Origin of the sequence: Streptomyces sulfonofaciens (assembly GCF_014656295.1) — a bacterium.
GTDB lineage: Bacteria > Actinomycetota > Actinomycetes > Streptomycetales > Streptomycetaceae > Streptomyces > Streptomyces sulfonofaciens.
Genome location: NZ_BNCD01000030.1, coordinates 1 through 57,671, shown reverse-complemented (window position 1 = coordinate 57,671; position 57,671 = coordinate 1). Strand labels below are relative to the sequence as shown.

Sequence of the window (57,671 nt, the reverse complement as noted above, 5' to 3'; positions counted from 1 at the left end):
CGCGCTTCTCGACCCGCAGCAGTCGCTGGAGGGTGAGCGGGTCCGCGGCGTCCGCCTTGTTGATCACCACGATCTCGGGGACGCCGGTCGCCCCGACGTCGCGGATCACCGAGCGCACGGCCGCAAGCTGCTCGTCCGGCATGGGGTGGGCGCCGTCGACCACGTGCAGGATGAGATCGGCCTCGCCGACCTCCTCCATGGTGGAGCGGAATGCCTCCACGAGGTCGTGCGGCAGATGGCGGACGAACCCGACGGTGTCGGCCAGCGTGTACAGACGCCCGCTCGGGGTCTCCGCGCGGCGGACGGTCGGATCCAGGGTGGCGAACAGCGCGTTCTCCACCAGGACGCCGGCGCCCGTGAGACGGTTGAGCAGCGACGACTTCCCTGCGTTGGTGTAACCGGCGATGGCGACCGACGGGACCTTGTGCCTGCGCCGCTCCTGGCGCTTGATCTGGCGGCCGGTCTTCATCTCCGCGATCTCCCGGCGCATCTTCGCCATCTTCTCGCGGATCCGCCGCCGGTCCGTCTCGATCTTGGTCTCACCGGGACCACGGGTGGCGAGGCCACCGCCCTTGCCGCCGCCCATCTGCCGGGACATCGACTGGCCCCAGCCGCGCAGCCTCGGCAGCATGTACTGCATCTGCGCCAGCGCCACCTGCGACTTGCCCTCACGGGACTTCGCGTGCTGGGCGAAGATGTCGAGGATCAGGGCCGTCCGGTCGATCACCTTGACCTTGACCACGTCCTCCAGGTGGATCAGCTGGCCGGGAGAGAGCTCACCGTCGCAGATGACCGTGTCGGCACCGGTCTCCAGAACCAGCTCCTGCAGCTCCTGTGCCTTTCCCGAGCCGATGTACGTGGCGGCGTCGGGCTTGTCGCGGCGCTGGATAACGCCGTCGAGCACCAGGGCGCCCGCCGTCTCCGCGAGGGCGGCCAGCTCGGCGAGGGAGTTCTCCGCGTCGAGCAGGGTGCCGGAGGTCCACACGCCGACGAGCACCACCCGCTCCAGGCGGAGCTGCCGGTACTCGACCTCGGTGACGTCCTCCAGCTCCGTCGAGAGGCCGGCGACGCGACGGAGGGCTGCCCGGTCGGAACGGTCGAGCTGATCGCCGTCCCTCAGGCTGTCGATCTCATGGCTCCAGGCGACGTCCTCTTCCATCAGGGCATCGGCCCGAAGTCCTTCGGGGTGGTTCTGCGCGAGGCGCTGCGCGGCCTGGGAAGGGGAAGAAGAGGAGGTCATTGGATCCTTACGTCGAAGGGAGGGGATCGTCGGCGGGACGCGTGGCTTCCCACCACCGCTGACAACGCTCCGGGCGGCCGGAAGATTCCCGCGCCCACCCGGGCCGAGGGGCCGGGGAGGCTGAGGTCCGGTGGACCGCGGCGACGGGCTCCATCCCCGCCCGCTCACCGTCCGCGACCGTCGGCCGCGTCCTCGACTCCCTGATGGTCGCACGAAACGGCGCGTCTCGTCACCAGGTTTCCACCGCGGCTTCCGCGGCCCGTGAGCACCGCGCTTCGGCGGCCGAGGGCCTTGCGGTGCACGGTGCGGGCCGGCCGCTGCCGGGCCGGCCGGCCCGGCAGCGGCCGGCCGACAGCCCAGGCCGTCACTTGCCGTAGTCACCGCTCGGGATGTCCGGCATTCGGTCTCACCCGTGTTCCCCTCCGGCGCCCCGCCGCTGCCTCTGCGCAGGACCGTCCGCCTGCTGAGCCGGCCCCCGCCCCGGCCGTGCGGCGGCGGCCTTCAGCGACGAGCCCTTCGAGGACCCCGTCTTCCCGGGCGCCGCCGAGCGCCACTGCGGATGGCCCGGCATGGCGGGCGTCCTGCTGCCGTAGAGCCACGGCCGGAGGAAGCCGTTCAGGTCCCGCCCCGCGATCCCGGAGGCCAGGCGTACGAAGTCGCCGGTGGTCGCCGTGCCGTCGCGGTTGACGCCCACCCAGGCGCGCTCCAGGCGCTCGAAGGCGGCTGTGCCGATGTGCTGCCGCAGCGCGTAGAGCACCAGGGCACTGCCGTCGTACACGATCGGCCGGAAGATGCCGATCTTCCTGCCCGGTTCCGCTGGCCTGGGGGCGGCGGGCGGACCGCCCTCGGCACGCCACTGGTCCGACTGGAGGTAGGCCGTGCGCATGCGGTCCGCCATGGACTGCCGCGCCGTCTCCTGGGCGTACAGGGCCTCGTACCAGGTCGCGTGCCCCTCGTTCAGCCAGAGGTCGGACCACGTGCGGGGGCTGACGCTGTCGCCGAACCACTGGTGCGCCAGCTCGTGCACCATGAGCGACTCGACGTACCAGACCGGGTACGCGGCGGGGCCGGTGCCGGCGAAGAGCCTGCGTTCGAAGAGGGACAGGGTCTGGGTCTCCAGCTCGAAACCGGTCCGTGCGTCGGCGACGAGCAGGCCGTACGTCTCGAAGGGGTAGCGGCCGACCTTGCCCTCCAGCCAGGCCAGTTGACCGGGTGTCTTGCGCAGCCAGGGGCTGAGCAGGGCGCGGTCCCGGGCGGGCAGCACGTCGCGGACGGGCAGACCGTGCGGGCCCTTGCGGCGCAGGACGGTCGAGCGGCCGATGCTCACCTGGGCGAGTTCGGTCGCCATGGGGTGCGCGGTGCGGAACACCCGTGTCGTGGTCGCGCCGTGCCGCGTGGTGCTGAGGGGCAGGCCGCCCGCGACCACGGTGAGGGCGCGGGGCGCGGTGATGCGGAGGGTGAAGCGTGCCTTGTCGGACGGGTGGTCGTTGCACGGGAACACCCGGTGCGCGGCGTCCGCCTGGTTGGCCATGGCCAGGCCGTCCGAGGTGCGCACCCAGCCGCCTTCGACGCCCTTCCACTGGACGGGGTCGCTGGTGTGCCGCACGGTGATGCGCAGCGGCCCGCCCCGGCGCACGGCCGTGACGGGTGTGACGACCAGGTCCTCTTTGGCGGTCGCGAACCGGGCGGGTTCGCCGTTGACCTCCACCGAGCGCACCCGGCCGTGCGAGAAGTCCAGGTTGATGCGCTCCAGTGGCGTGGTGGCACGGGCTTCGATGCTGGTCACGGCCGTGAGCGGCGTCGTGTTGGAGCCGTGGTACGTCAGCGAGACATCGTAGGCGCGCACGTCGTAGCCCGGGTTGCCGAGCTGCGGGTAGAGCCGGTCGCCCAGGCCGAGCGCACCACCCGGCGACGGCGCGTCCGCGGCGACGAGGCAGACGCTCGCGACGACGGCGAGCAGGGCGGCGCCGGTGTGGCGGCCGCGAGGTCGGAGCGCGGGGGGACGGGGCGTGAGCGGCGGCATGCCTCACCGTTATCAGCGCACCACCCCGCCGTGACGGCGGCGCGCGCCGGGCCCACCCGAACGGCTCCGCCCGCGGGGGAACGCGCCGAGGAGCGGGTAGGGAAGCCAGGCTGGGGGCGGGGGTGGGCCGGGAGCAGGCCGGGAGCCGGTGCTCCTGGAGGTACGCCCACGGCGACCTCCTGGGGAGCACGCTCCGCGAGGAGCACCTCCCAGGGAGCACGCCCGCAGACACCGCTCCAGGGAGCACGCCCGCGAAGAGCGTTTGGGGTGCACGGTCGCGCCCCGCCCCAGCAGGCGTCCGGAGGGAGGCCGATGCCCGGGCTACCGTGCCGCCGCGGCCGGGCGTCGGGCCCTGCTCACGTCGTACACCCCCGGCACCTTGCGCATCGCCCGCATCAGGGACGGCAGGCAGGAGGCATGGGGCAGTTGCAGTGTGTAGGTGTGCCGCACGCGCTGCTCGCTGGGCGGCTCCACTTTTGCCGAGAGGATCGCGACGCCCTCGATGGCGATCGCCTCCGTGAGATCGGCCAGCAACTGGGGCCGGCCGAACGATTCGGCGAACAACGTGACGCGGCACTCGGCGCTCTCTCCCCAGCGCACGCCCACCTCCGCACGCCCCGCACTCTTCATACGCGCAACGGCCGGGCACTCCTCGCGGTGCACGGTGACCACACCGCCGCGCACGGCGAACGCGGTGACGGTGTCGGGCGGCACCGGGGTGCAGCATCCGGCCAGGCGCACGGTCGCACCGGGCATGTCCACGACGGCGTTGGCCGGGACGGGGCGCACTCCGGGTGTGCTGACCGGCGTGCGGGGCGTGTCCTGCGGGGTTCGTGCGTCTTCGGGGTGGCCGGCGAGCCAGCGCTGGATCGCGATGCGCGCGGCGGGCGTGTGCGCATGGTCCAGCCACTCCCTGGAGGGCCCTGAGGCGGGGTCCTGGCCCATCAGGAGCTGCACGGTGTCCCCGTCCAGCAGGACGGTGCTCAGCGTCGCAAGGCGGCCGTTGACACGTGCGCCGATACAGGCGTGGGCGTCCTCGCCGTACTGGGCGTAGGCGGCGTCGACGCAACTGGCACCCGCGGGCAGGCCGAGGCTGCGGCCGTCGGGCCTGAAGACGGTGATCTCGCGGTCCTGGGCGAGGTCCTCGCGCAGCGTGGACCAGAAGGTGTCCGGGTCGGGCGCCGACTGCTGCCACTGCAGGAGCCTGGAGAGCCACCCGGGCCTGGTGGGATCGGCACGCTCGCCGTCCACGGGCTCCTCGCCCTGGGGAGCCGCGGCCGACGCGGAGGGCGCCTCTGCCACCGGGCCCGGCGCGGGGACCGCCGCGGCCGGCGCGAGCACCGCGGCGCTCGCCTGCCGCGCGGCCGGCGGCACGGACGCCACCGGGGGCGGTGCGGACTGCGCGTAGGGGTTGCCGAGCGCGACGACACCGGCCTCTGCGGTCCGGTGCATCCGGTGGGTGCGGATCAGGACCTCGGCGACCTCCCCGCCGGGACAGGCGACGGCCGTGTGCAGCGACTGGTAGAGGTTGAACTTGGGTACCGCGATGAAGTCCTTGAACTCCGAGATGACCGGTGTGAAGCAGGTGTGCAGTTCGCCCAGGACGCCGTAGCAGTCGGCGTCCTCGTTCACCAGCACGAGCAGCCGCCCGAAGTCGGCGCCGCGCAGTTCGCCGCGTTTGCGGCGGGTGCGGTGCACGGAGACGAAGTGCCGGGGGCGGATCAGGACTTCGGCGCTGATCCCGGCGTCACGCAGCACGGCACGCACGTCCTGGGCCATGTCGGCGAGCGGGTTGTGCCCCCCGGCGGCCTGGGCGGCGATCAGCTCGCGGGTCTCCGCGTACTCCTCCGGGTGCAGGATGGCGAAGACGAGGTCCTCCAGCTCCGTCTTAAGGGCCTGGACCCCGAGGCGCTCGGCGAGCGGGATGAGCACGTCACGCGTGACCTTGGCGATGCGGGCCTGCTTCTCGGGCCGCATGACCCCGAGCGTGCGCATGTTGTGCAGCCGGTCGGCGAGCTTGATCGACATCACCCGGACGTCGTTGCCCGTGGCGACGAGCATCTTGCGAAACGTCTCCGGCTCGGCGGCGGCGCCGTAGTCGACCTTCTCCAGCTTGGTGACCCCGTCGACGAGGTAGCGCACCTCGGCACCGAACTCGGCACCGACCTGGTCGAGCGTCACCTCCGTGTCCTCGACGGTGTCGTGGAGCAGGGACGCCGTCAAGGTCGTGGTCTCCGCGCCGAGTTCGGCGAGGATGAGGGTGACCGCCAGCGGATGGGTGATGTACGGCTCGCCGCTCTTGCGGAGTTGGCCGCGGTGCGAGGACTCGGCGAGGAGATAGGCCCGGCGCAGCGGTTCGAGGTCGGCGTGCGGGAAGTGGGCGCGGTGGACCTCGGCGACATGGGCGATGGCATCGGGCAGCCGGTCGCGGTCGGCCGAGCCGAGCAGCGCGACCCGGCCGAGTCTGCGCAGGTCGAGACGGGCGCGACCGCGCCTTCGCTGGGTTTCCGGCAACGGGAACTCAGCGGGTCGAGTGGCCTCCGCACTCATGGGCACCTCCGGCTGCATCGTCCGGCGGAGCGGCGGGGAGCCCAGGCATGCCCCTGGGGGAGGGAGCGGTTCCCCGTCCGGGCCGGTGCTTGATGCTACCGAGCCGGCCGCGCATGGCCGACCGCCGCCCCCCGACCATGAGACGGATCACTCCAAAGAGTTACACATCAGGGGTTTACGATTACGAAGCGTGCTCAAACCACTCCGGATCGATCTCACCCTCAGCGACGATCACCGCCGGGCCCGTCAGTTCGACCTCACCATCGGGCCGCTCGGTGACCACCAGCCGCCCACCGGGGACATCGACGGTGTACCTGGCCGGTGCGCCGGTCAGTGCCGGGTCGACGCCGTCCCTGCGGGCCGCGGCGACGGCGACCGCGCAGGCTCCCGTGCCGCACGAGCGGGTCTCGCCGGAGCCGCGCTCATGCACGCGCATGGCCACGTGCCCTTCCCCGCGGGCCACGACGAACTCCACGTTGACGCCCTCGGGGTAGAGGGAGTCCGGGCTGACGGGCGGAGGCGCAAGGAGGGCGCCGGCGTGCGCCAGGTCCTCGACGAAGGCCACGGCATGGGGATTTCCCATGTTCACGTGCAGGGCGGGCCAGCTTCGCTCACCGACACGCACGGTGACGTCCCCGCCGGGCAGCAGGGCCTTGCCCATACCGACCGTGATGCTCCCGTCCTTGTCGATGTGCACGCTCTTGACGCCGCCGCGGGTGGCCACCGCGAGGTCGCCCTCGTCGGCCAGTCCGGCGCGCTGGAGGTAGTGGGCGAAGACCCGCACGCCGTTGCCGCACATCTCGGCGACCGAGCCGTCCGAGTTGCGGTAGTCCATGAACCACTCGGCCTCGGGGGCCATGTGCAGGGCGTCGGGGTGGGCCGAGGACCGCACGGCGTGCAGCACGCCGTCGCCTCCGATGCCCGCGCGGCGGTCGCAGAGCGCGGCGACGGCGGCGGGGGACAGCTCGACGGCGTTCCCAGGGTCGGGAATGATCACGAAGTCGTTCTCGGTTCCGTGTCCCTTGAGGAAGGCGGTGCGTGTGCTCATGCCCCGATCGTACGGGGTGGGTAGGACAACGCGCCTGGCCCCGGGCCTGGTGCAGGTCGCCCCTCGACCGTCTGGGCCGGCCCCGCGCGCGCCGCTGGGGCGGTCCTGGCGCCCGGTCTCCGGTCCTGGCGTCCGGTCTCCGGTCCTGGCGTCCGCGGCCTCCGGCCCTGGCGCCTCGGCCGGGTCTGCGGCTACCGGGGACTCGGCCTGGGCCCGCGGGGTTCGGTCCGGGCCTCCGGTCCGGTCAGCGCAGCCGGGCCACCCGCCACACGGCGAGCACCGCTGCGGCGGCCACCACCACGGCGTAGACGGCGACGACCCGCCAGTCGGGGCGGCGTCCCGAACCGCGGGGCGGCAGGCCCGGCCAGGTGGAGCCGGCCTTCCTGGCGGCCATCACGCCCCAGCCCGCGGCACACGAGCAGATCAGCAGGCCGAGCATGGCCACCACGGCACCGCCGTCGCCGAACTCGAAGGCGAGCGGGAAGGCGAACATCAGGGAGCCGATCGCGGCCAGCGCCACGATGGGGGCGAGCTGCCATATGCGAAGCCGGCGCTGGGGCCGCAGCTCGACCTCGACCTCGGGCTCGGGGCCCAGCTCATCGGGCGCGGGGCCATCGTCCGCGACGCCGCCGGGTGCGCCGACGGGACCGTCCGGGCTCAGACCGTCGTCGGACGCCGGGCCGTCTCCCACGGTGAGTTCGCCACCGTCCTGAGCTGGTCCTTCGGCATCCCGCGCCGTGTCGTAGTCTCCGCTGTGCGCCGCGGTGTTGCGAGGGCCGGCCTCCATCGCCACGCGCCCTCCCACTCGGACTTCACCGGTCGATCGATGGTCGATGATGGCACGCCGCCGGGGACCGGGATGACGGCCGGGGCGTCCCGATGCCATCACGTGATCAGGCTGTGACCGGTCGTTCGACCAACGTCAGCGCCCGTCCGGGGAGTTCCCCCCGGTCGGCTGCCGCACCGCTCAGCCAGTGCACCCGCGGGTCGCGCCGGAACCAGGAGTCCTGACGGCGTGCGAAGCGCTTGGTGGCGCGGATGGTCTCGATGCGCGCCTCCTCCTCCGTGCACTCCCCGGCGAGCGCCGCGAGCACCTGCTGATACCCGAGCGCGCGCGATGCGGTGCGCCCGTGCCGCAGCCCCTCCGCCTTCAGTCCGCGCACCTCGTCGACGAGGCCGCCCGCCCACATCCTGTCGACGCGCGCCGCGATGCGCTCGTCCAGTTCGGGACGGGACACGTCCACACCGACCTGGACCGTGTCGTAGACCGACTGGTTGGACGGGAGATTGGCGGTGAACGGCCTTCCGGTGATCGCGATGACCTCCAGCGCGCGGACGATCCTGCGCCCGTTGCTGGGCAGGATGGCGCGTGCCGCCTCGGGATCGGTGGCCGCCAGGCGCGCGTGCAGGGCGCCAGAGCCGCGCAGTGCGAGCTCGTCCTCCAGGTGGGAGCGGAGCACCGGGTCGGTGCCGGGGAACTCCAGCTCGTCGATGGCCGCTTTGATGTACAGCCCGGAACCGCCGACCAGGACCGGTGTGCGCCCCAGCGCGAGGAGTCTGTCGATCTCCGTGCGTGCCAGCCGTTGGTACTCGGCGACGCTCGCCGTCTCGGTGACGTCCCAGACGTCCAGCAGATGGTGCGGCACACCGGCGCGCTCCTCGCGCGTCAGCTTGGCGGTACCGATGTCCATCCCCCGGTAGAGCTGCATCGAGTCGGCGTTGATGACCTCGCCGCCGAGATGCTGGGCGAGGAAGACACCCAGGTCGGACTTTCCCGCCGCGGTCGGCCCTACGACGGCGATGACCCGCGATGCGGTGGCTGCGCTACTCACCGTCCCAGTCTCCCAAACCGGCCGACCCTGCTCGAACGAGTTACGTGACGTCACGCTCGCGGGTTCGTTGCCTGTTGCGAGGTCCCGACCGTCGGTTTCGAGGGTCCGCGCCCGGGCGCCATGCGAGGTGCCGGGGCATGGATTCCGCCTGCACGAAGACAATATGGAGTGGATATGGGTGTTTTTGCGCGAATCTTTCGCAGGTCCAAGGGCACGGAGGGGGCGTCCACCGCAGAGGCGCAGGCGGGCGCCCCGACGGCCGCGGCTGAGGGGCAGGAGGCCGAGGGTTCGGCCGGGGCCGGCACGGACACCGCAGCCGGCGCGAGCTCCCCGGCCGCGGCGGAGACCGAAGTCCCGACCTCGGCGGGCGCGGGCAGCGGCAGCGAGGCGGCGGGCGAGAGCGCACCGTCCCCTGCGGCGGCGAAGACCGGCGAAGCGAAGGCCGAAGGCACGAAGGCCGCCGCCACGAAGGCCGAGGGGAGCGGGAGCGAGCCGCGGGAGGCCGACGAGGCCGGGGACGGTGTGGGGATCCCCAAGCAGCAGTCCGCGGACAAGGCCGCGGACAGCGAGACGGGCGAGGGCGCGCGCCAGTAACCGCCCCCGCTCCTCTCCCCCGGCTCGTCCCCGCCTGCGCGCGGGGGCACGTGCCTGCCGGACGATGGCCGCGAAGCGGAGCCAGCGCTTTGCGGCCGTCGCACGTGTCCGGGACCGGCGCCTCGCACGGCCGCCGGGGACAGGCTTGCGCCGCCTTGGGAAAGGCTCACTCCGCCTGCGAAAACGGCTTGTTCTGCCTGCGGAAACGGCTTGTTTCGCCTCCGGCAACGGCTTGCTTCGCCTCCACGACACGGCCCACGGCCTCCGGAGGTCGCGCATGGGGCGCCGCGCGCGTGCCGGGCGATCGGCTCCGGCCCCGTGGGGCCTCGTCAGTCTTGAGCCGCCGCCGCGCGCGCCGGGCGATCGGTGCTCGGGCCGCCGTGGCGCGCGCGCCGAGTGATCCGTGCTCGGACCGCCGTCGCGCGCGTGCCGGGCATCGGCGTTCGAGCCGCCGTCGCGCGTCGCCCGGGACCGGTGTCTCGCGGTGCGGGCTCCGGTGCCGCCGATCGCGCCGACCGCGCCGGAGTCGTCTCACACGCCGCTCTTCTTCCGCCACCGCGCGCCGCGCGCCGGCAGGGTCAGATGCCCCACGCCGCTGGCACGACGGCGCCCGCCGTGCGGGCCGGGTCGGCTACGCCCAGGTCGCGACCAGGTAACCGACGCCGTACGGTGCGTCGTCGTACAGGAGTGCGCCCTTGAGGGCGGGGTTCTCCGCGCTGCCCTCCGCCGCGCCTGCGAGGACCTGCCAGGGGGCGCGGCCCGCCGCCTGCACCTGCCTGGCCAGTTCCTCGTCCACCGCCCTGAGTGCCTGGGCGTCGGCCGCCGCCAGCGCACGCGCGGCCGCCGCGTCGAAGCCGGCGGCCCGTGCGTCTAGGTAGCCGGGCGCCTTCAGGGAGCGGCACGCGCTGCCGTCCCCCATCGCCAGCAGTGCGACCCGCTCGGGACCCGCCGTGATCTCGGCTCCCGTGCTGACGCACCGCTCGGTGCCCAGCAGGTCACCCACGCCGAGCCCCGACACCGGAACGGACGGCCACTGCGCGTGTCCGAGCAGCCACGCGGCCACCGCGAGCGATGCCGGAAGGACACGGTCCGCGCGGGCGCCGTCCGGCTCCGGCGCTCCGAGCCGTACGCCGAGGTCCACTCCGAAGCCCTGGAACGAGCCGGGGGTGCCGGTGGGGAAGGGCGTGCGGTCAGCTCCGGCCACGGGGCCGACGACGACGAGGCGGTCCGGGCGGGATGCGGCCAGCACCGCGACGGCCTCGGCGCAGGCGTCTCGCGCGGCGTCCAGTTCGGGTGCGGCGCCCGCGGCGACCTCGGGGACGAGCAACGGCGGGCAGGGGCAGACTGCGGCGGCGACAAGCACGGTCCACAGCGTAGCCCGGTGCATCCACGGGGCGACCGCCGTCCCGTACCGGGCCGCAGGGCCCTCCTCGGGCCGCCCCTCGGCCCGGACGGCAGTCGCTGGACCTCAGCTCCGGGCGGTCGGCGGGCGGTCCCCGACGGAAGCCGCATCCGGGCGGTCGACAGCCCCGCGGCCTCACACGCCGTGCCTGCCTGCCCTCCCCGAGGCCGTCACGGGCGCCGCGGGCCTCTCACTCACCGCACCCGCACGCGCCGGCCGGTGCGGCGGGCAGAGGCTCGGGAACTCCGACCTTCGGCAGCCCCAGCATCACACCGCCGGGCTTCCCGGCCGAGGACGCGCCGGCGTCGTTCCCGGTGCGCCGGCGCTCCCAGGCGTCTCCCGCGCGGGTGCGGCGCACGTCCAGCACGGGCCCCTCGGCGAGCAGGTGATGGGGGGCGGCGTAGGTGATCTCCACTGTCACCACATCGCCCGGTCGCACCTCCTCGGCCGGTTTGGTGAAGTGCACCAGGCGGTTGTCGGGGGCGCGGCCGGAGAGGCGGTGCGTAAAACCGTCCTTGCGGCCCTCGCCCTCGGCCACCATCAGCTCCAGGGTGCGGCCGAGCTGCTTCTTGTTCTCCTCCCAGGAGATCTCCTCCTGGAGGGCCACCAGGCGCTCGTAACGGGCCTGCACGACGCTCTTGGGAAGCTGGTCGGGCATCTCGGCGGCGGGGGTGCCGGGGCGCTTGGAGTACTGGAAGGTGAACGCCTGGGCGAAGCGGGCCTCGCGCACCACATGGAGGGTCTGCTCGAAGTCCTCCTCTGTCTCGCCGGGGAAGCCCACGATGATGTCGGTGGTGATCGCCGCGTCCGGGATGGCGGCCCGCACCTTCTGGATGATGCCCAGGTAGCGCTCCTGCCGGTAGGAGCGTCGCATCGCCTTCAGCACGCGGTCGGAACCCGACTGCAGGGGCATGTGGAGCTGCGGCATCACGTTGGGCGTCTGCGCCATCGCCGCGATCACGTCGTCCGTGAAGTCGCGCGGGTGCGGCGAGGTGAAGCGCACCCGCTCCAGGCCGTCCAGCGTCCCGCAGGCCCGCAGCAGCTTGCTGAAGGCCTCGCGGTCACCGATGTCGGAACCGTAGGCGTTGACGTTCTGCCCGAGCAGGGTGATCTCCGAGACACCCTCGGCGACCAGGGCCTCCACCTCGGCGAGGATGTCTCCGGGGCGGCGGTCCTTCTCCTTGCCGCGCAGCGCGGGGACGATGCAGAAGGTGCAGGTGTTGTTGCACCCGACGGAGACGGAGACCCAGGCCGCGTAGGCGCTCTCGCGGCGGGTGGGGAGCGTGGAGGGGAACGCCTCAAGCGACTCGGCGATCTCCACCTGCGCCTCGTCCGCGATGCGGGCGCGCTCCAGGAGGACGGGGAGCTTGCCGATGTTGTGCGTGCCGAACACGACGTCGACCCAGGGCGCGCGCCGCACGATGGTGTCGCGGTCCTTCTGCGCCAGGCAGCCGCCGACGGCGATCTGCATGCCCGGCCGCCTGGACTTCACCGGAGCCAACTGGCCAAGGTTGCCGTAGAGGCGGTTGTCGGCGTTCTCCCGTACCGCGCAGGTGTTGAAGACGACGACGTCGGCTTCATCGGCGGCGCCCTCGGGCGCACGCACGTACCCGGCGTCCTCCAGAAGTCCGGACAGCCGTTCTGAGTCGTGGACGTTCATCTGGCACCCGTAGGTGCGCACCTCGTAGGTCTTCGCGCTCATCTCGCCACCAGGGTACGGGGTCGGTACACGCGCGTGCCGGACAGCCCGGCCCGGTGGCGGTCCGTGCCCGGCCGCCACCGGCGCCCGGGCCGCCTCGCCCGGCCGGCGCAGCAGCCACTGCACGCGCGCGTCGCTCCCGTTGACGCGCCGGGGCCCTGGTCCCTGCGGGGCACCGGCTGGCAGGATCGCGCCCATGCGTCTGGCACTTCCGCGTATCGGCAGGGCCCGGGCCCTGCAGGGCTCGGCCGCGGCCCTCGTGGTCCTCGGGCTGCTGTCGTGGTGGCTGCGGCCGTGGGGCGAGGACCCGCCGCACGGCACGGTGGCGATCAGCACAGGGGCCCGCAACGGCGTGTACGAGCGGTACGGCGAGTTGCTGAAGGGCGAACTCGACGAGGACATGCCGGACCTGGACGTACGGCTGCTGAGCAGCGCGGGCTCCCAGCAGAACGTCCAGCGGGTCGCGACGGGCCATGCGGACTTCACCATCGCGGCGGCCGACGCGGTGGAGCAGTACCGCCAGGCGCACGGGCCGGGCGCCGACCGGTTGCGCGGCTGCGCACGGCTCTACGACGACTACGTACAGCTCGTCGTCCCCCGGCTGTCCCCGGTCCGGTCGATCACGGACCTGCGGCACCGGAGGGTGGCCATCGGGCAGACCGGGTCCGGCGTGCGGCTGATAGCGGAGCGCGTCCTCAGGGCGGCGGGGCTCGATCCCGCGAAGGACATCCGGGCGCGGTCGACCGGCATCGACACCGTGCCCGAGGCGCTGCGGCACGGCGACATCGACGCGTTCTTCTGGTCGGGCGGCCTGCCGACCCGGGCGGTGACCGACCTGTCCGAGCAGGCCGACATCCGCTTCATACCGCTGGGCGGGCTGGTGGACGCGCTGCACCGGCAGGGCGGGGCGTCGGCCTACTACCGGGCCTCCGACATGCCCGCGGACGCGTATCCGCCGGCCGAGCGCGGCGTCCCCGTGTCCACTCTCGCGGTGGCCAACCTGCTGGTCACCACGGCCGAGGTGGACGACGAGCTGGCCGAGCGGGTGACCCGCGCGGTGATCGACAGCCGCGACCGGATCGGCAGGGCGGTGCACGCGGCACAGCGGGTGGACCTGCGGACGGCCCTCTATACGGACCCCCTGCCGCTGCACGCCGGGGCCAGCCGCTACTACCGCTCGGTCAAGCCGTGAGCTGCGCACCTCGGACCAGCCGTGAGGGACACTCCTCGAACCAGCCGTGAGGAGCGCACCTCGGACCATCCCCGGGGGGTGCACGCGGCCGACGCGGCACACTGCACAGCGCGTGTGCGCCACCCCGGGCGCCGCGTGACAGCACGTGTGCGCTGTCCGGCACACCCAGTACGCCGGCGGTCCGCCTTCACACCCGACGTCCACAACCGACACGCACACCCGACACGCACACCCGACGCCCACGCCTGGCGGCCACGCCCGACGCCCGCATCTGGCACCCGCTCCCGCAAGGCCCACCCGGTTGCGTCTCCGGTGTTCATGCGTGCGGCGCACTCCGTGGCAGCCGTACGCTCACCCGCAGTCCCCGCGGCTCGTGGTGGGCGTACTCGATGCTGCCGCCACCCGCCGTCAGCAGCGCGCGCGAGATGGACAGCCCGAGCCCCGAGCCGTGGACGTTCTGGTGGCGGCTGCTGCGCCAGAAGCGGTCGCCGATCCTGGCCAACTCGTCCTCGGTGAGGCCGGGCCCGCCGTCGGCCACCACGATCGTCGAGGTCTCGCCGTTCGAGGACACCGTGACGGTCACCTCCTCGTCCGACGGCGTGAACTTCAGGGCGTTGTCGATCACCGCGTCCAGCGCGCTGGACAGGGCGACCGGGTCGGCCCACGCGGTGACGGCCGGGCACCGCCCGGTCAGTCGTACGCCCTTGTCCTGGGCGACGGGGCGCCAGGCGTCGACGCGCTCGGCGGTCAGCTCGCCGATGTCCGTGAGGGTCAGATCGGCCGAGGCGTGCTCGGCGAGCGCCAGGTCGAGCAGGTCGTCGAGCACCTGCGCGAGCCGTTTGCCCTCGGTGCGCACGGAGGCGACCTCCGCGTTGCCCTCCGGCAGTTCCAGGCCGAGCAGCTCGATGCGCAGGAGGAGGGCGGACAGCGGATTGCGCAGTTGGTGCGAGGCGTCGGCGACGAAGGCGCGTTGCTGTTCGAGTACGGCTTCCACGTTGTCGGCCATCTCGTTGAACGACCGGGCCAGTCTTCTGAGTTCGGGTGGCCCGCCGGCCGCTGCCACCCGGGACTTCAGACGGCCGGTGGCGATGTCGTGGGTGGTGGCGTCGAGCACCCGGACCGGACGCAGCACCCAGCCCGTCAGGCGCAGCGCGGCCCCCACCGCGACCAGCATCGCGGCTGCCTCCCCCGCGGCGATCAGCAGCCAGCCGTGCAGGGTCCTGGCGCGCATCTGGCCGGTGGGCGAGTCGGTGACGACGACGGCGACCACGTCGCCGTCCCGGATGACGGGCGCGGCGACGACGAGACGGCCCCGTTGCCAGGGCCATACCTGCGCCGGGTCGTGTCCGGGCCGGGACGCGAGGGCCACGTCGAAGGTCCTGCGCAGCTCGCCCCGGGCCGGCAGGAACCAGTCCTCCGGCGCATGCGCCAGCGGTACGCCGCTCCGGTCGAAGACGCCCGCCCTGATCCCGTACACCTGGTAGTAGCGGGCCAGCTCCTTCTGCAGGGTGGCCTGGCGTTCGTCGACGGCCGCCGACGGGCTTCGCCGCGGTGCGCCCGGGGGGCGTATCGCCGTCACCCCGGCCGTGCCGATGGGTTCGGTGACGAACTGCGCCAGGGACGCGAAGCGTGCCGTGTCGTCGATGCGGTCGACGACCACCTTCTGCTGCTGTGCCGCGGCCAGGCTGACGGCGAGCGGGACACCCAGCGCGAGCAGGACGGCGGCCATCAGGACGATGAGCAGCGGGAGAAGTCGAGTGCGCACGCCTACCCGCTAGGCCGGAGCGACCAGGCGGTAGCCCACACCGCGCACGGTCTCGATGAGTGCCGGCATACGGAGCTTGGCGCGCAGGGAGGCCACGTGCACCTCCAGGGTGCGGCCCGTCCCCTCCCAACTGGTCCGCCACACCTCGCTGATGATCTGCTCGCGCCGGAAGACCACCCCGGGCCGCTGTGCCAGCAGTGCCAGCAGATCGAACTCCTTGCGGGTCAGCGAGACGGCCGTGCCGTCCACACTGACCGTGCGGGTGGGCAGGTCGATGTGCACGGCGCCCAGGTGCAGGTCGGTCTCGGCGGGTGCCGCACCGCCGGTGGCGGCGCCCGGGCGGCGGATGACCGCGTGGATGCGGGCGATCAGCTCGCCGGTGTCGTAGGGCTTCACGATGTAGTCGTCGGCGCCCAGGTTGAGGCCGTGGATGCGCGAGCGCACGTCGGAGCGGGCGGTCACCATGATCACGGGTGTGGTGGTGCGCTTGCGGATCTTGCCGCAGACCTCGTAGCCGTCCTGGTCGGGCAGGCCGAGGTCGAGCAGCACCACACCGAACGGGTCCTGCTCCTTCTCGGGGCTCGGCAGCAGTGCCCGCAGTGCCTCGTCGCCACTGCGGGCGTGCACGACCGTGAAGCCGTGCCGCGTCAGGATCGCCGACACGGCAGCGGCGACGTGGTTGTCGTCCTCGACGAGCAGCAGTCTCACCCGGCCCCCTTCCATCGGCCGACCGCCCATGCCCCGGCGTGCGGGGCGTGCGACCCCGGCGCGCAGGTGCGCGGCTACAGGGGCCGGACACGGTGGTCGACCGCCTCCACGCGCGTGGAGGCACGTCCGTACCAAAGGCATCCACGCCGATGGGTGAGGACCCCGTCAAGAGGGCATGAGCAGGCCGGTACTTCCGTTACGCAGCCGGTACGGTGCACAGGACGGCGATCACGCACGGTGGCAGGTTGCGGCCGGATCGTTATCCTCAATTCTCCCTCAGATGTACTGACGCTGGTTCTGAGGGGTTACTACTGTCCTCCCAACCGAGGAGGACGGAGCAAGAAGCCGATGACCGAAGTATCGGTGGCCAAGGACGACGCCGTATCCGTGGCCGACCTGGTCGTGCTGAAGAACGTCAACAAGCACTTCGGCGCGCTGCATGTGCTCCAGGACATCGACCTGACCATCGCCCGCGGCGAAGTGGTCGTCGTCATCGGGCCCTCCGGCTCGGGGAAGTCCACCCTGTGCCGGACGATCAACCGCCTGGAGTCGATAGATTCCGGCGCCATCACCATCGACGGCAGGCCGCTGCCGGCGGAGGGCAGGGAACTGGCCCGGCTCCGTGCCGATGTGGGCATGGTCTTCCAGTCCTTCAACCTCTTCGCGCACAAGACGGTGCTCGAGAACGTGACGCTGGGTCAGGTCAAGGTGCGCAGGGCCGACAGGAAGGCCGCCGAGGAGAAGGCCCGCACCCTGCTGGACCGCGTCGGTGTCGGCTCGCAGGCGGACAAGTACCCCGCACAGCTGTCCGGTGGGCAGCAGCAGCGTGTGGCGATCGCACGGGCCCTTGCGATGGACCCCAAGGTCATGCTCTTCGACGAGCCGACCTCCGCACTCGACCCCGAGATGATCAACGAGGTCCTTGAGGTCATGCAGCAGCTCGCCCGAGACGGTATGACGATGATCGTCGTCACCCATGAGATGGGCTTCGCCCGATCGGCTGCCAACCGCGTCGTCTTCATGGCGGACGGCCGGATCGTCGAGGAGGCTGTGCCGGACCAGTTCTTCAGCAACCCGCGCAGCGACCGTGCCAAGGACTTCCTGTCGAAGATCCTCCACCACTGAGACGGAAGCAGCCCCGCGCGCGGCCCCGGTTCTCCCGGGCGGCGCGCCACCGACCGCACGGCACCCGCCGGACCCGGCAGGACCGGGTCCGGCGGCAGACTCCGATCACGCCGACTCCCGCTGATTGCGCCACGCAAAGGATGTTCACCATGAAGCTTCGCAAGGTCACCGCGGCGGCCGCCGTCGTGCTGTCGTTCGCCGTCACCGCCACCGCCTGCGGGTCGAGCAAGGACGACAACAGCGGTTCCGGCGGCGGTAAGAAGATCACCATCGGCATCAAGTTCGACCAGCCGGGCCTCGGTCTGAAGAAGCCGGACGGCTCCTACTCCGGCTTCGACGTCGACATCGCCTCCTACGTCGCCAAGCAACTGGGCTACACCGCCAAGGACATCGAGTGGAAGGAGACTCCCAGCGCCGACCGTGAGAACGCGCTGTCGCGCGGGGACGTCGACTTCATCGTCGCCTCCTACTCGATCACCCCCGAGCGCGAGCAGAAGGTCTCCTTCGCCGGCCCCTACCTCCTGGCGCACCAGGACCTGCTGGTCCGCTCCGACGAGAAGGTCACCAAGGGCACCGACCTCAACGGCAAGAAGCTCTGCTCGGTGACCGGCTCGACCTCCGCGCAGAACGTCAAGGAACAGATCGCGCCGAAGGCTCAGCTACGCGAGTACGGCACGTACTCCGAGTGCCTCGACGGGCTCATCGGCGGTGCCGTGGACGCCCTGACCACCGACGACTCGATCCTCGCCGGCTACGCCGCGCAGGACCAGTACCAGGGCAAGGTCAAGCTGGCCGGGCTGAAGCTCAGCAACGAGAACTACGGCATCGGCATCAAGAAGGGCGACACCAAGCTCAAGGGCCAGATCGACGACGCCCTGAAGAAGATGGTCTCGGACGGTGCCTGGGAGAAGGCCGTGAAGGACAACTTCGGCCCCGCCAACTACAAGAACGAGCCCGCCCCGAAGATCGGCGACATCGTCAAGTAACAGCATCAGGCACCGGTGGTGTGCCGAGCCGGGGGCAGACACCGGCGGCAGGCACACCACCGCCTCGACACACGCGGAAGCGCGGGAGATCGTGTTCGACTTTCTTGAAGGCTACGACGTGCTGGGGGCGTTCTGGACGACCGTCCAGCTTACGTTCTTCGCCGCCATCGGCTCGCTCATCTGGGGCACGATCCTCGCGGGGATGCGGGTCAGCCCCGTTCCGCTGATGCGCGCCTTCGGCACCGTGTACGTGAACGTGTTCCGGAACATCCCCCTCACCGTCATCATCGTGTTCACCTCGCTCGGCCTCGCCGATGTCTTCGGGGTCACCATGGGGGTGCCCAGCGACTTCAAGGCGCTCGCCTTCCGGCTCGCCGTGCTGGGTCTGATCGTGTACACATCGGCGTTCGTCTGCGAGTCGTTGCGCGCCGGCATCAACACCGTGCCGGTCGGACAGGCGGAGGCGGCTCGGGCCATCGGGCTGAGCTTCACGCAGGTGCTCACGCTGATCGTGCTCCCCCAGGCGTTCCGCACGGTGATCGGCCCGCTCGCCAACGTCCTGATCGCGCTCACGAAGAACACCACGGTCGCGGCGGCCATCGGGGTCGGGGAAGCGGCTCTGCTGATGAAGGAGATGATCGAGAACGAGGCGCAGCTACTGCTGATCTCGTTGGTCTTCGCACTCGGCTTCGTGGTGCTGACCCTGCCCACCGGCCTGATCCTCGGCTGGCTCGGCAAGCGGCTGGCGGTGAAGCGATGAGCTCCGTCCTCTACGACACGCCGGGTCCGCGCGCCAAGCGGCGCAATCTCCTGTACTCGGTCGTCTTCCTCCTCCTGCTGGCGCTGCTCCTGTGGTGGGTCTGGGGAGTGCTGTCCGACAAGGGGCAGCTCGACTGGGTGAAGTGGAGCCCGTTCTTCACCCAGTCCCTGTCCTGGACGACCTATCTGCTTCCCGGCCTCGGCAACACCCTGAAGGCTGCCGCCCTCTCCATGGTGATCGCGCTGCCCCTGGGTGCCTTCTTCGGCATAGCCCGGCTCTCGGACCACCGATGGGTCCGGGTGCCCGCCGCAGTGGTCGTCGAGTTCTTCCGGGCCATCCCGGTGCTGCTGCTGATGGTCTTCGCCAACCAGCTCTACTCGGAGTCCACCGACATCAGCAGCGACTCCCGCCCGCTGTACGCGGTGGTGACCGGGCTGGTGCTCTACAACGCCTCCGTCCTCGCCGAGGTCGTGCGGGCGGGCATCCTGGCGCTGCCCAAGGGGCAGACCGAGGCGGCCCAGGCGATCGGGCTCCGCAAGGGCCAGACGATGGTGTCCATCCTGCTGCCGCAGGCCGTGACGACGATGCTGCCGGCGATCGTCAGCCAGCTCGTCGTCATCGTGAAGGACACCGCACTCGGCGGAGCCATACTCGGCTTCCCCGAACTGCTGGACGCCCGCAAGACCCTGGCAGCCAACTACGCCAACGTCATCCCCAGCTTCATCATCGTCGCCCTCGTCTTCATCGTGCTGAACCTGCTGCTGACCACGCTGGCCTCCTGGCTGGAGGGCCGGCTGCGGCGCAGCAAGCGCAGCACCGGCGCGGTCCTCGGTGCCGACGCCGTCACGGAGCTCAACGCCGTCGGTGAGGCCCAGGACGCCCTGCCCCGACCGCCCCGCACCGGCAAAGTGCCCTGATCGGCCCGATAGCGGCTACCGCACACCGCGGGGGATCCACACAGACGGAGGCACCGGTGATCGCGCCGGTGCCTCCGTCGCTTGACGAGGGCATCCCCAGTCGGTTGCATACGTTCTGTGATCGCGCACCCTGCACCTCTCCGTCCGGCAGCACATCTCCTCACGAGGCTCAGGACTCCCCACCAGGCAGGGGGCGCCACGCCGTGGACCCGGTGATCATCGTGGGCGCGGGGCCCGTGGGGCTCGCGCTCGCCCTTTCTCTGGCCCGGCACGGGGTGCCGTCCGTGGTTCTCGACGAGGGCAGCGGAAAGCCCGAGCCGAGGCCCGCGCGCACGCTGGTACTGCGCGAGGACACGGCCGCGCTCGCCGCGCGGCTGGCCGGCACGCCGCTCGCCGACCAGGGGATCCACTGGGCCGGATGGCGGTCTTTACGGCGCCGCCAGGTGATGCGCCAGGTCGCCTTCGGGCCCGACCGGCCGGCACCACTGCACATCGCCCAGCACACCCTGACCACGGTCCTGCGCGAAGCAGTCGACCGGGCGCGCCTGGTGAAGCTCTCCCTGGAGAGCCGGCTCGACTCGATCGAGCAGGAGGCTACCGGGATCACCGCGCACACCCGGGGGCCACGCGGCACCTGGTGGCGCGGCAGCCATCTGGTGGGTTGCGACGGAGCCCGCTCGACCGTCCGCAAGCTCCTGGACATCCGCTTCCCGGGGCGCACCGGCGTGGAGCGCTATGCGGTCGCCGCGCTGCGCGCGGAACTGCCCTGGCCCGGTGAGGCGGTGCTGCACCGCATGCCGCCCTGGCGGCTCGGGGGCAGCGAGGTCATGGCACGGCCCCTTCCCGAGGGTGTCTGGCGCCTGGACTGGCTGCTGCCGCCCCGCAGCGAACTGGTCACCCCCGAAGCCCTGGTGGCACGCATCCGGGAGACCCTCGCCGGCTGGTGCGAAGGCCGGACCCCGCCGTACGAACTGCTCGACACCGGGGTGCACACGGTCCACCACCGGCTGGCCCGCCGCTGGCGCACCGGCCGGGTCTTCCTCGCCGGGGACGCCGCGCATCTGCTCGGCGCGCTCGGTACCCAGGGCGTCGACGAGGGCCTGCGGGACGCCGACAACCTGGCCTGGAAGCTCGCCCACGCCTGGCACCACGGCCACCACGAGGCACTGCTCGACAGCTACCAGACCGAGCGGCGTGCCCTCGTCGCCGCGCGGCTTCGCGCCGCCGACCAGGCCCTGCCGATCCTGCGCGGGGGAGGCGGCCTGCGCGGACACTTGCCCGGCGCGGCGCGCGGGCACGACGCACTGCTCACCGACGGGCACCTGGGCAGCGGGGCACTGGGCGCACCGGGCACGTACGCGGCCTCGCCACTGGCGCCCGCGCCGAGCGAGGCCGAGGCGGCGACCGCCACCGAGCCGGGCTCGCTCGTCACCGATGTCCGGGTGACGGCCGAGGACGGTTCCTTCGTTCGGCTGCGGGACCGGCTGGGCCGCAACCGCCTGGTGGTCGTGCTGGTCGCGCCCGGGACCGGGGTGTGGGCCCGCGAGCACTGGGTGAGTGCGGGGATCATGCCCCGGCTCTCGGCCGCCGTACAGGCGCTGCCGTATCCGGCGGAGCTGCTCGTCTGCGAGAGCTACCCGGGCGCAACGGCCCACACGGTGCTCTTGGTCCGCCCGGACGGGCACCTCGTGGCGGCGTTCGCGGGGGTGCAGCCCGCCGCGCTGTACGCGGCCGCGCGGACGGCGCTGGGGGGAGACAGGCAGAGCGGCGACCCGGGGCCCGGTGGGTCGGCCGGGGCGGCCGACGGTGGTGAAGGGCGCGCCGGCAAGGGAGCCGGGATGCGGTGAACGTGGCCCCGAGTGTGGGCCGGGCGCGAACGGCACGGCAAGTCCGTCCTCCGGGTGGCGGGCGGCAGCACTGTAAGGGGCCTGCGAGGTGGGCGAGGACGGTCGATCCCGGGGCATCCGGGGTTGTGCCCCCGAGCGCGCGGAGGAACCTCGCACACCCCTTTTTCCACCAGTCCCCCTTCTCGTCGAACACCCGTTGCGCCTCGGTTGACCTGCGGTCTCTCGCGTGGTGTACTCCGGAACATGACCGACACCGCTGTGCGCCTGTGGCGCAGGGTCCATGTGGACCTCGTCCGTTATGTCGGCTGTGTGTGTCGTCCGTCCATCTGAATTCGCCCCTCCCCTCCACGCGCTCCCTGCGTGATGCGCACGGTCGGCATCCGCGCCGTGCGTGATCCAGCGAACTCCCCGGACGGTCTTCATGTCTTTCCCCGTTTCCGCGTCCGCCGCCGCCCGTGACACCGATGAACCGGTGTCCGCCCAGGCTCCCACGGCTGCCGACCTGCTCGACTTCGTGCGCCGCACCGCCGAGGACACCGAGCTGGTCGCCTCGCTCCCGCTCGACCCGGAGGGCCGCACCTGGGTGCGCCTGGAGGGGCCGGCGGGCAGTGAAGCGTGGCTCATCGGCTGGCCGCCCGGCACCGGCACCGGCTGGCACGACCACGCCGACTCGGTAGGCGCCTTCCTCACCGCCGACGGCGAGCTGATCGAGAACTCCCTCGCCGCCCGCCTGCCCACCGACGGCTGGAAGACCCTGGAACTCACCGAGGGCGTCGACCGCAGCCGTCGGCTGGCCTCGGGCCAGGGCCGGGCCTTCGGCAGGCACCATGTGCACGAGGTCTTCAACGAGTCCACCACCCGGCATGCCGTCTCCGTGCACGCCTACTACCCGCCGCTGCCGCAGATCCGCCGTTACAGCCGGACCGACCAGACCCTCAGGCTGGAGCAGGTGGAGCGTCCGGAGGACTGGCAGTGAGCACCACCAGCCCGGCGCCCGTGTCCATCGACGACCACCTGGAGCGGGTGCGCTCCGGTCTCGACCGCGTCGAGGCGCGGGCCGCCCACCAGGCCGCACGCTCGGGTGAAGCGCTGCTGGTCGACATCCGGTACGAGGCACTGCGGGTCCGGGACGGTCTGATCCCCGGTGCGCTGGTCGTCGAGCGCAACGAACTGGAGTGGCGGCTCGATCCGCTCGGCAGCCACCGGCTGCCCGAGGCCACCGACCATGACCTCTGGGTCGTGGTGATCTGCAACGAGGGATACGCGTCCAGCCTGGCGGCCGCCTCCCTCCAGCATCTGGGGCTGCACCGGGCGACCGATCTCGTGGGCGGCTTCCAGGCATGGCGGGCGGCGGGGCTGCCGGTGACGGCCGCCGCATCGTGACGGTCGCGCTCACGGCCGCTCCTCGGCCCCGGCGACGGCGACCGGTGAAACCCGCAGAACCACAGGCCCGGGCAGTGCGGCCGGACGGCGCCGGCACTCCGGCGACTGCGACTGCGACTGCGACTGCGACTGCGACTGCGACCAGAGTGGCGTAGACGAGCGCCGTGACGGAGGGGGCCGCACGGTCGGTCATACCGACGCTGAAGGCCGCGACCACGGCGAGCACCGCGAACGCTATGACGCGGCCGAGCGCCGCCCCGATGCGCACGACTGACAGGTCCTCCGCACGCGGCATCGGTGTCGAGGCCAGGGCCTCTCCCGGTGCCCCGACCGGGAAGACGGAGCCTCCTTCGGTGCCGGTGGCGGGTGTGCCGTGCGGGTGGCCGGTGGGTGCGGTGGCGTGCGGACGGTCGGCCCGCGTGATCCCCAGGGGGATGGGCGGCGGCTCGGCGGTGGCGAGCGGAACAGGTACGAAGCGGGGCGGTGCCATAGCTCTACGATGGCCGCCGACGGGGGCCTTGCGCATTGCGGTATCCCGCAATCCTTCCCTGCGGTTTTCCTTACCTCCGTCGTCGGGGCCGGACGTCGGTCAACCCGCCCGCCCGAACGCCCGCATATCCGCGCACCCCACGCACCCGAGTCCGTCCGGCGGCACCCGTTGGGCGCCGCCCCGCCCGCTCGATGACGGTCCTGACCTCCGACCGGGCGCTCACCCAGCCGCTCCCGACCACCGGGCCGGTCACCCGCCGGCGCTCCGCCCTCCTTCACTGAAGGGGAAACGGCACTCCGTGCTCAGCCTCGGGACGCGGGCCGAAGATGCGCCGCTCCCCCTCGCTGATCGAGAGGTCGTTGATGCTGGCCTCACGGCGCCTCATCAGCCCCTCATCGGTGAACTCCCACAGCTCGTTGCCGTAGCTGCGCCACCACTGCCCGGACGCGTCGCGGCACTCGTACTGGAAACGCACCGCGATCCGGTCGCCGGTGAAGCTCCACAGTTCCTTGCGGAGGGCGTAGTCGAGCTCGCGGGACCACTTGTCGCTCAGGAACGCCACGATCTCGTCGCGGCCGGTGACGAACCGGTCGCGGTTGCGCCACACCGAGTCCTCCGTGTAGGCGAGCGCGACACGTTCGGGATCACGGGTGTTCCATGCGTCCTCCGCGGCCTGCACCTTCTGGCGTGCGGTCTGCTCGTCGAACGGGGGGAAGGGGGGCCTGGGCGTCATGGCTGGTCCTCACGTCAGGGGACGGGACGATGGGAGAACGCTCGTTCTTCCGGTATCGGATAGTCTAGAGAACGGGCGTTCTCTGCGGAAGCAGGAGGGGCTGTGGATGAGGACGAGGCCCGGGTACGGCTGTTGGACGCCGCCGAGCGGTTGTTCTACCGGCGCGGGATACAGGCCGTGGGCATGGACGAGCTGCGCGCTGCCGCGGGGGTGTCGCTGAAGCGGCTGTACCAGTGCTTCGGCTCCAAGCAGGAGCTGGTGGAGGCGTATCTACGACGCCGTGACGGCCGCTGGCGCGCCGCGCTCTTCGCCTATGTGGACGAGCATTCCGCCACTCCGGAGGACCGGCCGCTCGCGGTCTTCGACTGGCTCCATGCCTGGTGTGCCGACCCGGACTTCCGCGGCTGTGCCTTCATCAACTCGTTCGGCGAACTCGGTGCCGTGTCCGACGGGGTGGCGCAGGCCGCACGGGACCACAAGCAGGCCGTCCACGAGCACATCCTCGACCTCACCCGTGCCCTGTGCGTCACCGATCCGGTGGCGCTGGCGGCGCAGTTGCTGCTGCTGGTCGACGGTGCGATCACGACGGCCGCGATAAGCGGTGACCCGGAGGCGGCGCGGCATGCGCGGCACGCGGCGCAGATCCTGATCGCGGCCGCCACGGTGCCGAGCGGCGCCGTGCGGTCATGAGTCCGCGTCTGCCATGCCTCGGATCCCGTGCCCCGGGGCAAGGCGCCCGGTTCCAGGCTCCGGGGCCAGGCCGGGTCCGGGTTCCGTGCTCCGGGGCCGATGGCGGGGCCGGGTCCTGTCCCCGCTCGGCCGTACCGAGCCTGGTCGAGCTGTACTTCCCGCGGCTGCGTCCTGCGGTGGCCGGCTCGGACGTACGCCACCGGTTCCCTTCCATCTGCCACCGGCGGCTGGGCGAGGGCCGTCCGCGCGGGGCCGGCGGACGGCACTGACCGCGTGCGGTCCGGGCCTCCCGCCCGCGCAACGCCGTGCAGGATTCGCCTCGGTGAACGACCCCGCCCGGTGGCCAGGCACCGAGGCGGGCTCAGAAACCGTCTTCGCCCAGTCCTTCGGTGTCCTCGCCCTCCTCCTCCAGGGCGCGCCGGACCACACGGAGGGCCATGCCTTCCGGATACCCCTTGCGGGCGAGCATGCCCGCGAGGCGGCGCAGGCGCCTGTCGCGGTCGAGGCCGCGAGTGGAGCGGAGCTTGCGGGCGACGAGTTCCCGGGCGGTCTCCTCTTCCTGTTCTGAGTCGAGGTGCCCGACCGCCTCGTCGATCAGTGCCGCGTCCACGCCCTTGGTGCGCAGCTCCTGTGCGAGGGCACGGCGGGCCAGGCCGCGGCCGTGATGGCGGGACTCCACCCAGGCGTCGGCGAAGGCGCCGTCGTCGATGAGGCCGACCTCCTCGAACCTGCTCAGGACCTCCTCCGCCACGTCATCGGGGATGTCGCGGCGACGGAGGGCGTCCGCGAGCTGCTTGCGGGTGCGCGGGGTCCCGGTGAGCAGGCGCAGGCAGAGGGCCCGCGCCTGCTCCACCGGGTCCCCTGGCGGTGCCTCTTTCCCGGCCCTCGACGGGAGAGAGGCACCGCGGTCCTGGTCCGCCACCGGCCGGGGGCCATCGGTGGTGTGGCCGCGGCCCGTGCCACCGGGCGGCTCCGCGGGCTCCGGCCAGTCGGTTCGCCGCGTCATGGACTAGCTCTTGGCCGCCGCGGCCTTGGACTTGGTGGCCTTGACGGCCGCCACGGGGGCGGCCTTGGGGACGTCCGCGGCAGGGGTGGCGACGACGGCGGCGTCCGCGCCCGGCTCCTGTGCCGGGGCATCCGGCTGGACGCCCACGCCGAGCTTCTCCTTGATCTTCTTCTCGATCTCGTTGGCGAGGTCGGGGTTGTCCCTCAGGAAATTGCGGGCGTTCTCCTTGCCCTGGCCGAGCTGGTCGCCCTCGTACGTGTACCAGGCGCCTGCCTTGCGGACGAAGCCGTGCTCGACGCCCATGTCGATCAGGCCGCCCTCGCGGCTGATGCCCTGACCGTAGAGGATGTCGAACTCGGCCTGCTTGAAGGGGGGCGCGACCTTGTTCTTGACGACCTTGCAGCGGGTGCGGTTGCCGACCGCCTCCGTGCCGTCCTTCAGGGTTTCGATGCGTCGGATGTCGATGCGCACGGACGCGTAGAACTTCAGGGCCCGACCGCCGGTGGTGGTCTCCGGGGAGCCGAACATCACACCGATCTTCTCACGCAACTGGTTGATGAAGATCGCGGTGGTCTTCGACTGGTTGAGCGCACTGGTGATCTTCCGCAGTGCCTGGCTCATCAGGCGGGCCTGGAGGCCGACGTGCGAGTCGCCCATCTCGCCCTCGATCTCCGCGCGCGGTACGAGCGCGGCGACGGAGTCGATCACGATCAGGTCGAGGGCGCCGGAACGGACCAGCATGTCGGTGATCTCGAGCGCCTGCTCGCCGTTGTCGGGCTGGGAGAGGATCAGGTTGTCGATGTCGACGCCGAGCTTCTTCGCGTACTCGGGGTCGAGGGCGTGCTCCGCGTCGACGAACGCTACCTGACCGCCCGCCTTCTGGGCGTTCGCCACCGCGTGCAGCGTCAGGGTGGTCTTACCGGAGGACTCCGGTCCGTACACCTCCACTACGCGCCCGCGCGGCAGGCCGCCGACGCCGAGGGCGACGTCGAGCGCGGTCGACCCGGTGGGGATGACCTCGATGGGCTCGTTCGGCCGCTCCCCGAGGCGCATGACGGCGCCCTTGCCGAATTGCCGTTCAATCTGCGCGAGGGCGGCGTCGAGAGCCTTCTCGCGGTCGGTTCCTGCCATGGGTTCCACCCGGTTTGCTTGAGTCGATCGCTTCACGTCAAAGACGCTAACGCCTGCCACTGACAATGCGCCTCGACGCCTGCCCGGCCTGTGGATAACTCAGGGAAATCCCCCGGGCATCGGCCGGGAAGGTCCCGGGTGCGCGCGGCCCGCTCCCCCATAAGAATAGATGTTCGATTTTCGTGTCAAGCGCACCACGCCACGCCCTGCCCCCACGCAGCACGCCCGCCACGCCACGCCCGCCACGGCGCCACCGCCGCGATGCCACCACCGCGGTCGGACGATCCACGCGTCGCGGCACGCGCCTCCATCACGGCACACCGCCGGTGGGACACCCGAGCCGCGGCGCGAAGACCCTACGCCTCCTCGGGCGCGGCGTCGCCCGGACCGGGCCGGGCGACGCCGCCCCTACCGGTCCGCCGCGGCCGCGCGCCGCCCACTCCCCGCGGTACGGAGGCGACCCGCCGCAGCCGCGACAGGAACGTGCCCCTGGTCCGTCCGCCGCGGTGTCCCCCGACCCGCGGGTCGTCCATGACGTCGTAACGCTTCACGTACACGCCGAGGAACGCCTGCAGGGTGGCCGTCGCGGGGATCGCGATCAGCGCGCCGACGGCACCCAGCAGGGCCGAACCCGCGATGACGGAACCGAAAGCGACCGCCGGGTGGACGTCGACGGTGCGCGCGGTGAGCTTGGGTTGCAGAAGGTAGTTCTCGAACTGCTGGTAGACCACGACGAAGAGGAAGACCCACAGCGCGTACCAGGGATTGACCGCGAAGGCGAGCAGCATCGGCAGGGCGCCCGCGAGATAGGTGCCGATGGTCGGTATGAACTGCGAGACGAATCCCACCCACACGCCGAGCACGGGCGCGTACTGCACGTCCAGGGCCGCCAGCAGCACGTAGTGCGCGAAGCCCGAGATGAGGGCCATGAGACCCCGGGAGTAGATGTAGCCGCCGGTCTTGGTGACCGCGATCTCCCACGCGCGCAGCACCTCGGCCTGCCTGGCGGGCGGCAGCACGGAGCACAGGGCGCGGCGCAGCCGGGGGCCGTCCGCGGCGAAGTAGAACGAGAACAGCGCGACCGTCAGCAGCCGGAAGAGGCCGCCCAGCACCTGGGTGGAGACGTCGAGCACACCGCTCGCGCTGTTGCGGACGTACGACTGGAGCCAGTCCGAGTGCAGCAGGCTGTCCTGGATCTCGACCCGGCTGAGGTCGCTGTGGAAAGTGGTGTTCATCCAGTTGATCAACGAGTCGAGCGTGCCGGGGAAGTCCTCCACCATGTCGACGATCTGACCGGCCAGCATCGAGCCGAGCAGTGTGGCGAAGCCCGCGCAGCCGATCAGGACCGCGAGGAAGACCAGCAGGGTCGCAAGGCCCCGGCGCATGCCGTAGGCGGCCATCCAACTGACGGCCGGCTCGACGGCGAGGGCCAGGAAGAACGCGATCAGTACGTTGATCAGCAGTCCTACGAGCTGGTGGAAGGCCCAACTGCCCAGTTGGAAGCAGGCGATGAGGGCGAGTGCGAGCACCAGGGCACGCGGCAGCCAGCTCGGCATGCGGGCAGCGCCGCCGTCCGAGCCCCCCGAGGCGGGTGGTGCGGGCGCGCGGGCTGCCTCGCCGGGAGATTCGGGGATGGGTGCATCGTCCGGGGCTGCCCGGCGCGTCTCGTCTGTCGGTGCCACGCCGCAAGTCTCACGTATGCCGGCGGCAGCTCTGCGCCGCCCCCGGCCTGCGCCTCTAGGGGCGCATGGAGGTACGGAAGGGCGCACGGGCGCGAATGCAGCAGGCCCGCGGTCGGGCGCCCGCAGGGGCGCGGCACGCCCCGGAAAGGGGAGTCAGCGCTTTTCGACGGGGACGCCCATGGCGTCGCACACCGCGCGCCAGACGTCCTTCGCCTCCCAGCCCGCGTCCAGTGCCTCATGGACCGTACGCCCGCCGAGCTGGGACATCACATGATCGCGCGCAAAGGAGTCGGCGTATCCCGCGCCGAAGTGATCCACCATCCGCTGCCAGAAGACCGTCAACCGCATGCCACCAGTATCCCGCCCGCGGAGTGCAGCCGAGCCGGACGGCCACGGTGACGGCCTGTTGCGGCCTACCGTCTGAACATGACCGAAACGGGAACTACCGCTCACACTCCGTCACCACGCCGTCCTCTGCACGCCCCGCACAGCGTGGTCCCGGCACCGCCGCGCCAGGTACGTCCCGCGATCCCGGTGCGCCCCGGGGGGACGCCCGCCGCGAAGTCCTCCGTGCTGCTGCGCGCCGAGGAGTTCGTCCGGCTGACCGCCCGGATTCTCGAGCAGCGCCGGTTCGCGTACCACTTCCTCGGTGCGGGGAACGCCGGCGCCGAGGCCGTGGAGACCGCCCTGAGGGCGTACCGCAACGAGGACGAGGGGTACGGGCACGCGCTGGATCCGGGGTTGCGGGGGCCGCAGAGCAGGCCGGCGCACGCCGTGTACGCGCTCCGCGTGCTGGATTCGATCGGGCGCTGCGGGGGGCAGCGGGTGGAGCGCCTGGGCCGCTATCTGACGGCCGCGTCCGCCGCCGACGGCGCCCTGCCGGCGTTCCTGCCGGGCCGGCACCCCTTCGGGAGTGCCCAGGGCGAACTGCTGACCACCGGGCCCGTGGTGGGCCTGCTGCACCGCAATGACGTGTGGCACGCGTGGCTGTTCCGGGCCACCGACTTCTGCTGGCAGGCGATCGAGTGCCTGGAGGCGCCCAGTCCGCACGAGGTCCAGGCGGCTGTCACCTTCCTGGACTCCGTGCCCGACCGCCCGCGCGCGCAGGCGGCCGCCGATCGGCTCGGCAGGCTGGTGCGCGAGCAGCGGCTGGCCGTGCTGGACCCGCAGCAGCTAGACGCGTATCCGGTGGCTGCGGGGTGTGCGCCGGGGGCGCATCACTTCCCGCACGACTACGCCAAAGTGCCTGAGTCCCTCGCGCGCGGGTGGTTCACCGACGACGAGATCGCCCGGTCCCTGGACTTCCTCGCCGCCGACCAGCAGCAGGACGGCGGCTGGCCCCTTCTGCCGAGCGGCCCCGGGGGGCCGCCCACGGAGCGCCGCTGGTCGCCGGGCGCGGTGGTGGAGCGCCTGGAGCGGCGCCCCGGGCTGACGATCGAGGCCCTGCGCACCCTGCGTGCCTACGGGCGGCCGATCGGCTGAGCACCTGCCGGGGCGCGGTCCTCCGGGCGGGAGGCACGTCGCCCGGAGGACCGCACGTGCCCCGGGCCGGTGCGCAGGGCCGTCCGCTCAGCCTGCGATCACCCCCGGCTGCCCTCGTCATCAGCCGGCAGCCGCCCTCGGTCCTGCGATCACCCCCACCCTGTGATCGCTCTCACCGCGGCGGTGACCAGGACGGCCGATGCCAGCACGGCCAGGAACGGGGCGCGCAGCATGAGGGCCACCGCGGCGGCGGCCAGGCCGGCGGCCTTGGTGTCGACGACGAGCGAGTGTCCGTCGGCGAACGTCTGCTGGGCGGTGAGTGCGGCGAGCAGGGCCACGGGGAGCAGGGCCGCCAGCCGTCCGACGAGCGGGCGCTCCAGGACTCCGGCCGGCACGACGAGGCCCATGAGCTTCACCGCGTAGCAGCCGACCGCGGTGAGCCCGACGGCGATCCAGATGTTCAACGTTCTTCCTTTGCGGACGGTGTCTGTGACGTGTGCGGCCGGCGCCTGCGGCCGGCGCCCCAGAGGACGGCGGGAGCGGCCAGCGCCGCGGCGAGGACGGGGACCCCGGTGGGCAGGACGGGCAGCAGCCCGAGGCCGAGGACGACGGCGACCGCGGCGACGGCGCGTTCGGTCGCGGTGCGCAGCATGGGTGCGAGCAGCGCCAGGAAGACGGCGGGACTGGCGGCGTCGAGCCCCCAGGTGCCGGTGTCCCCGACGGCCCGGGCGCCGACCGCTCCCACGAGGGTGGTGAGGTTCCACAGCACGTAGAGGGTCAGGCCGGTGACGGCGAAGCCGATGCGGGCACTGCGCCGGGTGGGCTGGGCCAGCGACACGGCGGTGGTCTCGTCGATGACCCACTGGGCCGCGGCGGGACGCAACGCGCGCGGGAGTGCCAGTCGCTGCGACAGGCGCAGTCCGTAGAACGCGTTGCGCACTCCCAGGAAGAGGGCCCCGGCGGCCGCGGTGAGCGGGGCGCCGCCCGCGGCGAGCGCACCGACCAGCGCGAACTGCGAGGCTCCGGTGAACACGAGCAGGCTGAGCGCACAGGTCTGGAGGACGGTGAGACCGCTGCCCGCCGAGGTCACGCCGAAGGCGAACCCGGAGAGCCCCACGGCGGTCCCCACACCGAGCGCGTCCCGGACGACGGCGGCGTCGGGCTTCCCGCCGCCCGTGCTCCCGTGCTCCGCACGCTCAGACCGCTGCTCCGCACGCCCGCACCCCGCACGGCGCGATGCGCCCGCCTGGCCGAGGGCCGCCGCGGCACCGCCCCGAACGCCTCCCTGGGCGGCACCTGCCCCCGCACCCCCTCGGGACGTGGCCTCCCCCGCGTCCCCTCGGGAAGTGCCTCCCGCCGCGCCTCCCCACCCGGCGCTCCCCGGGGCGCCCGCCTGGGTGGCGCCTCCGGCGACGCCTCCGTCTGCTGATGCTTTCTGTTCTGCCACGCCGTGGACGTTACGGAAGGCATGCCGGCCGGTCTTGTACGTTCTTGCGCTCCCGCTGGTAGGCACCGGGCGGCACGCCGACGATGCGGGCGAAGTGACGGGTGAGGTGCGGCTGGTCGGTGAAGCCGACGTCGACGGCCGCCTGGGCGGGTGCCGTGCCCGCGTCGAGCAGCCGGCGGGCACGGCGCACCCGCGCGTCGGTGAGCCAGGTGTGCGGGGGCATCCCGTAGCTGGCGCGGAAGGCGCGCAGCAGCGCGAACGGGCTGGTGCCGAGGTCGGCGGCGAGGCTGTCCAGGGTGGGCGGGTCCGTCATCCGCTCCTCCAGTACGGCACGCGCGCGTGCGGCGATGCGGGCGCCCGCGCTGGACGGCGGGCGCTGGGGCGGTGTGCCCCCGTTCAGCCGCAGCAGCCGGGTCACCACGACGCGCAGCAGCGTGTCGGCGGCCAGCGCGTTGCCCTCGTCGGCGGCGCGCAGCACCTGGTGGACCAGGTCCGCGCTGTACGGGTCGTCCAGGACGGGGGTGGCGAAGCCGGGGGTGCCCCTGAGGGCGGTGGTGTCGGCGGCGATCTCGGCGACCAGTTCCGGTGCCGGGTACACCGCGCCGTACCGCCAGCCCTCGGGGACACCGGCGCGGCCCGTGTGCGCGGTGTCCGGATTGACGAGGGCCAGCGCGCCGGGGCCCGCGTACCGATCGGCGCCTCCGTGGTGGAAGATCTCGACGCCCTCGGTGATGGCGGCGATCACGAAGTTCTCGTGGGTGTGGCGCACGAACGTCTTGTGGACGTAGCGGGCCCGGAGCAGGTCGACGCCCGGCAACTCCGCGTACCGCCAGTGCCGTGCCCGCTCTCTCCTGCCCGCCATCCCCCCATTCTGCGCCGGTGCCACTGCCGCGTCATACACGGCGTCTGCGCAGGTCCGGGCGGTTGTCAGTGGGCGGGTGCAGGATGGGGGCATGGCGCATGACGCTCTCGACGGCTTCACCCCCGCGACCCGCGGCTGGTTCGCGGGGGCCTTCTCCGCGCCCACCGCGGCCCAGGCGGGCGCGTGGCGGGCCATCGGTGCGGGGTCGGACGTCCTCGTCGTGGCCCCCACCGGCTCGGGCAAGACGCTGGCCGCCTTCCTCGCGGCGCTGGACCAGCTTGCCTCGGCCCCGCCGCCCGCGGACCAGAAGAAGCGCTGCCGTGTGCTGTACGTCTCACCGCTGAAGGCCCTCGCCGTCGACGTGGAGCGCAATCTGCGCAGTCCGCTGACGGGCATCCGCCAGGAAGCGGTGCGCCTCGGCCTGCCCGAACCCGAGGTACGCGTCGGCATCCGCTCCGGTGACACCCCCGCGGCCGAGCGGCGGGCGCTGTCGACCCGGCCGCCGGACATCCTGATCACCACCCCGGAATCGCTCTTCCTGATGCTGACCTCGGCCACCCGCGAGGCGCTGACCGGCATCGAGACGGTGATCCTCGACGAGGTGCACGCGGTCGCGGGCACCAAGCGCGGCGCCCACCTCGCCCTGTCCCTTGAGCGCCTCGACGCGCTGCTGCCGAAGCCGGCACGCCGTATCGGCCTGTCCGCGACGGTGCGCCCGGTGGACGAGATCGCGCGCTACCTCTCCCCGCGGCGCAGGGCGGAGATCGTCCAGCCGCCTTCGGGCAAGGAGTTCGACCTGTCCGTGGTCGTGCCCGTGGAGGACCTCGGCGAGCTCGGCGGCTCTCCCGCGGCGGACGACCAGGGCGCGGAGCGGCCCTCCATCTGGCCGCATGTCGAGGAGCGGATCACCGACCTGGTCCAGGCCCACAGGTCCACCATCGTGTTCGCCAACTCCCGCCGCCTCGCGGAGCGCCTGTGCAACCGCCTCAACGAGATCGCCTACGAACGCGCCACCGGCGAGCCGCTGGACGAGGCCCACGCCCCGGCCCAGCTCATGGGCGGTTCGGGTGCCGCCCAGGGCGCCCCCGCGGTCATCGCGCGCGCCCATCACGGCTCGGTCTCCAAGGAGCAGCGGGCCCAGGTGGAGGAGGACCTGAAGGCGGGCCGGCTGCCCGCCGTGGTGGCCACCTCCAGCCTGGAGCTGGGCATCGACATGGGCGCGGTGGACCTCGTCGTACAGGTGGAGTCGCCGCCGTCGGTGGCGTCCGGGCTGCAGCGCGTGGGGCGTGCGGGTCACCAGGTGGGCGCGGTCTCCACCGGTGTCGTCTTCCCGAAGTACCGCGGTGATCTCGTGCAGTCCGCCGTGGTCACCGAGCGGATGCGCAGCGGCGCCATCGAGGCCCTGCGCATCCCGGCCAACCCGCTGGACGTCCTCGCGCAGCAGTTGGTCGCCATGACCTCCATGGACACCTGGCAGGTGGACGACCTGCTGGCCCTGGTGCGCAGGTCGGCGCCGTTCTCCTCGCTTCCCGAGTCCGCGTTCACGGCCGTTCTCGACATGCTCGCCGGCCGCTATCCGTCGGACGCCTTCGCCGAGTTGCGCCCGCGCGTGGTGTGGGACCGGGTCGCGGGCACCGTCACCGGCCGCCCCGGAGCCCAGCGGCTCGCGGTCACCTCGGGGGGCACCATCCCGGACCGCGGGCTCTTCGGGGTGTTCCTCGCCGGTGCCGACCCCAAGAAGGGCGGCGGACGTGTCGGCGAGCTGGACGAGGAGATGGTGTACGAGTCGCGCGTCGGTGACGTCTTCACCCTGGGCACCACCTCCTGGCGCATCGAGGACATCACCCGCGACCGCGTGCTGGTCTCGCCCGCTCCCGGGGTCCCGGGCAGGCTGCCGTTCTGGAAGGGGGACCAGCTCGGCCGCCCCCTGGAGCTCGGCCGGGCGCTGGGCGCCTTCCTGCGGGAGGTCGGCGCACTGCCCAGGGACGACGCCCGCCTGCGGCTGCTGGCCGCCGGGCTCGACGCTTGGGCTTCCGACAATGTGCTCGGCTACCTGGACGAGCAGCGCCAGGCCTGCGGCCACGTCCCCGACGACCGCACGATCGTCGTCGAGCGGTTCCGTGACGAGCTGGGCGACTGGCGAGTCGTCGTCCACTCCCCTTTCGGCGCACAGGTGCACGCCCCCTGGGCACTCGCCCTGGGCGCCCGGCTCACCGAGCGGTACGGCATGGACGCCCAGGTCATGCACGCGGACGACGGCCTCGTCCTGCGGCTGCCCGACGCCGACCTGATGGGCCTTGACCTGCTCGATCAGGACCCGGTGCGCTCCGGCACCGAGTACGACACGGAGCAGGCCCCCGTCGGCGCCGGGGACGTCGTCTTCGACAAGGGCGAGATCGATCAGATCGTCACCGACCAGGTCGGCGGCTCGGCCCTGTTCGCGGCCCGGTTCCGGGAGTGCGCCGCGCGGGCGCTGCTGCTGCCGCGCCGCAACCCCGGCCGGCGCACCCCGCTGTGGCAGCAGCGCCAGCGGGCGGCGCAGCTCCTCGAGGTGGCCAGCGAGTTCGGTTCCTTCCCGATCGTCCTTGAGGCGGTGCGCGAATGCCTCCAGGACGTGTTCGACGTCCCCGGGCTCGCCGAGCTGATGGGCGACATCGAGTCCCGCAAGGTGCGCCTGGTGGAGGTCACCACCCAGGAGCCGTCCCCCTTCGCCCGTTCGCTGCTGTTCGGCTACGTGGCGCAGTTCCTGTACGAGGGCGACTCCCCGCTCGCCGAGCGCCGCGCGGCCGCCCTGTCGCTGGACTCACGGCTGCTCGCCGAGCTGCTGGGCCAGGCGGAGCTGCGCGAGCTGCTCGACGCCGACGTACTGGCCGAGCTGGAGCACGAACTGCAGTGGCTGACCGACGACCGGCGGGTGAAGGACGCGGAGGGCGTGGCGGACCTCCTGCGGGTGCTCGGGCCGCTCACCGACGCCGAGCTCGCCGAACGCGGCGGGCAGCCGCAGTGGGCGGAGGAGCTGGCCGCCACCCGCCGGGCCATTCGGGTGCGCGTCGCCGGCATGGAGCACTGGGCCGCGGTGGAGGACGCGGGCCGGCTGCGGGACGCGCTCGGCACCGCCCTGCCCGTGGGCGTCCCCGAGGCGTTCACCGAGCCGGTGAGGGATCCCCTGGGAGACCTCCTCGCGCGCTATGCGCGCACCCACGGCCCGTTCACCTCGGCCGCGGCGGCCGCCCGGTTCGGGCTCGGCGCCGCGGTCACCGATGGCGCCCTCGGCCGTCTCACGGCGAGCGGCCGCCTCGTACAGGGTGAGTTCCACCCGGCGGGCATCGGTCAGGAGTGGTGCGACGCCGCCGTGCTGCGCAGGCTGCGGCGCCGCTCCCTGGCGGCCCTGCGCCACGAGCTCGAGCCGGTACCGCCCGCCGCGCTCGCGCAGTTCCTGCCGCAGTGGCAGCAGCTCGGCGGGCACGGACTGCGCGGCATCGACGGCCTGGTGCGGGCCGTGGAGCAGTTGCAGGGCGCGTCGGTGCCCGCCTCGGCCCTGGAGCGGCTGGTCCTGCCGTCCCGGATCTCCGACTACGCCCCGGCGACGCTGGACGAGCTGACCGCCGCGGGCGAGGTCGTCTGGGCCGGTGCCGGGGCGCTGCCCGGCAAGGACGGCTGGGTCAGCCTCTACCTGGCCGATGCGGCACCGCTCCTGCTGCCCGCCCCGCACCCCCTGGAGCTCACGGCCCTGCACCAGGCCGTCCTGGACGCGCTCTCCGGCGGGTACGGGCTGTTCTTCCGCCAGATCGCCGACCAGCTCCGGGCCACCACTCATCCCGACGTCACCGATCCGCAGCTCGCCGACTCGATCTGGGAGCTGGCCTGGTCGGGACGGCTGACCAACGACACCCTCGGTCCGCTGCGCGCCCTGCTCGGATCGGGTCGCACCGCCGGTGCCACCGCCCACCGTGCGAAGCGCGCCGTCCCACGCGGCAGGTACGGCTCGCTCACGACCGCCCGCCCCACGTCCCGCAACGGCCCGCCCACCGTCGCCGGGCGCTGGTCGCTGCTCCCGGAGCGCGAGGGCGACGCCACCGTCCGTGCCCACGCCCTGGCACGCACCCTGCTCGACCGCCATGGCGTGGTCACCCGGGGTGCGGTGGCCGCCGAGGGTGTGGAAGGCGGTTTCTCGGCGCTCTACCGCGTCCTGTCGGCCTTCGAGGAGAGCGGTCAGGCCCGGCGCGGCTACGTCGTGGAGGGACTGGGCGCGGCGCAGTTCGCCATGGACGGCGCGGTGGACCGGCTGCGCGCCGCCGCCAATGCCCGCGAGCGGGGCGAGGCACTGCCGCCCGCCGCCGGCGGTGCCGGCGGCCCGCACGGAGGGTACGGGACGGGCGGCGGGGCGGCCGGGGGGTACGGGACGGTGGGGTTCGATGCTGCCGCCGGGTCCGAGGGCACTCCGGATGCCCCCGGTGCCCATGGGTCCACCGGGGGCGGCGAGGTCCGCTTCGAGGGCCCCCGCAGCTTCCACGGTTCCCGTGGCCCCGGTGAGCCCAGCGGTTTCGAAGGGCTCACCGGCTTCGAGGGCCCTACCGGCTTCGGTGGACCCTCCGCGTTCGACGAGCAGGGCGGGTCGTACGGCGGCGAGCGGCGCGCGGGCGCGACGGGCGGCGCCTGGGGCTCCGGAGGCCGTTCCCGCAACCGCGGCGCGCCCCGTGCCGTGGTGCTGGCCGCGGCCGACCCGGCGAACGCCTACGGGGCCGCCCTGCCCTGGCCCGAGCCGCCGACGGGCGCAGGGCACAAGCCGGGCCGCAAGGCCGGCTCGCTGGTCGTGCTGGTCGACGGCGAGCTGACGCTGTACATGGAGCGGGGCGGCAAGACCCTGCTGGCCTGGCCCGAGTCCCCACAAGCCGCGCTCTCCCCGGACGACGCGCGCCTCGGCGCGGCCGCCGGAGCCCTGGCAGCCGCTGCCCAGGCGGGCCGGCTCGGCACGGTCACGGTGGCACGGATCAACGGCGAGTCGTCGCTCACCTCGCCCCTGGCCGCCGTCCTGGAGTCCGCCGGCTTCCATGCGAACCCAAGGGGGCTGCGACTGCGGGCGTGACCGCTTCGGCGCCGCCCCGGCCCGCCCCGGCGCCGCCCATCACCGCCGTGCGATGCTGGAACCCATGCCCGAAGGAGACACCGTCTGGCAGGCCGCGAAGCGGCTGCACCGTGCGCTCGCGGGGCGCGAGCTGATCCGGTCCGATCTGCGGGTGCCCGCCCACGCCACCGCCGACCTGACGGGCCGGGCAGTCCTGGAGGTCGTCCCGCGCGGCAAGCACCTGCTCACCCGCCTCGAAGGCGGTCTGACCCTCCACTCCCATCTGGGGATGGAGGGCTCGTGGAAGATCTACACGCCGGGAGAGCGGTGGCGGGGCGGGCCCGGCCACCAGATCCGGGCGATCCTCGGCACGGCCGGGCCCACGGCGGTCGGCTACCGGCTGCCCGTCCTCGAACTGCTCCGCAGCTCGGACGAGCGGCGCGCGGTCGGCCATCTCGGCCCCGATCTGCTCGGCCCGGACTGGGACCCGGACGTGGCACTGGCCAACCTGCTGAGCGACCCCTCCCGTGCGCTCGGCGAGGCCCTGCTCGATCAGCGCAATCTCGCCGGAGTGGGCAACGTCTACAAATCGGAACTGTGCTTCCTTCTCCGGGCCACCCCCTGGCTCGCCGTCGGTGCCCTGCCCCAGGAGGCCGCCGAGAGCCTCCCGGTCCTCGCGAAGAGGCTGCTGGAGGCCAACCGCGAGCAACCTGCCCGCTCCACCACCGGCCGCCGCGCACCACGGCTGTTCGTCTACGGCCGCGCCCCGCGCCCCTGTCTGCGCTGCGGCACCGCGGTCCGGGTGGCCGACCAGGGCGACGGCTCCCGGGAGCGTCCCACCTACTGGTGCCCTGGATGCCAGACGGGCCCGACGCCTCGGTACCGGGACTCCACATACGCCGGACGTAACGCCGGCGCGCCAGCGCCCAGGGCACCCGCAGCCGCCCCCTCCAGCCCCCTGACATCCCCCAGCGCTGAGCCCTCTCGGGAGTGAACAGGGCCAAGGGCCGCACGACCAGGGCAGGGCCCCGGGCCGTCGCCGGCACGAACGAGCGCCGACGGCACAAACCGCGCCGAGGCCGGTACGCCGCGGAAGATGACAGTTCCACCCTGGGCCCGTCCGCGGACAGCCGCCGCGCGGACGGGCGCCCACCACCCGGACACCCGCGTCCGCGCACCCCCACTCGGACGCCCACCCGCACACGTCCACCAGGAAGGAGCCCGCACAGGTAGCACGCGCAGGCATCCGCCCGTAGGCATCCGCCCTCAGGCAGCACAAACCCCGGTCGCGGCGGTCACGGAACCTCCGTGCCGCCCCGGCCGGGGCCTTCGTACCATTCCTGCGCTTCCGGGCGCCGCACACGCTCCCACGAGACGGGTCACGGGAGACGCTGCCGCTCGGATCAGTGGGTCCGCCCGATACGCCGGATCCACTCCGTTCGCCGGATCCACTCCGATCGCCGGGTCAGGCGGCGGCGAACCTCACGCGGCCACCACGTCCACTGCCTCGGCGGGTGCCTTGATCGTCACCCGTTCCGGTGGGACGCCGGTCACCGAGACCGAATTCAGCATGGGGTGTACGGCCGGTGCGGGCACCGACTCGGTCGCAGCCGCCGACTCCGCCAGCTCGGCGAGGGCGAGTTCGTCGCTCACCTCGTGCATGAGCTCGGACATCCGTACCTCAAGCGCGTCGCAGATCGCGGAGAGCAGCTCGGAGGAAGCCTCCTTCTGCCCCCGCTCCACCTCGGAGAGATAGCCGAGCGAGACTCGGGCGGACGAGGAGACTTCGCGCAGAGTACGGCCCTGGCGCTGGCGCTGCCGACGCAGCACGTCACCCAGCAGGCGACGGAGCAGGATCATCGGTGGCTCCCTCCTCGGACCGTGTAGCCGCTTCCGTTACGCCCCACCGTACCGCCTCCCGCAGCGGCTGTGCGGGGAGCGATGTCGTGTTCACTGAGGGCTGCAAACATCAAGTCCCCCCGTTCTGTTCCGTATCCTGTGCCCGGTCGTTCCCGGGCCGTTCGCCGGAAAGCTGCTGGAGCAGCAGCTTGAGCACGCTCCGTACACTCTCCATACGGATTTCCGCTCGCTGGCCGTTCAACCGCAGCTCCGCCACTTTCTCCTCGCCCCGCGGCCCCCGGACCGCGACGAACACCTCACCGACCGGGTGTCCGTCCTGGGGTTCGGGGCCGGCGACACCGGTGGTGGCGATGCCCCAGTCGGCAGCGAGCGCGACACGCACACCCCGCGCCATCTGCAGCGCCACCTCGGGGTCCACGGCACCGCGCTCGGCAAGCAGGGAGCCGTCCACGTCCAGCAGCTTTTCCTTCAGGTCCGTCGCATAACTGGTCACCGAACCGCGGAAGACCTTCGAGGCGCCGGGCAGGACCGTCAGCTCCGCGGCCACCAGGCCACCGGTCAGCGACTCCGCCACGGCAAGTGTCTCACCGCGCGCCAGCAACAGGCGCATCGCCGCTTCCGCCCCGGGCGTCATCGCGGCGGCTCCTCACGGGGGCGCTCCCCCACGACCGGCTCGTTGCTCCCGTGCGGCCGGCCGGCGGCGACCTCCGCCACGGCCTCACCGGACACACCGGCCTCACCAGGAGCACCGGCCGTGCCCACCTCCCCGAGCTGGGCGGCCGCCCCGAGCTGTCCGGACCCACCGATCGCTCCGGACGCCCCGATGGCTCCGGCCTCAGCGGACTCACCCGTCGCACCGGCACCCACAGCCGCATCCGCCACCACGGCCCCGGCCCCGGCCGCGTGCGCGTCCCCTTCCCCGCGCAGCCCGAGCCTGCGCAGCACTATGGCGCGTTTCACATAGTCCAGACCGGTCAGCACGGTGAGGGCCACGGCGATGGCCATCACCCAGAACCTGAGCGTGGCGAGGGGCCCGGTCAGCGCGAGGACGTACATACCGACCGCGATGCCCTGCGACAGCGTCTTCAGCTTGCCGCCGCGACTGGCCGGAATGACTCCATAGCGGATCACCAGGAAACGGAGCAGGGTGATGCCGAGCTCACGCCCGAGGATGACGCACGTCACCCACCAGGGAAGATCACCGAGCGCCGACAGGCAGACCAGTGCCGTTCCCATGATCGCCTTGTCCGCGATCGGGTCGGCGATCTTGCCGAAGTCGGTGACCAGGTCGTACGTACGGGCCAGGTGCCCGTCGAAGAGGTCCGTGATCATGGCGATGGCGAAGGCCGCCCAGGCGAGCGACCGCCACGCGGGGTCGTATCCGCCGCCGGCCAGCATCAGGACGACGAAACCCGGCACCAGCAGCAGCCGGATCATCGTGAGCAGATTGGCGACGTTCCACAGGCTGGCCTGGTTGACGGCCGCAGCGCCCAGCTTGCCGCCGGGCGCCGGCCTGCCGGAACCGCCCGCGGCGGATGCCGGGACTCCGGTCATCTGCCCGCCTCCTCGGTACACATATCTCCGTCGATGACCTCGGCGACCAGGTCGACCCCCTCGGTGCTGACCACCTTGGCCACGACCATACGGCCGACGCCCGGCCCCGTACCGTTCGTCGCGGCGGCTTCGCCACCGGTGAACAGGACCTGACCGTCCGTCTCCGGCGCCTGGTGGGCGGCGCGGCCGGTGGCCGGCTCGGTGCCGTCCGCGGAGCCGGTCGTCTCGACGAGCACCTCGACGGTCTCCCCGAGGCGCTCCTCGGCGCGCTGGGCGGTGAGCTCGTCGGCCAGGCGGGCGACGTGCGCAAGGCGTTCGGCCACCTCGTCCTCCCCGAGCTTGCCGTCGAAGCCGGCGGCTTCCGTGCCGTCCTCGTCGGAGTACCCGAACACACCGATGGCATCCAGCCGCGCGCCGGTGAGGAATCGCTCCAGCTCGGCGAGGTCGGCCTCGCTCTCGCCGGGGAAGCCGACGATGAAGTTGGACCGCACGCCCGCCTGCGGCGCCTTGGTGCGGATCCGGTCGAGCAGTTCGAGGAACCGGTCGGTGTCCCCGAACCGCCGCATGGCGCGGAGCACGCCGGGCGCGGAGTGCTGGAAGGAGAGGTCGAAGTACGGCGCGACCTTCTCCGTCGACGTCAGCACGTCGATCAGACCGGGGCGCATCTCGGCGGGCTGGAGGTAGCTGACGCGCACCCGCTCGATGCCGTCCACGGCGGCCAGCTCGGGCAGCAGGGTCTCCAGGAGGCGCAGGTCTCCGAGGTCCTTGCCGTACGAGGTGTTGTTCTCCGAGACGAGCATGACCTCCTTGACGCCCTGCTCGGCCAGCCAGCGGGTCTCCGTCAGGACGTCGGCGGGGCGCCGGGAGATGAAGGAGCCGCGGAAGGAGGGGATGGCGCAGAAGGTGCAGCGGCGGTCGCAGCCGGAGGCGAGCTTGACCGAGGCGACGGGTGAGCCGTCGAGTCTGCGCCGCAGCGGCGCCCGGGGACCGGAGGCCGGGGCAAGGCCCGGGGGGAGGTCCGCGGGGGCCCCGTCCGCGGCCTGCTGCCCGGTCTGCTCCGGCTGTGCGGCGTCGTCACGCACGGCGGCGGCCGACCCCGGTGAGGTCTTCGGGGCGGCCGCCGGCCCGTGTCCCGGCAGGGCCACACCCGTGCCCGCCCGCTGGCGCTCCACCGGGCTGACCGGGAGCAGCCTGCGCCGGTCACGCGGGGTGTGGGAGGCGTGGATGCCGCCGCCGAGGATGGTCGTCAGACGGTCGGAGATATCCGCGTAGTCGTCGAAACCGAGGACGCCGTCCGCTTCCGGGAGGGCCTCGGCGAGCTCCTTGCCGTACCGCTCGGCCATGCAGCCGACGGCGACGACGGCCTGGGTCCTGCCCCGCTCCTTCAGGTCATGGGCTTCGAGGAGCGCGTCGACGGAGTCCTTCTTGGCGGCCTCCACGAAACCACAGGTGTTGACGACGGCGACATCCGCTTGCTCGGCGTCCTCGACGAGCTGCCAGCCGTCCGCCTCCAAGCGGCCTGCAAGCTCCTCCGAGTCCACCTCGTTACGGGCGCAGCCGAGTGTGACGAGAGCGACGGTACGGCGTTCAGGCATGCGCTCAGACTACTTCGTCGCACCGGCAGCACCGGCCCCCAGGGCGCCCGGGCCCCGTGGAACCCGCTGCTCAGCCGACCTCGGGATCGCCCTTGGTGTACGAAAGGCGCTGCACCTGACCGGGGCGGAACTGGTTGTCGATCTTCTTGCCGTTCACGAAGAGCTGGATGGAACCGGCGTCACCGAGGATCAGGTCGATCTTCTGGCTGTCCTGGAAGGTCTTCTGCTCGCCCTTCTTCAGGAGGCCGTCGAAGAGCAGTTGGCCGTTGTGGTCCTTGGCCGAGATCCAGCTACGGCCGTCCGCGGCGTTCACCAGTACCGTCACCTTGTCGTGCGGGGCGGCGGCGATCGCACTGCCGGAGGGATCGGGCTTGGGTGCGTCGGGCTCGGGGGTGTGGTGGGGCTTGGCCGCGGGTTTGCTGGCGGCCGGGTTCGCACCCTCGGCGGCCTGCGTCCTGGATCCGCCGGCGGGGGCGTTGCCGTGGAAGAGCGTGAAGCCGACGAATCCGATGACGGCCACGATCGCGGCGACCATGGCGGCCGTCCAGTTGGGACTGCGGCGGTCCGGCCTGATCCGCTCGGCCTCGAAGAGCGGGGTGGCGGGCGTCGGTGCGTCCCGGCTGCCGTACTCGGCGTCGTACCGCTCGACCAGCGGTTCGGGGTCGAGGCCGACGGCGCGGGCGAGGGCCCTGATGTGGCCCTTGGCGTAGACGTCGCCGCCGCACCGGCTGAAGTCGTCCTGCTCGATCGCGTGCACGATCGGGATGCGGACCCGGGTGGCGGTACTGATGTCGTCGACGGTCAGTCCGGCGTCGAGCCGGGCGCGCTGGAGGGCGCGGCCGATCGCCAGGGAGTCGTCGTCCGGCAGGAGGGCGTCACCGGTGGCGGGCAGGATGTCGTCGCCGGCCGTCAGGAGGTCCTCGTCGTCGTCCGACAGGAGGACCTCTTTGGCTGTCGGCGGGCTGCCGCCCGGCGACCTGCGGTCGGGTGCGGAGGCCGAACGCCCGCCGCCTTCCGACCGGCGGTCCTCGTCGTTCGACATACGGTCATTTTCAGCCACTGGACGGTCTTCTTCCGCCGAGGGGCGGTCAGTTTCAGGGGAGTTGCCGATGGACACGGGGGCGCCTTTCGAGCGTGAGCCACCTGCTGGGGGTTCAGTCTATTGGGGGTGCAAAAGGGCGGGGCAACCGGGAGAAGGGGTTTTATACGCTATCCGGATGGGGCTTTTCCCCGATGGGGGAAGCCGGCGATGCGCTTCCCTCCAACTTGACGTATGCCGAAGCGAAACGGTTGCCCCAGGCCCCGGGCGCCACGGTGGGCGCACGGCTCTGCCGGGCACTCCTGAGTAGTTTTCGGACCTGCTTCCCCATGCACACCACCGGTCCCTTCCCAGGGCGCGGTGAGGGCGTCGCGGCTTGGGCCGGCCGCACGGGTGCGCGTCGCACGTGCGCCGACTCATCCGCCGTGTGCGACCCGCCGTCCGTCGCGAGCGCGGGTCTCGCTCCCTAGGACTGAGCCTCCCCGCGGATCACGGCGAGCACTCCATCCAGCTCGTCGGCCTTCACAAGAACGTCACGCGCCTTGGACCCCTCGCTGGGCCCGACGATGTTCCGTGACTCCATCAGGTCCATCAGCCGCCCGGCCTTGGCGAAGCCCACCCGCAGCTTGCGCTGGAGCATGGAGGTGGAGCCGAACTGCGTGGAGACGACGAGTTCTGCGGCCTGGCAGAGCAGGTCGAGGTCATCGCCGATGTCCTCGTCGATCTCCTTCTTCTGCTTGGAACCGACGGTGACGTCGTCCCGGAAGACCGGCGCCATCTGGTCCTTGCAGTGCTGGACGACCTGCGCGACCTCTTCCTCGGTGATGAAGGCGCCCTGCATGCGCACGGGTTTGCTGGACCCCATCGGAAGGAAGAGCCCGTCGCCCTTGCCGATCAGCTTCTCCGCACCGGGCTGGTCGAGGATGACGCGGCTGTCGGCGAGCGAGGAGGTGGCGAAGGCGAGCCGGGAGGGGACGTTCGCCTTGATCAGGCCCGTGACGACGTCCACCGAGGGCCGCTGGGTGGCGAGCACCAGGTGGATGCCGGCCGCACGGGCGAGCTGGGTGATGCGCACGATGGCGTCCTCCACGTCCCTGGGCGCGACCATCATCAGGTCGGCCAGCTCGTCGACGATCACCAGCAGGTACGGGTACGGCTGGAGGTCGCGCTCGCTGCCTTCCGGAGGCGTCACCTTGCCGCTGCGCACAGCCTGGTTGAAGTCGTCGATGTGGCGGTAGCCGTAGGCGGCGAGGTCGTCGTAGCGCAGGTCCATCTCCCGCACGACCCACTGGAGTGCTTCCGCGGCCCGCTTGGGATTGGTGATGATCGGTGTGATCAGGTGGGGAATGCCCTCGTAGGCGGTGAGTTCCACGCGCTTGGGGTCGACCAGCACCATGCGGACGTCCTCGGGCGTCGCACGCATCATGATCGACGTGATCAGGCAGTTGATGCAGGACGACTTGCCGGAGCCGGTGGCGCCCGCGACCAGGACGTGCGGCATCTTGGCGAGGTTCGCCATCACATAGCCGCCTTCGACGTCCTTGCCGAGCGCCACCAGCATGGGGTGGTCGTCCTCGGCGGCGTCGGCGAGGCGCAGGACGTCGCCCAGGTTGACCATCTCGCGGTCGGTGTTGGGGATTTCGATGCCAACCGCGGACTTCCCGGGGATGGGGCTGATGATGCGTACGTCGGGGCTCGCGACCGCGTAGGCGATGTTCTTGGTGAGTGCCGTGATGCGCTCGACCTTGACCGCCGGGCCGAGTTCGACCTCGTAGCGGGTGACCGTGGGGCCCCGGGTGAAGCCGGTGACGCTGGCGTCGACCTTGAACTCGGTGAAGACGGTGGTGAGGGAGGCGACCACCGCGTCGTTGGCGGCGCTGCGCGCCTTGCCGGGGCCGCCGCGCTCCAGGAGGTCCAGCGAGGGCAGTGCGTAGGTGATGTCACCGGAAAGCTGGAGTTGCTCGGCGCGCGCGGGCAGCTCGCGGGGCGCCTCGGGGGCGGACTTGGTCAGATCGGGCACCGCCCCGGAGCCGGCCGGCGGGCCCTGCGGGGCGTTCTGCCCGGCCGGGTCGGACTTGGTGAGCCGGGCGCGGGCCGCGGGCACCTCGGTTCGCTGTCCGGGCCGCTGGTCGGCGGTGACGCCCTGGGTGAGGTCGGCCACCAGCGGGGAGGGCGGCATGCCGTGCAGCACGGCGCCGTCGAGGGCGGCTGCGGCCGCCGCGGCCACGTCCACGGGGTCCGGGGACCGCCCCGTGCCGGCCTGCCGGGCCGCGCCTGCCGCATTCTCCGCGTCGGCCGCGGCGCCGGCCCTGCGCGGCCTGCGGCGCTTGGAGAGCGCCTGCTCCTCCGCCCGGTCGTGGTCGTAGGGCTCGGCGGAGCCGCGGCGCCGGGAGCGGGGCAGTGCCTCGCGCCACTGGTCCTCGTAGCGGGCGTCGTCGCCGTCGTACACGGCTTCCTCGGCGCCCTCCTCGAACTCCGGGTGGATGAGGCCGAGCCTGGTGCCGAGCAGCCGCAGCCGCTGCGGGATGGCGTTCACGGGGGTGGCGGTGACCACGAGCAGGCCGAAGACGGTGAGCAGCACCAGCAGCGGTACGGCCAGGACGTCGGTGAGCGCGTACGTCAGCGGGGTGGCCGCGGCCCAGCCGATGAGGCCGCCGGCGTCCCTGATGCCCTGCATGCCGTCGCTGCGCGCGGGCGCGCCGCAGGCGATGTGCACCTGTCCGAGGATGCCGATGACCAGGGCGGAGAGCCCGATCACGATACGGCCGTTGGCCTCGGGACGCTCGGGGTGGCGGATCAGCCGGATGGCGACGACGCCGAGCAGGATCGGCACCAGCAGGTCGAGGCGGCCGAAGGCGCCGGTGACCAGCAACTCGACCAGGTCGCCGACGGGGCCGTCCAGACTCGACCAGGTGCCGCCGGCAACGATCAGTGCGATACCCAGCAGCAGCAGGGCGAGGCCGTCCTTGCGGTGCGCCGGGTCGAGGCCCCTGGCGCCGCGCCCCACGCCGCGGAAGAGGGCGCCGACGGTGTGGGCGGCGCCCAGCCATAGGGCGCGCACCATGCGGTAGACGCCCGCGGTGGGGCTCGGTGCCGGTCGGGGGGCGGGCTTCCTGGCCGCGGCCTTCTTCGCCGGCGGCCTGCGGGCGGGTGCCTTCCTCGCCGGGCCCTTCCTGACCGCGCCCGCCGCGGCCTTCTTCGCCGTGCCCTTCGCCGGCGCGGCCGCCTTCTTCGCGGGCGTCTTCTTGGCTGCGGACTGACGTGGGGCCATGGGGGTGAGGTTACCGCCGTGGGCCCCAGTGGACACGTGTGCCCACTTCTTCACCCGATCGTGTCGTCTCGAAGGCCGCGCCTGCCTGACGCGGTGTCATCGAGGCGCGGCGGCCTCAGGGCCCGCACGGGGTACGGGCCGGCGGAGCGCGGGATGGGCCCGGTGGCACCGAGGGAGGGGCGCCGGCCGGATGGAGGCGGGCGCCGACCGGGGGCCGGCACCGCGCTCCGGATGCTCAGCTCTGCGAGGGCAGGGACGGGGCGCCGCTCCCCGCGCCGGGCTCCAGGGCGTCGAGGGCCCTGCGCAGGCCGGAGAGCTTGCGCTCCAGGTGCGCGGCGGTGGCCACCGCGGAGGCGTCCGCCGAGTCGTCGTCGAGCTGCTTCGACAGGGCCTCGGCCTGCTCCTCGACGGCCGCGAGCCGGGCGGAGAGCTCGGCGAGCAGGCCGACCGGCTCCTTCGCGTCCCCGACGGGCGACTTGCCGCTGCCTTCCAGTTGGAGGCGGAGCAGGGACGCCTGCTCGCGGAGCTGGCAGTTCTTCATGTACAGCTCGACGAACACCGAGACCTTGGCGCGCAGCACCCACGGGTCGAAGGGTTTCGAAATGTAATCCACGGCGCCCGCCGCGTAGCCGCGGAAGGTGTGGTGCGGGCCGTGGTTGATGGCGGTGAGGAAGATGATCGGGATGTCGCGGGTGCGCTCGCGGCGCTTGATGTGCGCAGCCGTCTCGAAACCGTCCATGCCCGGCATCTGGACGTCCAGCAGGATCACCGCGAAGTCGTCCGTGAGCAGTGCCTTGAGCGCTTCCTCCCCGGACGATGCCCGCACCAGCGTCTGATCGAGCGCAGAGAGGATGGCCTCCAGCGCCAGCAGATTCTCCGGCCGGTCATCGACCAGGAGGATCTTGGCCTTCTGCACCATGGCCCGCCCTCCTCGCCCCGGCATGGGGCCTCCCCTGTCCGAAGGACTCGGGGCGGCACCGGGCGCCGCCCCGGGGGACGACTCCCTTACGCCGTCCGTCCTTGTGCCGGTCATCGTAGCCGCACCCCGCCTGTCGCCACACCCTGTCACTGCCATGTCACTGTCCATGTATCACAGCACACTGCGGGAACGCAGGGCGAGACCAAAAGGTTCCCCGATTACCGCAGTTCTACACAGCGCCAGGTTCGTTCCAGGCTACAACTTTGTCACCTACGAACGTACGCCAGTCACTCCCCGCTCATCCAGCGCCGCATCACAGAAAGCAGATGATCAGGATCGACCGGCTTCGTGACGTAGTCGGACGCACCGGACTCGATCGCCTTCTCCCGGTCGCCCTTCATGGCCTTCGCGGTGAGCGCGATGATCGGCAGGCCCGCGAACTGCGGCATCCGGCGGATCGCCGTAGTCGTGGCATACCCGTCCATCTCGGGCATCATAATATCCATCAGGACAACAGCGACATCGTCGTGTTGTTCCAGGACCTCGATGCCCTCGCGGCCGTTCTCCGCGTACAGCACGGCGAGGCCGTGCTGTTCCAGGACGCTGGTGAGGGCGAACACATTGCGGATGTCGTCGTCGACGATGAGCACCTTCTCACCGTCGAACACGACGCTGCCCCACTCCTCGGGACCCGCCTCACGCTGCGCGCCCGACTCGCCCCACGGCTCCTGCGCACCACCCGGCTCGCCGTCCGCGCCGGCGCCCTCCTGCGCCGGCTGCGGCTCGGCCGGGGGCAGCGCCGCCGGAAGCTGCGGCGGAGCGGGCGCCACGGCCCTGCGGCGGCGCCTGAAGAGCGCCGCGGGCCCCGTCTGGGAATCCTGGTAGGACCTCACCTCGGCGGGCATCTTGGCGCCCTCCACGGCCCTCATCGTGTCGCCGGGCTCGATGGACGGCGCGAGCTGCGCGTAGCCCTCCGGGGGCAGTTCGCTCGGGTGCAGCGGCAGGTACAGCGTGAACGTCGAACCGCGGCCGGGCTCGCTCGCGGCGTTGATCTCACCGCCGAGCAGCCGGGCGATCTCCCGGCTGATGGACAGCCCGAGTCCGGTGCCCCCGTACTTGCGGCTGGTGGTGCCGTCGGCCTGCTTGAACGCCTCGAAGATCACCCGCATCTTGCTGGCCGCGATGCCGATACCGGTGTCGGTGACGGAGAAGGCGATCAGCTCGCCGTCCGGATCGCTCAACGCGCCCGTCTCCAGAAGCTGCTCGCGGATGGCGACCGGAACGTCGGAGCCGCCGGTCCTGATCACCAGCTCCACCGCCCCCGAGTCGGTGAACTTCACCGCGTTCGACAGGAGGTTCCGCAGCACCTGGAGCAACCGCTGCTCGTCGGTGTGCAGGGTCGCTGGCAGCTCCGGCGAGACCCGCACGGAGAAGTCGAGGCCCTTCTCCGCGGTGAGCGGCCGGAAGGTGGCCTCCACGTAGTCCACGAGCTGGACGAGCGAGATACGCGTCGGCGAGACGTCCATCTTGCCCGCCTCGACCTTGGTCAGGTCCAGGATGTCGTTGATCAACTGGAGCAGGTCGGAGCCCGCTCCGTGGATGGTCTCCGCGAACTCGACCTGCTTCGGGGAGAGGTTCCCCTCCGCGTTGTCGGCCAGCAGCTTGGCCAGGATCAGCAGGGAGTTGAGCGGGGTGCGCAGCTCGTGCGACATGTTGGCGAGGAACTCGCTCTTGTAGCGCATCGACACGGCCAGTTGCTCCGCGCGCTCCTCGAGGACCTGGCGGGCCTCCTCGATCTCGGTGTTCTTCACCTCGATGTCGCGGTTCTGCTGGGCCAGCAGCTCGGCCTTCTCCTCCAGCTCGGCGTTGGACTCCTCCAGCGCCTTCTGCCGGTTCTCCAGCTCGGCCGACCGCTCCCGCAACTGCTCCGTCAGCTCCTGGGACTGCTTCAGCAGCACCTCGGTCTTGGTGTTGACGCTGATGGTGTTGACGCTGGTCGCGATCATCTCGGCGATCTGGCTCAGAAAGTCCTTCTGGATCTGGGTGAACGGCTGGAACGAGGCCAGCTCGATCACCCCGAGGACCGTGCCCTCGAAGAGCACCGGCAGCACGATGACGTGTGCGGGCGGCGCCTCGCCGAGACCGGAAGCGATCTTCAGGTAACCCGGCGGCACGTTCTCCACCAGGATCGTCCGCCGCTCCTTGGCGGCCGTCCCGATCAGCGTCTCACCGGGCCTGAAGGACGTCGGCATGGAACCCATCGAGTAGCCGTACGAGCCGAGCATCCGCAGCTCGTACGCGTCGTCGGAGGCCGTCATCAGATCCTGGGCGTCGTCCGTGGGCAGTGCCACGAAGAACGCCCCGTGCTGCGCCGAGACCACCGGCGTCAGCTCGCTCATGATCAGCGAGGCGACGTCCTCCAGGTCGCGGCGGCCCTGCATCAGACCGGAGATACGGGCCAGGTTGCCCTTGAGCCAGTCCTGCTCCTTGTTGGCGATCGTGGTGTCGCGCAGGTTGGCGATCATCGTGTTGATGTTGTCCTGCAGCACCTGGATCTCGCCGGCGGCGTCCACGTCGATCTTCAGATTGAGGTCGCCGCGGGTCACGGCGGTGGCCACGGCGGCGATCGCCCGCACCTGGCGGGTGAGGTTGCCGGCCATCTCGTTCACCGACTCGGTCAGGTCGCGCCAGGTGCCGTCCACGTCCCGCACCCGCGCCTGACCGCCGAGCTGGCCCTCCGTGCCCACTTCGCGGGCCACCCGGGTGACCTGCTCGGCGAAGCTGGAGAGCTGGTCGACCATCGTGTTGATGGTGGTCTTCAGCTCCAGGATCTCACCGCGCGCATCGATGTCGATCTTCTTGGTGAGGTCGCCCTTGGCGATCGCCGTCGTGACCATGGCGATGTTCCGCACCTGACCGGTGAGGTTGGACGCCATCGAGTTCACCGACTCGGTGAGGTCCTTCCAGGTGCCCGAGACCCCCGGCACCCGCGCCTGGCCGCCGAGGATCCCGTCGGTGCCGACCTCGCGCGCCACCCGGGTCACCTCGTCGGCGAACGACGACAGCGTCTTGACCATCGTGTTGACCGTGTCGGCGAGCTGGGCGACCTCGCCGCTCGCCTCCACGGTCACCTTCTTGGTCAGGTCGCCGTTGGCGACCGCCGTCGCGACCTGCGAGATGTTCCGCACCTGACCGGTCAGGTTGTTGGCCATCAGGTTGACGTTGTCGCTGAGGTCCTTCCAGATGCCGGTGACGCCCGGCACCCGGGCCTGGCCGCCCAGGTTGCCCTCGGTGCCCACCTCGCGGGCCACACGGGTCACCTGCTCCGCGAAGTTCGAGAGCTGGTCGACCATCGTGTTGACGGTGGTGACCAGTTCGAGGATCTCGCCCTTGGCATCGACCGTGATCTTCTTCGACAGGTCGCCCTTGGCGACCGCCGTCGTCACCTCGGCGATGTTGCGCACCTGGATGGTGAGGTTGTTCGCCATGAAGTTGACGGACTGGGTGAGGTCCTTCCAGGTTCCGGACACGCCCTGCACCTCGGCCTGGCCGCCGAGGATGCCCTCGGTGCCCACCTCGCGCGCGACCCGGGTCACCTGCTCCGCGAAGTTCGAGAGCTGGTCGACCATCGTGTTGAGGGTGTTCTTCAGCTCCAGGATCTCGCCCCGCGCGTCCACGCCGATCTTCTGGGAGAGGTCGCCGCGCGCCACCGCGGTCGCCACCTGGGCGATGTTGCGCACCTGGGCGGTGAGGTTGCCGGCCATGCCGTTCACCGAGTCGGTCAGGTCCCGCCACACACCGGCCACGCCGGGCACCTGCGCCTGGCCGCCGAGCCGCCCTTCCGTACCCACCTCGCGGGCCACCCTGGTGACCTGGTCGGCGAACGCGGAAAGCTGGTCCACCATCGTGTTGATGGTGTTCTTCAGCTCCAGGATCTCGCCCCGCGCGTCCACATCGATCTTCTGCGACAGGTCGCCGCGCGCGACGGCCGTGGTGACCTGGGCGATCTGACGCACCTGGGAGGTCAGGTTGCCGGCCATGAAGTTGACGGAGTCCGTCAGTTCCTTCCAGGTGCCCGAGACTCCCGGCACCCGCGCCTGACCGCCCAGGCGGCCTTCGGTGCCGACGTCCCGCGCCATCCGGGTCACCTGGTCGGCGAAGCTGGAGAGCTGGTCCACCATGGTGTTCACGGTGTTCTTCAGCTGGAGCATCTCGCCGGAGACGTCGACGGTGACCTTCTGCGACAGATCACCGTTCGCCACCGCCGTCGTCACCTGGGCGATGTTGCGGACCTGGCCGGTGAGGTTGCGGAAGGCCGTGTTCACCGAGTCAGTGAGGTCCTTCCAGGTGCCCGCCGCGCCCGGCACCTGCGCCTGGCCGCCCAGCTCGCCCTCGACCCCGATCTCCCGCGCCACCCGGGTGACTTCCGCACCGAACGAGGAGAGCCAGTCCACCATCGTGTTGACGGTGTTCTTCAGCTCCAGCATCTCGCCGGCGACGTCGACGGTGACCTTCTGCGACAGATCGCCGTTCGCCACCGCCGTCGTCACCGCGGCGATGTCGCGCACCTGAGTGGTCAGATTGCGGAAAACCGTGTTCACCGAATCGGTGAGGTCCTTCCACGTGCCCGCCGCACCGGGCACATTCGCCTGGCCGCCGAGACGGCCCTCGGCACCGACCTCGTTCGCGACGCGTGTGACCTCGTCCGCGAAGGTGCGCAGCGTCTCCGTCATCTGGTTGATCGTCTCTGCGAGCTGCGCGACCTCGCCGCGTGCGCTGACGGTCACCTTCTGCGACAGGTCGCCGTTGGCGACGGCCGTGGTGACCTGCGCGATCCCGCGCACCTGCGCGGTGAGGTTGCCGGCCATCAGGTTCACCGAGTCGGTGAGGTCCTTCCAGACGCCGGCGACGCCCGGCACCCGCGCCTGGCCGCCCAGCTCGCCCTCGGTGCCCACCTCGCGGGCCACCCGGGTCACCTCGGACGAGAACGACGAGAGCTGGTCGACCATCGTGTTGACGGTGTTCTTGAGCTCCAGCATCTCACCGGCCACGTGAACCGTGACTTTCCTGGACAGATCACCCCGTGCCACGGCGGTCGTCACGAGAGCAATGTCACGAACCTGAGCGGTGAGGCGCTCGGCCATCGTGTTGACGGAGTCCGTGAGGTCCTTCCAGGAACCGGACATACCGCGCACCCGGGCCTGCCCGCCGAGCTTGCCCTGGGTACCCACCTCGCTGGCCACTCTGGTGACTTCGTCGGTGAACGTGGACAACTGGTCGACCAGGTTGTTCACCGTCTTGCCGACCTTCAGGAACTCACCGCGCAGCGGCCGGTCGCCGCCGTCGGACGCCGGCGAGCGCAGCTCCATCCGCTGCTCCAGGTCGCCCTCGGCCACCGCGGTGAGCACCCTGCCGACCTCGGACACCGGTCGCACCAGATCGTCCACCAGGGCGTTCGACGCCTTGATGGCGGACGCCCAGGAGCCCTCGCCCGCACCGGTCTGCAACCGCTCCGTGAGCTTTCCCTCGCGTCCCACCACGCGCCGCACCCGCGAGAGCTCCCCCGTCAGGTGCACGTTGCGGTCGGCCACCTCGTTGAACACCGCCGAGATCTCGGCCATGACGTCGTCGCCCGAGACCGTGAGGCGTTTGCGGAAGTTGCCGTCACGCATCGCCACAAGAGCGGCGAGCAACCTGTGCAGGGCCGCCGTGTCCACCGCGGTCGTCCCCGTGTGCCGCGGTGTGCGCGGCTTGCTAGGGGACTGTCCGCCTCGTGCGCGCGTGCTTGTGCCCCGCGTCGCTGCGCCAGACTCCACCGTGTCCCTCCCGCAGGGGTCGACCTTGTGCTCGGCTCTCTTGAAGCTCGTTCTCAGAAGACTGTTCTCTCTTGAAGCCTGCCCAGTGTTTCACCCTTGCGGAACCAGGCCATAACAGTTCGGCAGCTTCCCACACCGTCCGCACACCCTCTGGGCGGAAACTCTTACGGGCGGCATCCGCATAGACGGCGAAGGTAAGTAACCTGGCATGCGGCTGTCCAACCACGCCGGGTGCACCGGGCTGGGCGGGAGCACGAGTACGAGCGGGTATCGGAGGGGCGGCCGCACCATGACCACCGGAGTGCACCTGCCCGGGGGGCAGTCCCCGGAGGGGCCTGACGACGACGGGGCCGGGGCCGGGGCCGGGCTCCAGGAACCGCACAACGAGACCCGGACGAGGAGTTCTGTGATCACCGCGCGCGCGGCCGCCACCTTCGAACCCGTAGGGCGCTCGGTCGCCACGGCCCGCTCCTTCGTGCGTGACACCCTCCAGGGCTGGGGCCTCGCGGACATCGCGGACGATGCCGTGGTCCTCACCAGTGAACTCGTCACCAACGCCGTCGTCCATGCCGGCACCTCCGCAGAAGTGCTCTGTCTGCGGGCGCCCGACGGGGTACGCGTCGAGGTCGCCGACCGCTACCCGGAGCGCGAGGTACCCGTCCAGCACGCCCCGGTGGACATGGGCAGCCCGGACAGCGAGGGCGGCCGCGGCCTCCAACTCTGCGCGGCGCTCGCCACCCGCTGGGGCGTCGAGTACTCCCCGACCCACAAGCAGGTCTGGTTCCAGTTGACCTCGCCGGAGCGCCCGGTGGGCGCCCGCACCGCAGGCCCCCCGCTGCCGGTGAACCTGCTGCCGCTGGCCGACGGCAGGGTGCGCGTCGCGGTCGTCCAGATCGACCGCACCGGCGCCCTCACCGCCTGGAACGAGGACGCTGAGGAACTCTTCGGCTACCCGGAGGAACAGGTCATCGGCAAGCCGCTCACCGACTTCGCCGCCTGGCCGCACACGCCCGGCACCAGCACCGGTGTCGCCGACGCGCTCCGGTTGTCCCGCTGGGAGGGCAGCTACGGCATCCGCAGCGCCTCCGGCCGGGTCGTCCCCGTGTACGCCTCGCACCTGCGGGTCAGGGATGCCGACGGCGACCCCTCCACCGTGTGCCTCCTGGTGCGCGACCACGAGCGCGCCGTCCTGCAGACCCCGCTGCGCCAGCCGTCCTCCGATCCGGCGGTGGCCTCCGACGGCCGCACCGCGGACCCCTTCGAGGTCTTCATCGGCTCCCCGGCGCCCGACGACCTCGACGGCCTGCTGCAGCGCACCGTGGAGCGCGCCCGCGACATGCTCGACGGCGACGCGGCCTTCCTGCTGCTGGCCACCGACGACGAGACGGAGCTGGAGGTGCGCGCCTCCACCGGTCTGCCCTCCGCGCGCCAGAGATTCGCCCGGGTGCCCGTGGAGGCCGGGCACGGCCGGTTCGGCACCGCCCGGATGCCCGCCGTGCACGAGGACCTCAGTGTCGTCCACGGTGCCGTCCCGCTGCTGGACGGCACCGGCATGCGCTCCGTCGTCACGGTGCCCCTGAAGGTGGAGGGCCGCCTCACGGGTTCTCTCGGGGTGGCCGCCGAGTCCCCGGCCCGCTACTCGAACGAGGAGGCGCTGCGCCTCCAGTTCGCCGCCGACCGCATCGCCCTCGCCGTCGAGTCTGCCCGCCTCGGCGAGTTGGAGCGGCTGCGGCGCGGCTCCCTCTCGTTCCTCGTCGAGGCCTCCGATCTGCTCGCCGGCACCCTGGACCGCGATCAGACGCTCGCCCTGATGGCCCAGATGACCGTGCCCACGCTGGCCACCTGGTGCGCGGTGTACACCATCGCCGACCAGTCGTCCGAGCCCTATCTGTCCTATGTGCTGCACGAGGACGAGGAGCGGATCGACGGCCTCAAGGAGCTGCTGGCGACGATCGACCCGCCCGACCCGGTGCCGACGCCGGGCGCCCGGATCTGGGCGGCTCCCGCCGAGCAGGCCCACCAGGCGGCGCTGCGCACGTCGTTGCGCAGCATCGACCTGGGGGAGCCCGCCACCGTCTCCTCGGGCATAGCGACGACGCTGCACACGGCCTCGGCGGTCGGCGGCGAGACCGTCGTCCTGCCGCTGGTGGCCCGCAACCGCGTCATCGGCATGCTCACCCTGGGCAAGCCCTCCGACGACCACTTCCGCCAGGAGATCCTGGAGCTCGCCGAGGACCTGTCCCGCAGGGCCGCGCTCGCGCTGGACAACGCCCGTCTGTACTCGGAGCGCACCGCCATCAGCCAGTCCCTCCAGCGCAGCCTGCTGCCGCCCGAGCTGCCCGACGTGCCCGGTGTGGAGGTCGAGGTCATCTATCGCGCCGCGGGCGAGGGCAACGAGGTCGGCGGCGACTTCTACGACATCTTCCCCATCTCCGACGGCGCCTACGGCTTCGCCATCGGGGACGTCTGCGGGACGGGTCCCGAGGCGGCCGCGGTCACCGGCCTGGCCCGCCACGCACTGCGCCTGCTGGCCCGCGAGGGCTTCGGCGGCCCCGCGGTCCTGGAGCGGCTGAACGCCGCCATCCTCGACGAGGGCGCCCGCAGCCGCTTCCTGACCCTGCTCTACGGCGAGTTGTGGCCGCAGGCCGACGGCGGTGCGCTGCTCAAGGTCGTCTGCGCGGGCCATCCACTGCCGCTGCGGTTGCGTCAGGACGGCACGGTGTCGCCCGCCGCGGAGCCCCAGCCGCTGCTGGGTGTCATGGAGGACCTCGACCTCTACGAGCAGACGGTGACGCTGGATCCGGGCGATGTCCTGCTGTGCGTCACCGACGGTGTCACCGAACGCCGCGAGGGGACGCGCATGCTGGGGGACGACGGCCTCGCGGACGTCCTCACGACGTGTACGGGGCTGACGGCGGGCGCGGTCGCGGCGCGCATCCTGCGCGCGGTGGAGCGCTTCGCCTCCGACGCGCCTTCGGACGACATGGCCATCCTGACGATGCGGGTGCCGGAGCCCCCGCAGGACTGAGGGGCCAGGGGGCGGCGGTCACCCGTACGTGGGCGGTCCGCCCCTCGGCGGGCTGTCATCCGTAGGCGTGACAGCCCGTCGGACGGCCGCTCACGCGGGTTGCAGGAGTCCTCCGAGGGCGTTGCAGGCGGAGATGACGCGGCGCATGTCCCGGGGGCCGAGACCGGCGTCGACGGGCACGGCGAGGGTCTCGTCGGCGGCCCGCTCCGTCTCCGGCAGCGGCAGGTCCCTGCGGTACCTCGGCAGCCGGTGCACGGGTGTCTGCACGGGCACCCGGCAGGCCACTCCGCGGGCGCGCAGGGTGCGCGCGAAGGCGTCACGGTCGGGCCGTCCGTTCCCCGGGACCCGTACGACGTACTGCTGGTAGGTGTGGCCGGCGCATCCTGCGGGGGTGAGGACACCGGTGAGCCGTGCGTCGAGCAGCGCGGCGTGCGCCCGGCGCTGTGCGATCCCGTCGAACACGGCGTCCAGCTCGGTCTGTTCGAGTACCAGTAGTCCGTGCTTCCCCCCGAGCGTGTGCAGCGGGCCGAGGTCGGCGGGCCGCCCGAAGCGGTGGACGACGATCATGGCGGCGGTACGCGGGTTCACGGCGGCGGCGACGGAGCCTGGGTCGAGGCAGTAGGTCACCGGGTCGATGTCGGCGAAGACGGGGAGGGCCCCGGCGAGTACGACGGCCTCGGTCGCCTCGACATTTCCGAAAGCGGGCACGATGACCTCGTCGCCCGCTCCGATGTCTGCCGCGCGCAGCAGTTCAAGAGTCCCCATGTGTCGCATGGTGGCTGCGGGACGTGAACGGCACGTAAAGAGGGGCCAAATGAAAATGGTCCCGGAACCGAAGTTCCGGGACCATTCTTCACAAAGAGTTCGGCGGCGTCCTACTCTCCCACAGGGTCCCCCCTGCAGTACCATCGGCGCTGAAAGGCTTAGCTT

The 57,671-nt window shown here is 72.0% G+C and carries 40 protein-coding genes, 1 rRNA gene and 1 pseudogene (1 of these 42 running past the window's edge); 14 read left to right on the top strand and 28 right to left on the bottom strand.

The window, feature by feature from the left end; translation table 11 throughout:
* From hflX to miaA, 6 genes are all read right to left on the bottom strand, one after another.
* A protein-coding gene (hflX, locus tag IE313_RS31640; protein ID WP_189938329.1) for a GTPase HflX crosses the window boundary here: on the bottom strand, positions 1 to 1,240 show its 5' portion. 254 nt of this gene lie to the left of the window's left edge; the window shows 1,240 of its 1,494 coding nt (coding positions 1-1,240); it begins with the start codon at positions 1,238 to 1,240; the stop codon falls past the left edge of the window.
* Positions 1,241 to 1,646: 406 nt separating this feature from the next.
* The gene (locus tag IE313_RS31635; RefSeq protein ID WP_189938327.1) at positions 1,647 to 3,263 is read right to left on the bottom strand and encodes a M1 family metallopeptidase; all 1,617 of its coding nucleotides are present in this window, start codon (positions 3,261 to 3,263) and stop codon (positions 1,647 to 1,649) included.
* A 321-nt stretch (positions 3,264 to 3,584) separates the two neighbouring features.
* Complete coding sequence (locus IE313_RS31630; RefSeq protein WP_189938325.1) at positions 3,585 to 5,813, bottom strand: RelA/SpoT family protein; 2,229 nt, start codon at positions 5,811 to 5,813, stop codon at positions 3,585 to 3,587.
* A gap of 181 nt (positions 5,814 to 5,994) precedes the next feature.
* Entirely contained in the window at positions 5,995 to 6,861 is an 867-nt protein-coding gene (gene dapF / locus IE313_RS31625) for a diaminopimelate epimerase (RefSeq protein ID WP_189938324.1), read from the bottom strand.
* Between the two features lie 244 nt (positions 6,862 to 7,105).
* Entirely contained in the window at positions 7,106 to 7,648 is a 543-nt protein-coding gene (locus tag IE313_RS31620; RefSeq protein WP_373317108.1) for a hypothetical protein, read from the bottom strand.
* A 106-nt stretch (positions 7,649 to 7,754) separates the two neighbouring features.
* Entirely contained in the window at positions 7,755 to 8,693 is a 939-nt protein-coding gene (gene miaA, locus IE313_RS31615; protein ID WP_189938319.1) for a tRNA (adenosine(37)-N6)-dimethylallyltransferase MiaA, read from the bottom strand.
* Positions 8,694 to 8,867: 174 nt separating this feature from the next.
* Between miaA and IE313_RS31610 the strand changes: the two genes are divergently transcribed.
* Entirely contained in the window at positions 8,868 to 9,287 is a 420-nt protein-coding gene (locus tag IE313_RS31610) for a hypothetical protein (protein WP_189938317.1), read from the top strand.
* 631 nt (positions 9,288 to 9,918) lie between these two features.
* On the opposite strand, the gene IE313_RS31605 is transcribed toward IE313_RS31610, so the two are convergent.
* Both IE313_RS31605 and miaB read right to left on the bottom strand, forming a co-directional pair.
* The gene (locus tag IE313_RS31605; RefSeq protein ID WP_189938315.1) at positions 9,919 to 10,650 is read right to left on the bottom strand and encodes a class III extradiol dioxygenase subunit B-like domain-containing protein; all 732 of its coding nucleotides are present in this window, start codon (positions 10,648 to 10,650) and stop codon (positions 9,919 to 9,921) included.
* 229 nt (positions 10,651 to 10,879) lie between these two features.
* Positions 10,880 to 12,391 (bottom strand): tRNA (N6-isopentenyl adenosine(37)-C2)-methylthiotransferase MiaB, encoded by a 1,512-nt coding sequence (gene miaB / locus IE313_RS31600; RefSeq protein WP_189938312.1) that lies wholly within the window; start codon positions 12,389 to 12,391, stop codon positions 10,880 to 10,882.
* A 193-nt stretch (positions 12,392 to 12,584) separates the two neighbouring features.
* Here miaB and IE313_RS31595 point away from each other — a divergent pair, with 193 nt between their 5' ends.
* Positions 12,585 to 13,580 (top strand): TAXI family TRAP transporter solute-binding subunit, encoded by a 996-nt coding sequence (locus tag IE313_RS31595; protein ID WP_189938310.1) that lies wholly within the window; start codon positions 12,585 to 12,587, stop codon positions 13,578 to 13,580.
* Positions 13,581 to 13,896: 316 nt separating this feature from the next.
* On the opposite strand, the gene IE313_RS31590 is transcribed toward IE313_RS31595, so the two are convergent.
* Both IE313_RS31590 and IE313_RS31585 read right to left on the bottom strand, forming a co-directional pair.
* Positions 13,897 to 15,345, bottom strand: a complete 1,449-nt coding sequence (locus IE313_RS31590; RefSeq protein WP_189938308.1) for a sensor histidine kinase — start codon at positions 15,343 to 15,345, stop codon at positions 13,897 to 13,899.
* A gap of 9 nt (positions 15,346 to 15,354) precedes the next feature.
* Positions 15,355 to 16,053 (bottom strand): response regulator transcription factor, encoded by a 699-nt coding sequence (locus IE313_RS31585; RefSeq protein WP_189938306.1) that lies wholly within the window; start codon positions 16,051 to 16,053, stop codon positions 15,355 to 15,357.
* Positions 16,054 to 16,401: 348 nt separating this feature from the next.
* Between IE313_RS31585 and IE313_RS31580 the strand changes: the two genes are divergently transcribed.
* The 7 genes from IE313_RS31580 to IE313_RS31550 all read left to right on the top strand — a co-directional run bounded on the left by IE313_RS31580 (position 16,402) and on the right by IE313_RS31550 (position 23,071).
* The gene (locus IE313_RS31580; protein WP_189938305.1) at positions 16,402 to 17,178 is read left to right on the top strand and encodes an amino acid ABC transporter ATP-binding protein; all 777 of its coding nucleotides are present in this window, start codon (positions 16,402 to 16,404) and stop codon (positions 17,176 to 17,178) included.
* 149 nt (positions 17,179 to 17,327) lie between these two features.
* Complete coding sequence (locus IE313_RS31575) at positions 17,328 to 18,164, top strand: glutamate ABC transporter substrate-binding protein (RefSeq protein ID WP_189938302.1); 837 nt, start codon at positions 17,328 to 17,330, stop codon at positions 18,162 to 18,164.
* Positions 18,165 to 18,255: 91 nt separating this feature from the next.
* Positions 18,256 to 18,924, top strand: coding sequence for an amino acid ABC transporter permease (locus tag IE313_RS31570; RefSeq protein WP_189938300.1), 669 nt, complete (start codon positions 18,256 to 18,258; stop codon positions 18,922 to 18,924).
* Positions 18,921 to 19,841: an amino acid ABC transporter permease gene (locus IE313_RS31565; RefSeq protein WP_189938298.1), complete on the top strand. Its 921-nt coding sequence runs from the start codon at positions 18,921 to 18,923 to the stop codon at positions 19,839 to 19,841. Before IE313_RS31570 ends, IE313_RS31565 begins: the two co-directional genes overlap by 4 nt.
* Positions 19,842 to 20,044: 203 nt before the next feature.
* Positions 20,045 to 21,688: an FAD-dependent monooxygenase gene (locus IE313_RS31560; RefSeq protein WP_189938296.1), complete on the top strand. Its 1,644-nt coding sequence runs from the start codon at positions 20,045 to 20,047 to the stop codon at positions 21,686 to 21,688.
* Positions 21,689 to 22,109: 421 nt separating this feature from the next.
* On the top strand, positions 22,110 to 22,664 hold the full coding sequence (locus tag IE313_RS31555) for a cupin domain-containing protein (RefSeq protein ID WP_189938294.1): 555 nt from the start codon (positions 22,110 to 22,112) through the stop codon (positions 22,662 to 22,664).
* Entirely contained in the window at positions 22,661 to 23,071 is a 411-nt protein-coding gene (locus tag IE313_RS31550; protein WP_189938292.1) for a rhodanese-like domain-containing protein, read from the top strand. Before IE313_RS31555 ends, IE313_RS31550 begins: the two co-directional genes overlap by 4 nt.
* A gap of 764 nt (positions 23,072 to 23,835) precedes the next feature.
* Here the strand turns inward: IE313_RS31550 and IE313_RS31545 are convergent.
* Positions 23,836 to 24,294, bottom strand: coding sequence for a nuclear transport factor 2 family protein (locus IE313_RS31545; RefSeq protein ID WP_189938290.1), 459 nt, complete (start codon positions 24,292 to 24,294; stop codon positions 23,836 to 23,838).
* A 102-nt stretch (positions 24,295 to 24,396) separates the two neighbouring features.
* Here IE313_RS31545 and IE313_RS31540 point away from each other — a divergent pair, with 102 nt between their 5' ends.
* Positions 24,397 to 24,984, top strand: coding sequence for a TetR/AcrR family transcriptional regulator (locus tag IE313_RS31540; RefSeq protein WP_189938288.1), 588 nt, complete (start codon positions 24,397 to 24,399; stop codon positions 24,982 to 24,984).
* A 361-nt stretch (positions 24,985 to 25,345) separates the two neighbouring features.
* Here the strand turns inward: IE313_RS31540 and recX are convergent, their stop codons facing one another.
* The 4 genes from recX to IE313_RS31520 all read right to left on the bottom strand — a co-directional run bounded on the left by recX (position 25,346) and on the right by IE313_RS31520 (position 29,151).
* Positions 25,346 to 25,990 (bottom strand): recombination regulator RecX, encoded by a 645-nt coding sequence (recX, locus tag IE313_RS31535; RefSeq protein ID WP_189938286.1) that lies wholly within the window; start codon positions 25,988 to 25,990, stop codon positions 25,346 to 25,348.
* 3 nt (positions 25,991 to 25,993) lie between these two features.
* Positions 25,994 to 27,121: a recombinase RecA gene (gene recA, locus IE313_RS31530; RefSeq protein ID WP_189938284.1), complete on the bottom strand. Its 1,128-nt coding sequence runs from the start codon at positions 27,119 to 27,121 to the stop codon at positions 25,994 to 25,996.
* Between the two features lie 356 nt (positions 27,122 to 27,477).
* Entirely contained in the window at positions 27,478 to 28,803 is a 1,326-nt protein-coding gene (locus IE313_RS31525; protein WP_373317107.1) for an AI-2E family transporter, read from the bottom strand.
* 153 nt (positions 28,804 to 28,956) lie between these two features.
* On the bottom strand, positions 28,957 to 29,151 hold the full coding sequence (locus IE313_RS31520; protein WP_189938281.1) for a DUF3046 domain-containing protein: 195 nt from the start codon (positions 29,149 to 29,151) through the stop codon (positions 28,957 to 28,959).
* Positions 29,152 to 29,229: 78 nt separating this feature from the next.
* Between IE313_RS31520 and IE313_RS31515 the strand changes: the two genes are divergently transcribed.
* Positions 29,230 to 30,285 (top strand): hypothetical protein, encoded by a 1,056-nt coding sequence (locus IE313_RS31515; protein ID WP_229925116.1) that lies wholly within the window; start codon positions 29,230 to 29,232, stop codon positions 30,283 to 30,285.
* 149 nt (positions 30,286 to 30,434) lie between these two features.
* On the opposite strand, the gene IE313_RS31510 is transcribed toward IE313_RS31515, so the two are convergent.
* The 3 genes and pseudogenes from IE313_RS31510 to IE313_RS31500 form a co-directional block, all read right to left on the bottom strand.
* Positions 30,435 to 30,749, bottom strand: coding sequence for an AzlD domain-containing protein (locus IE313_RS31510; RefSeq protein WP_189938279.1), 315 nt, complete (start codon positions 30,747 to 30,749; stop codon positions 30,435 to 30,437).
* Positions 30,746 to 31,414 carry an AzlC family ABC transporter permease gene (locus IE313_RS31505; RefSeq protein ID WP_189938278.1) on the bottom strand — a complete coding sequence of 223 codons (669 nt, stop codon included), beginning with the start codon at positions 31,412 to 31,414 and terminating at the stop codon, positions 30,746 to 30,748. Before IE313_RS31505 ends, IE313_RS31510 begins: the two co-directional genes overlap by 4 nt.
* A 343-nt stretch (positions 31,415 to 31,757) precedes the next feature.
* Positions 31,758 to 32,594 (bottom strand): annotated as a pseudogene (locus tag IE313_RS31500) (AraC family transcriptional regulator); the annotation flags it as partial.
* Positions 32,595 to 32,685: 91 nt separating this feature from the next.
* Between IE313_RS31500 and IE313_RS31495 the strand changes: the two are divergent.
* Positions 32,686 to 37,680, top strand: coding sequence for an ATP-dependent helicase (locus IE313_RS31495; protein ID WP_189938276.1), 4,995 nt, complete (start codon positions 32,686 to 32,688; stop codon positions 37,678 to 37,680).
* Between the two features lie 64 nt (positions 37,681 to 37,744).
* Positions 37,745 to 38,653: an Fpg/Nei family DNA glycosylase gene (locus tag IE313_RS31490; protein ID WP_189938275.1), complete on the top strand. Its 909-nt coding sequence runs from the start codon at positions 37,745 to 37,747 to the stop codon at positions 38,651 to 38,653.
* Positions 38,654 to 39,141: 488 nt separating this feature from the next.
* Here IE313_RS31490 and IE313_RS31485 read toward each other — a convergent pair whose 3' ends face one another.
* The 8 genes from IE313_RS31485 to IE313_RS31450 all read right to left on the bottom strand — a co-directional run bounded on the left by IE313_RS31485 (position 39,142) and on the right by IE313_RS31450 (position 53,713).
* The gene (locus tag IE313_RS31485; protein ID WP_189938274.1) at positions 39,142 to 39,519 is read right to left on the bottom strand and encodes a helix-turn-helix domain-containing protein; all 378 of its coding nucleotides are present in this window, start codon (positions 39,517 to 39,519) and stop codon (positions 39,142 to 39,144) included.
* A 109-nt stretch (positions 39,520 to 39,628) separates the two neighbouring features.
* Complete coding sequence (locus tag IE313_RS31480) at positions 39,629 to 40,153, bottom strand: CinA family protein (protein ID WP_189938273.1); 525 nt, start codon at positions 40,151 to 40,153, stop codon at positions 39,629 to 39,631.
* Positions 40,150 to 41,073 (bottom strand): CDP-diacylglycerol--glycerol-3-phosphate 3-phosphatidyltransferase, encoded by a 924-nt coding sequence (gene pgsA, locus IE313_RS31475; RefSeq protein WP_189938272.1) that lies wholly within the window; start codon positions 41,071 to 41,073, stop codon positions 40,150 to 40,152. The genes IE313_RS31480 and pgsA overlap by 4 nt, the downstream gene beginning before the upstream one ends.
* Positions 41,070 to 42,668, bottom strand: a complete 1,599-nt coding sequence (gene rimO / locus IE313_RS31470) for a 30S ribosomal protein S12 methylthiotransferase RimO (RefSeq protein ID WP_189938270.1) — start codon at positions 42,666 to 42,668, stop codon at positions 41,070 to 41,072. The genes pgsA and rimO overlap by 4 nt, the downstream gene beginning before the upstream one ends.
* Positions 42,669 to 42,738: 70 nt before the next feature.
* Positions 42,739 to 43,710 (bottom strand): helix-turn-helix domain-containing protein, encoded by a 972-nt coding sequence (locus tag IE313_RS31465; RefSeq protein WP_189938268.1) that lies wholly within the window; start codon positions 43,708 to 43,710, stop codon positions 42,739 to 42,741.
* A gap of 463 nt (positions 43,711 to 44,173) precedes the next feature.
* Entirely contained in the window at positions 44,174 to 46,978 is a 2,805-nt protein-coding gene (locus IE313_RS31460; RefSeq protein ID WP_189938266.1) for a DNA translocase FtsK, read from the bottom strand.
* Positions 46,979 to 47,213: 235 nt separating this feature from the next.
* Positions 47,214 to 47,897, bottom strand: a complete 684-nt coding sequence (locus IE313_RS31455; RefSeq protein WP_189938264.1) for a response regulator — start codon at positions 47,895 to 47,897, stop codon at positions 47,214 to 47,216.
* A gap of 287 nt (positions 47,898 to 48,184) precedes the next feature.
* A complete protein-coding gene (locus IE313_RS31450) occupies positions 48,185 to 53,713 on the bottom strand; it encodes a HAMP domain-containing protein (RefSeq protein ID WP_189938262.1) in 5,529 nt (1,842 codons plus the stop codon).
* Between the two features lie 289 nt (positions 53,714 to 54,002).
* Here IE313_RS31450 and IE313_RS31445 point away from each other — a divergent pair, with 289 nt between their 5' ends.
* Positions 54,003 to 56,741 carry a SpoIIE family protein phosphatase gene (locus tag IE313_RS31445; RefSeq protein WP_189938260.1) on the top strand — a complete coding sequence of 913 codons (2,739 nt, stop codon included), beginning with the start codon at positions 54,003 to 54,005 and terminating at the stop codon, positions 56,739 to 56,741.
* A 90-nt stretch (positions 56,742 to 56,831) separates the two neighbouring features.
* Here IE313_RS31445 and IE313_RS31440 read toward each other — a convergent pair whose 3' ends face one another.
* Together IE313_RS31440 and rrf are read right to left on the bottom strand one after the other, a co-directional pair.
* Entirely contained in the window at positions 56,832 to 57,491 is a 660-nt protein-coding gene (locus tag IE313_RS31440; RefSeq protein WP_189938345.1) for a DegT/DnrJ/EryC1/StrS family aminotransferase, read from the bottom strand.
* Between the two features lie 112 nt (positions 57,492 to 57,603).
* A 5S ribosomal RNA gene (gene rrf / locus IE313_RS36645) occupies positions 57,604 to 57,671 on the bottom strand; the annotation flags it as partial.

Coding starts and splice junctions, on each gene's coding strand:
- IE313_RS31635 (WP_189938327.1), bottom strand. CDS start 3,263: ATGCCGCCGCTCACGCCCCGTCCCCCCGCGCTCCGACCTCGCGGCCGC.
- IE313_RS31630 (WP_189938325.1), bottom strand. CDS start 5,813: ATGAGTGCGGAGGCCACTCGACCCGCTGAGTTCCCGTTGCCGGAAACC.
- dapF (WP_189938324.1), bottom strand. CDS start 6,861: ATGAGCACACGCACCGCCTTCCTCAAGGGACACGGAACCGAGAACGAC.
- IE313_RS31620 (WP_373317108.1), bottom strand. CDS start 7,648: ATGGAGGCCGGCCCTCGCAACACCGCGGCGCACAGCGGAGACTACGAC.
- IE313_RS31610 (WP_189938317.1), top strand. CDS start 8,868: ATGGGTGTTTTTGCGCGAATCTTTCGCAGGTCCAAGGGCACGGAGGGG.
- miaB (WP_189938312.1), bottom strand. CDS start 12,391: ATGAGCGCGAAGACCTACGAGGTGCGCACCTACGGGTGCCAGATGAAC.
- IE313_RS31595 (WP_189938310.1), top strand. CDS start 12,585: ATGCGTCTGGCACTTCCGCGTATCGGCAGGGCCCGGGCCCTGCAGGGC.
- IE313_RS31580 (WP_189938305.1), top strand. CDS start 16,402: ATGACCGAAGTATCGGTGGCCAAGGACGACGCCGTATCCGTGGCCGAC.
- IE313_RS31575 (WP_189938302.1), top strand. CDS start 17,328: ATGAAGCTTCGCAAGGTCACCGCGGCGGCCGCCGTCGTGCTGTCGTTC.
- IE313_RS31565 (WP_189938298.1), top strand. CDS start 18,921: ATGAGCTCCGTCCTCTACGACACGCCGGGTCCGCGCGCCAAGCGGCGC.
- IE313_RS31555 (WP_189938294.1), top strand. CDS start 22,110: ATGTCTTTCCCCGTTTCCGCGTCCGCCGCCGCCCGTGACACCGATGAA.
- IE313_RS31545 (WP_189938290.1), bottom strand. CDS start 24,294: ATGACGCCCAGGCCCCCCTTCCCCCCGTTCGACGAGCAGACCGCACGC.
- recX (WP_189938286.1), bottom strand. CDS start 25,990: ATGACGCGGCGAACCGACTGGCCGGAGCCCGCGGAGCCGCCCGGTGGC.
- recA (WP_189938284.1), bottom strand. CDS start 27,121: ATGGCAGGAACCGACCGCGAGAAGGCTCTCGACGCCGCCCTCGCGCAG.
- IE313_RS31520 (WP_189938281.1), bottom strand. CDS start 29,151: ATGCGGTTGACGGTCTTCTGGCAGCGGATGGTGGATCACTTCGGCGCG.
- IE313_RS31515 (WP_229925116.1), top strand. CDS start 29,230: ATGACCGAAACGGGAACTACCGCTCACACTCCGTCACCACGCCGTCCT.
- IE313_RS31495 (WP_189938276.1), top strand. CDS start 32,686: ATGGCGCATGACGCTCTCGACGGCTTCACCCCCGCGACCCGCGGCTGG.
- IE313_RS31490 (WP_189938275.1), top strand. CDS start 37,745: ATGCCCGAAGGAGACACCGTCTGGCAGGCCGCGAAGCGGCTGCACCGT.
- IE313_RS31485 (WP_189938274.1), bottom strand. CDS start 39,519: ATGATCCTGCTCCGTCGCCTGCTGGGTGACGTGCTGCGTCGGCAGCGC.
- IE313_RS31480 (WP_189938273.1), bottom strand. CDS start 40,153: ATGACGCCCGGGGCGGAAGCGGCGATGCGCCTGTTGCTGGCGCGCGGT.
- pgsA (WP_189938272.1), bottom strand. CDS start 41,073: ATGACCGGAGTCCCGGCATCCGCCGCGGGCGGTTCCGGCAGGCCGGCG.
- rimO (WP_189938270.1), bottom strand. CDS start 42,668: ATGCCTGAACGCCGTACCGTCGCTCTCGTCACACTCGGCTGCGCCCGT.
- IE313_RS31465 (WP_189938268.1), bottom strand. CDS start 43,710: ATGTCGAACGACGAGGACCGCCGGTCGGAAGGCGGCGGGCGTTCGGCC.
- IE313_RS31460 (WP_189938266.1), bottom strand. CDS start 46,978: ATGGCCCCACGTCAGTCCGCAGCCAAGAAGACGCCCGCGAAGAAGGCG.
- IE313_RS31455 (WP_189938264.1), bottom strand. CDS start 47,897: ATGGTGCAGAAGGCCAAGATCCTCCTGGTCGATGACCGGCCGGAGAAT.
- IE313_RS31445 (WP_189938260.1), top strand. CDS start 54,003: ATGACCACCGGAGTGCACCTGCCCGGGGGGCAGTCCCCGGAGGGGCCT.